This window comes from Candidatus Auribacterota bacterium, assembly GCA_026392035.1.
GTDB lineage: Bacteria > Auribacterota > Tritonobacteria > UBA1439 > UBA1439 > JAPLCX01.
The window spans coordinates 1-41,867 of the sequence record JAPLCX010000080.1 but is presented as its reverse complement, the minus strand read 5'-3'; the positions used below and the strand labels follow the sequence as shown (position 1 = coordinate 41,867).

Below are 41,867 nucleotides of genomic sequence, written 5' to 3'. Positions count from 1 at the left end.
TGTATAACTGCACGGGTTTCGGGCACCTGTCCCGAATTCCCGTGCATTTTATCCATCATTCTGGAGAGCATTGTACATCATATCTACTTGCCTTGTATGATATTATATATATTTTTAGACTTTTTCAGGAGACCCTAAGTAAGACTAGTTATCGCAGGAAGGTGTGCGTTGAGAGGGGATCGTGATCGTCACCCGCGTTCCCACACCCTTTTTGCTCTCAAGCCCGATGCTCCCCCCCATTTTTTCAACTATCCCCTTTGATATCGCGAGGCCGAGGCCGCTGCCGGTGGCCGGGTCTTTTGTGGTGTAGAAGGGCTGCCATGCCTTCCGGAGGGTTTCTTCATCCATTCCGCAGCCGGTATCCGCCACCTCGATCGCAACCGTCCCTTTGGCGTTCTGCCGCGCGCTCACGCTCAGCGTGCCGCCCTTGCCCATGGCGTGCATTGCGTTGATACAGAGGTTCAGGAGCACCTGCTTCAGCTGGCCGTCTTCAAGCAAAACACTGGAATCGGGCGCGTCAAATTCCTCTTTAATGCGTATTCCCTTGAGCTCCATCTGCGGTCTGAGAAGGAGAAAGGTTTCCTCGATCACCATTTTAAGGCTTGAGGGTTTCGTATCCTCTTTGCCGCTCTTCGCGTTGCTCGTAAAGCTCCTGAAGAGGAGGCGGCACCTGTCCAGCTCGTTCTCAATGATATGGAGATACTTCTGCGCGCGCTCCCGATCCTCATCGGCGAACCCTTTTTTCTTCTCGAGCTCCATGAGGAGGATCTGAACGTAGCCCAGGATGGAGGTAAGGGGGTTGCAGATCTCGTGGAAGAAGGAGCTGTAGAGCTTCTGGGAGGATATGAGCTTCTTGAACGAGGTGCTCTGGTCCTCGAGATTGCGGTTCAGGGTCTTGAGCTTTTCCAGCATCTGTTCCTTCTCCGCTCCCTCGCTCCGCTTTTCCAAGATCTTCCGCACCGTTTTCGTGAGTTCCACGACATCGAACGGTTTGCTCACATAGTCTGCGGCGCCGAGGCGGATGGCTCTCTGCGCGGTATCGAGCGTCCCGTACCCCGTCAGAATCACCACGCTGACGGATGGATCAATCTCCTTCATCTTCTCGAGGGCTTCTATCCCGCTCATCTTCTTCATCTTGAGGTCGAGGAGGACGAGGTCGATGCCGCCCCCCTTCATCTTCTCGACCCCTTCCTTTCCGCACTCAACAAGGATGAGCTCGTACTGATCCTTCAGGATCATCCGCAGGCTCTCTCGGGGGCCCATCTCATCGTCGACGACGAGAATCCGCGGCCTCCCGACGGCGGGACGTGCTGAAAGGGACCGCCCCGTGGCGCTAGAGCGCATAGCTTGCCCCCATCAAGATCTGATTGATGAAGCCCTTCCATGTGCCGTTGATCGAGGTGAAAGGGAACCCCACGGAGTTGTTCACCTTCCGCTTATTGACGACGACCGCGGCGTAGCATACGTCGAGCGATATGTTCTTGTATTTGTACCCCAGTCCGACGGAGGCGACATTCCGGTCGCTGTCGGGAATCATCGAGTTGAAGGCGCTCCCCGGCACGGGCGTTTGAATATAGGACCAGCCGCTCCTGAGCGAGAATCCCTTGAAGGGCCCGAGCTCGGCACCCAGCGCCCAGATCCAGCTGTTGGTGAAGTCGAAGTTAATTGTTTGACTCGGTACAAACCCGGTCGGGTCATCTATGTTGATCGCCACGTTCTTGAACTTGCTGAACTTGAGCCAGGTGAGGTCGCACTCGACCTGGAACCATTCCACCGGTTTGAAGTTGTATGCCGCCGTTAACTTCGCCGGGAGGACGAATTTTGTTGTCGCGGGGAAGGAGAACTCGGGGACCGGAGAGATGGAGGATGGGATTCCCGCGAGCCTGAAATTCCCGCGCTGGTTGATGTCCATCTGGCTCGCGAAGCTTATGCCCGCAGAGTGCATCCGTTTCGCCTTGACGAGCGCGCCGAGGTGCCAGCCGAACGCGTGGCCGTCCGCGGAAAACCGGGCCCGACCAAGTTGCCCGGTGGGAAGACCGGTGGTAAGCGCGCCGAAATCGGTGACCGCTTTTGTACGTGTCTGCCCGTAGAGCAGATCAAAACCGCCGCCGACGGCCACCCAGTCGAGGGGCTTTGGTGCTCTGAGGGCCCATGTGAATCTGTTGTCCACTGTTTGCAGTGAGGAAAAGTACGCGAGAGGGGCGGCGGGGGAGTCTTTGGGATAGGAATTACCGAGGCCATACTCGGAGAACGCACCATAGCCGAATGAGAGATATTTGTTAAAGAGGTTTGTTGCGATAAAACCGTCAGGTATATAGAAATCCCTTTTTTCCGTTCTGAACTCCTGCGTCGTATTCTTATAGCGAGGGTTGATGATGCTCAGGTTGCCCGTTACCGAGATGGGGCTCTCCAGGAAAGCAATACCGGCAGGGTTGTAATATACGGCTGAAGCGTTGTCAGCCCTCGCGGTGAATGCGTTGCCCATACCGGCCGCCCGTGCGTCCTGGGGGGGGTTTCTGAACGCCTGCGAAGAAGCGATAGCCGGAATGGCGAGTGCGATGACGAAGGTTACGTGAAACGGAACTTGTTTTTTATTCACGATACGCATCGTCTTTCTCCTTGGGGTAAAGAGCAGTCAGGGGAAGCTCCCGATGCGAGAATTAGATCGTGCAAGGGAGAGCACGTATGTGATGGAGTATTCTTGCGTCTAGAGAGTAGGGGGTATGGGTAAGGATTACGTGTATATCTGAAACATAACCGAATGGACGAAGCTGACGATTTTGTGCTCAATTTTTCCTCAAGGGAAAACAATATGAAGCACGCGTTCTCTTCTACTGTTTCGACATCTCAAAACTGCCGACAAAGAGTGTACGCTACAAAATCAGTCAATATACTGGGGTTTTGTGAAAGCATACCGAAAGCGCAAAAATAATTCCACAAAAAAATGACAATTATTTTTTTAATGACATGTAGCCGACACTTAGATATATGCGCATAATTGTACAAATTAATGCTTGACAAAATAATGCCGTTGTGCAAAAATGTACAAAATTACGGGCACGTTTTATGCCTACACGGAGCATCCTCATAAGCTACGCGGGGTATCCCTTTACCCCGAGCAGCCTTATGCCTGACAACGGCCTTGCCAATCTCGCCGGAGCCCTCACACAGACAGGCCATCAAACCCTGATTCTCGACTACGGCACTGTGGATACGATGAGGAGGCTCTATCCTGCCCGGCTCTCCCGGAAGGCTGCCCTCTTCTGCGAGAGGGTGTTTGGTGATTCCAACGGTGATTACAAGCCCACCTACAGGGATATGCTGTTCCTGAAATATCTGGATTGGAATCTGATCAGGCATCAGCGCAGAGAAGTACACAATATAGCGCAGGAGATATGCCATAAAATCAGAGATTTCAGGCCCGACTTCGTCGGATTCAAGCTCTGGACAGGAGATGGGTATTCCGGCAGTGCTCAAATTGCACACGCCATAAAGAAGACATTCCCTGCCCTTCCCCTCATTGCAGGGGGGCCCCACGTGGATATATTCAGGCAACTCGTCATCGAGAAGAATGGTGCCTTCGATGTGCTTACCTATGCCGAGGGGGAAGAGACGATAGTAAAGCTGGCCGAATGCCTAGAGGTAAAACGCTCGCTCAAAGGGATTCCCAATTTGATCTACAGGGATAATGGTGCTGTAGAAACTACCGAGCCGAAATGGATTGCGAAGCTCGACGACTTGCCTTATCCGAGTTACGACCACGGCATCTATCCGTCCCTGGAAGATGATCAGAAAATGAAGATCGTTACCGTGGATGAGTCCAGGGGCTGTTTCTGCGGGTGTTACTTCTGTCCGCACCCCAATAAGAGCGGCAAAAAGCTTCGGATGAAGACCCCCGAAAGGTTCGTTGATGAAATTGAACACCTGATGAATGCCTATTCGTTTAGCGCTTTTCGTTACGCGGGTTCAGCCACACCCACATTGTTTGCAAAGAGAATAGCAGATCTGATTATTCAGAAGCAGCTCGGTATAGACTATTCAATGTTCGGCAATATACTCATGTCGAGGGGCGAGCATTTCGCGGCCCTGGAGGCTTCAGGGTGCCGCGCTATATTTTTTGGTCTGGAATCCGGGAGCGAAGAAATTCTCAAAGCGGGCATAGGGAAGAGATTTACGGTCAGTGACGCCAGAAAGGTTCTGAGGGAGAGCAGGGAGAGCGGCATCTTTACAATAGCGAGCATTATTTTCCCGGCTCCCTTTGAGAGCGAGAAATCCAGACATGAAACAGTGGCGTTGCTTAAGTCCGTCCTGCCCGATTCTGTTATCGTGACGTTCCCCATAGTGACGCCGACAACTGCATGGGCGGAGGACCCCAAGAAATTTGGCTTCAGGATTACTGACAAATACTGGATTGAAAATAATATGGACTACAAGATCAAGTGGCTGTTCCCTCCACGATTCTGGAACGTGCTCCCCTACACATTGAATGGGAGGAAATTCAGGGCATATACACGGATGACGTCTGATTTCTCGCGTGCATTGAGAAAGGAGGGATTTCTGGTGGGCATGTCTGACGACCTCCTTTTGATGGCGGATCGTGCAGGGTTTAGAGGGAGAGAGCGATATTTTATGAACCACATCATGGGCATATTTTTCTCCGGCGATTGGGAGAAGGCACATGACCTCAATAAGAAGATTAATAACGCTGTGACCAGGAAGCCGTTGCGGGAATATATCTATGCAACTCAGCAGAAACAATAAAAAGCGCGTGGTGATCACCGGCCTCGGCCCCGTGTCTCCGGTGGGCATTGGCAAGGAGGCGTTCTGGGATTCCCTTGTCCATGGCCGGTCGGGGATCACGGAGGTGACGCGATTTGATGCCTCGTCATATCCGAGCAGGATCGCCGGTGAGGTTAAGGGTTTTTCCCCTGGGGAATTCATGACCAAGAAGACAGCCTCTTCCGCCGCACGTTTTGCACAGCTGTCGGTGGCGGCGGCCAGGCTCGCGTTTGATGATGCTCGCATACAGCTCAACGGTACCGATCCGTACCGGATTGGTGTATGTATGGGTTCCTCTTCTCTCGGGATAGGAGATGTTGGTGAGAAACACATACCTCTTTTTTTCCAAAAGGGATTAAGAACCATTAGCCCCCTCACCTGTGTTGAGTACACAGCCCACATGGCAACGTCGTATGTTCCCATTGAATTAGCCATAAAGGGCCCTATCACTACCATCTCATCGGGCTGCTCCACGGCGATTGATGGGGTTAACTGGGCGTGGAATCAGATCAGTAAAGGAAGTGCCGACATGGTCATCGTTGGAGCTTCTGACGCGCCGATTTTTCCCTTCACTTTTGCCACATTTTGCGCTGTGAGAGTTCTTTCAAAGCGCAATAATGATCCTGCAAAAGCATCGAGACCGTATGATGCTGAAAGAGATGGAATGGTGCTCAGCGAGGGAGGTGCGGCGGTCGTCCTCGAAGAATTAACTCATGCACAAGATAGGGGAGCGACGATATATGGAGAGATACTCGGGTTCGCATCAGTTTCAGAAGCGGGCCAGTCGGTGACTGTCGAAATGTCCGGGAAGAGCATCGCAGAAGCGATTGCGCGTGCGCTCAAAAATGCGAATCTCAATCCGTGCGATATAGATTACATCAATGCCCATGGCAACTCGATGATAGACTACGATATAAGCGAGACAAACGGCTTCAAGTTGGCGTTGGGTGAGTATGCCTACCGAATTCCGATCAGCTCCATTAAGTCTATGACGGGACAATCCCTTGCGCCCGCCCCGGGTCTCCAGCTTATAGCGTCATGCCTTACTCTTGTCGATAATGTTATCCCCCCCACGATAAATTACGAACATCCTGACTCCCGATGCGACCTGGATTATGTTCCCAATAGCGCGAGATGTAATAGGGTCACTACAATTCTCATGAATTCCCACAGCGTGGGTGGTACGCATTCAGTTCTCATCATAGGAAAACCAAGAGCTCTATAGTGCCATATGGATTTAGTGCATTTTGAAAAGTACCTATTGCTCATCAGCCTTACATCCGCCCTCTGCCTGGGGACATTCGCGTACCTCCGAAACAGGACAAGTATAATTAATAAGACCTGTTTTATATTTTTCTCCAACCAGGCCCTATGGACATTTGTGGTTTTGATGATCATCGTCAGTACACGTCCTGAATCGTATCTTTTCTGGGGGCGGATGTCCTTCGCCGTGAGCGTATTCCTCGCTCCCAATTTGTTGTTATTCTCGACTACGCTCTCTCAGAAAAAGATCCCGCCGCTTAGAAGGCTTGCCGTAGTTTACGCACTTGCCCTTTGCCTTGCTTTTATCGCATTAACTCCGCTGCTGATACCCGGTCACGGTGTGAGTGAGAGAGGAGAGCTCTCTGTCCGGTACAGCTCATGGCTCGTTATCTTCCTCATGTACTACTCGCTATCTTTTGGATATATACTTCATTATCTGGCTGCCAATGCGAGAAAACACGTCGGTTTTCAAAGACTCCAATTTCAATACGTATTTTTTGGTTCACTGATCTTTGCGGTATTGGCTATCTCTGCAGGTTTAATCGCTCCCCTCTTAGGTCTTGTTGCCACCCATGTAGCTAGCCTTGCCCCGGTCTTCGGCCTTGTGTGGATATGCTTCATTACCTATGCGATCGCGAAATTTCACCTCATGGACATCACGATCGTTATCAAGCGCACGACGCTCTATGCGTTGCTCACCGCGTCCATTACGGTAAGCTATATCGGGATCGTGCTGGGATCAAACTGGCTCTTCGGCGGCATCATGGGGCTGCAGACGTTGATCCCGGCAATGGTGGCTGCCCTCCTGATTGCGTTTGCGTTTGCGCCGGTCAAGGAAGGCATCCAGGCATTCATTGATAAAACACTTTTCAAGAAAAGATACGACCATCGCAAGATTCTCAGTGACCTGAGCAGAATACTCACCTCGATCTACAGCCTCGAGGAACTGCTCTCGCTTATCCTCAGGGTGATCACGAAGGCCATGGGTGTGGAGCGCGGCTCTATTTATCTCCCGCAGTACCCCGGCAAGGCGTTTATTGCGATGGCCCATCATGGAAATAACAATACCGCCTCGAGTCACACGGCGATCGCACTGGACAGTCCGCTCATAAGGAAGCTCATGTGGAGGCGTGACCTCATACTCAGAGAGCAGCTCGAGCGGCTGCCCCAGTCTCAGGAGACGGGCGCGATCGTCGCATTGCTCGGGAATGTGAAAGCCGATATATGCATCCCCATCTTTTCAAAGGACGTACTGACGGGATTGCTTTTCCTCGGGAGCAAGGAGACGGGTGAGACATTCACGCTCGAGGACATAGAAATGTTCAACACCCTCTCCCATCACATCGCCGTTGCCATTGAAAACGCCCAGCTCTACACCAAGGTGGAGGAGAGCAAGATATACCAGGAGATCCTCCTCAATAACCTGACGAGCGGAATCGTTGCCATAGACCTGAGCGGGAGGATCACCGCGTTCAACGCGAGGGCGGAGAAGATGCTCGGGTTGAGCGCCGAGCGCGCACTCAGCGCTGACCTCAACCTCCTCGCCCCGGAGCTCAGAGATGTACTTCTCGACACGCTGAAGAACAGGGTGAGCGTGAGCGCGGAGGAGGTGGTGCTCAAGACGGACACGGACAAAGACCTGCCGCTCGCGGTGAGCTCATCGATATTCAATAGCTACGACGGCAAGACGCTCGGGGCCCTCATCGTGTTCTCGGACCTCACGGAGAGGAAGATACTCGAGACGGAGATGCGCCGCGCCGACAGGCTCGCCTCCCTCGGCACGCTCGCGGCGGGGATGGCCCACGAGATCAAGAACCCGCTGGTCGCTTTGAAAACGTTCACGCAGCTTCTGCCGGAAAAATACAGCGACCGGGAATTCAGAGAGAACTTTTCAAAGTTGGCGAACCAGGAGGTGGACAGGATCAACTCCCTCGTCGAGCAGCTCCTCAATTTCGCCCGTCCCTCGCTGCCCTCGTTCAGAAAAACAGATATATGCGAGATTCTTGAGAATACGCTTTTCCTCCTGAAGAGCAAGACCACCGAGCAGAATATAGAGGTGAAGAAAGAAATCGAGAAACTGCCGCTGATGATCATGGCCGACGGAGACCAGCTCAAGCAGGTGCTGTTGAATATCATCATCAACTCCCTCCAGGCGATGGGGGAAAAGGGAATTCTCACGGTCTCGGCGAGGATTCGGAGGGCCACCGAGGCGGCTGCGGCTGCCGCGCGCGGGGAGGGGCTCGTGAGGAGGCTCCACCGGCTCTGGGCCCAGGACTGCGTGCTCATCGAGATATCAGATACCGGCAAGGGGATCGATCCGAAAGACCTCCCCCACCTCTTTGACCCGTTTTTCACCACGAAGGAATCAGGGGCGGGCCTCGGCCTCGCCATCGCGCACAGCATCATCAAGGAGCACGGCGGGATCATCGATGTGAAAAGTATGGTGGGGGAGGGGACGACGTTTTCAATTACGATGCCCATGTTGCCGCATGAATCAACGGTTTCTGCAAAATAGGGGTGAACGAAATGAAGTGCGGGATGGTTATTTCAAACGAAAAGTCGCTGGTTGAAACGCTGGATATTGTGCTCTCCGGCGTTGCACATCTGCTGAAGGCAGCGACGACCCACCAGGGGATCAAGGAAGTGGCAACCGGTCACGTTGACTTTGTCATCCTTGACTCCTGTGTCAAAGATCGTGATACCGCGGAGGCAGTGAGGAAACTCCTCCAGGCGCAGACGTCGTTGCCGGTCATCGTCCTCGTCCCCTCGATTCATGCGTCGTTGGTGGATGAGGTGAGGGAGGCCGGCGCGTATGTCGTGCTGGAGAAGCCGTTTGACCGGCGGGTGATTCGCGACCTGGTGGAGCGGGCGATGGAGCGGAAGGAGCTCCTCCACGAGATAGAATTTTTAAAAACCACGGGGCAGCGGCCGCCCGAGGCTGCGGGCCCCGAACGAGAGTCCGATCCCTCCCGTTTTTACCACGAGCTCGTGCGGCGTTTCTCAAAAGCCATCTCGCAGGTGTTCGATCACAAGAAGCTCCTCGACCTCGCAGTCGAGAGCCTCATCGAAACATTCGGCGCGGGCAGGGCGGCGATATTTCTCTTCGACCAGAGGGGCGGTAAGTACATACCGGTCGCCTCCAGCGGCTATCTCCAGGAACTTATCACCACACATACCCTTGAGCCATCTGACCTGCTCCCGGTATGGCTCTCGAGGCATAACCAGTTGCTGCTCACCAGGGAGATGACGGGTGGGGACCAGTTCGAACTCTATCAGCAGGCCTCGTTACTTGACGCGGAGATCATCTCGGGACTGTTTGCCAAGGGAAAGCTCATCGGCATGCTTGTGCTGGGGAGCAAGGTGACGGGGAGGCAGTATGGCGACACCGACCTGGAGCTCCTCTCCATCCTCACGACCTACCTCGCGATGGCGGTGGAGAATGCGCTGCTCTACAGGGACATCGCGAGAAGCCGCGCCCATAACGAACAGGTGCTGAACTACCTCAGGAGCGGCATCGTCACGATAGATTCCAAGGGAATCATCACCCTGTTCAATGCCGCGGCGGAGGAGATCCTCGGGTGCACGCGGGCGGAGATGGTGGGTCAGAAGGTGGAAAAATTGGGCTCGGTGTTTGCGGACCTCATGCTCAGGACGCTGAAGGGAGAGGTCGTGTATACGCGCCACGAGATCGTCTCGCCCGTGAACAAGAAGCCGCTCGGCGTGAGCACCTCCGAGATGCGGGATGACGAGGGGCACACCGCCGGCGCCATCATGGTCTTCGCCGATCTCTCGGCGATCAAAAAGATGAAGGAGAAGGAGAAGGACTTTGAGCGGATCGAGTTCTGGGCCAAGGTTGCCAGCAGGCTCGCGCACGAGGTGAAGAACCCCCTCGTCCCGATCAAGACCTTCGCGCAGCTCCTGCCCCAAAGATACAAAGATAAGGAGTTCAGAGAGGAATTCTTTAAAGTGGTGAACGGCGAGATCGAGCGTCTGAACGATATCATCACCCAGCTCACGAAGTTCGCCGACTCACCGCCGGTTCAACTAAAATCCACGCACATCCACAAGGTTATCGAAGACGCGCTGAACTTCGAGAGGGTCAAGCTCAGCGCCAAAAATGCCAAGGTGATTAAAAATTTCGCGAAGGAACCGCTCGCGGCGCGTGTCGATTCGGCCCTCCTCTCCGAGGCGTTCGCGAACATCATTGACAACGCGGCCGATGCGATCGCCGACAAGGGGACCATCACCATTTCAACGGCCCTGACGCAGGCGGTGCACGGCCAGAACGGCGCGGTGGAGGTTCTGTTCAAAGATAACGGTGGGGGGATGACGGAGGAGGAGCTCGGCGCCATATTCACCCCCTTTGCCACCTCGAAGACGAGAGGCATGGGGCTCGGCCTCGCCATCGCGAGGCGGATCGTGATGGATCATCAGGGATCGATCGGGGTGGACAGTGCTCCCGGGAAGGGGAGCGTGATCAGGGTGGCGATCCCGATTGAAGGTGCGGGCCAGGAGTAGGATCGAAGCGCTGATGAAAACAATTCTTATCGTGGATGACGAACGCGGCACGCGTGAATCGGTGCGGGTAATACTCGAAGATTCCTACAATGTCCGCCTCGCCGCCAGCGGACAGGAGGCCATAAAGGCGATCGGGGAGGATGAGATCGACCTGGTCTTCCTCGACATACTCATGCCCGGCCTCGACGGGTTGACCGTCATCAAGGAAATTAGAAAGAAGAGCGGGGCGGAGGTGGTGATACTGACTGCCGTTAAGGATATAAGGATGGCGGTGAAGGCGATGAAGCTCGGGGCGGCTGACTACCTTGTCAAGCCCTTCGACGCGGATGAGCTCCGGCGTCTGGTGGAGCGGATTGTGCGGCCACGAAAGAAGGGGGATGAGCCCGATCCGTCGTTGCCCGCGCCCGTCCGCGTTCATTCCCTGGAGGCCGCAGAACATGATCTCAAGAGGCGGCTTATTCTTGACGCGCTGGAGAAATGCCACTGGAACCAGACAAGGGCTGCGCAGAGGCTTAAGATCAGCCGGAGGAAGCTCAAATACCGGATGGACATCCTGGGAATCTTGCCTGAAAAGGGCAAAGGCAGGCCCAGAAAATCGTCATAAGTTTTACCATAACTACTGAATTCTGGCTCCTGAACAGTTACAAAAAAAGTAAACATCCGATCAAAATGGTGAGATAATTTCTGCATATAGGGAACGCGTACCGATAAAGGCAAAGCCGCTGTAAGGCGGTGGCGCAAAGCCGAGGATCCTTGAAGTAGGTAGGGACAGCCGGGCTGCCGAAGTACGGAAGTAAAAGTACATCCGGCAGGCCGGTTTTTTTCTGTCCGCTGGGATATGCCCCGGGGTGAGGTGAGTCAACACGGTTAATTGAAATGGCGACTATGACTAGGGCCACAATACTCGCAATTATATCAATTATCGGCGCATTCGTTATCACGGCATTGGGTAACAGTCAGGCACCAGCCTCCCTATCGACATCGGTGGAATTTCCTGATCAGGAAGCGGCGGTTCTGGCTTTGGAGACCTCGGGGGAGTTGCTTCCACCTGAGGATCTCTATAATCAAATACACGCCGACCTTGCTGCGATTCGGCTCGCCTATCCGGATATGAATATGGTCACTCACATGCCGCCATGGACACCTGGCGAGCTTGAGGTCACCTTGACACCAGAGGCGATGGATCAGTATAAAAAAGGAGAATATCACGGTCTCGATGTGCTGAACGTTGAGTATGGTCCTGTGAAGATAGTTCCATACGATACTTGCTTGGTGTTGCGATTTACACAGCCCTATCATCCCAGCGTGCTGGCCGTTTACTATGGGGAAGCGGATGGGGTAAGCCGCGTGGAGCCCGCCTACATTGCCGGCGATGGCTCACGTATCAGGGTCTTCATACCGCACTACGAGTTCAACTTTGGATGGGGAGATTGCCCCGCGGGGTGCATATTCAGACACTACTGGGATTATACCGTTGTCGATGGTTCTGTCACGCTTGTCAAAGAGGGTGGCGATCTGCTCCCAGGTGTTACCCCGGACCCCGCTCCTACTGCGACGCCTCTTCTGAAAGTGAACGTGAGCAGCAGCGAACTGCTGTGCGGGCAGGCTGTTGCTATTGATGTAACCGTGCAGCCACTACAGCGGCTTATCGACGTGTGGGCGGTGATAAAAGCTCCCGGAGGTGAGTACTACTCACTAATCGCCGGCACTACACGCGGGCTTTGCCCAGGAGCTCGGGTATATGTTACTCATATCGAGGGCATAAAAACAGTATTGACCAGGCGTCTCTTTTCGAGTCCGTCTCTCATGGCGCGCGCCCCGGGAAACTATTCAGTGATTGTCGGCATTGTACCTGCCATGACGGTCCCGAGGGGCGTGCAAAACTGCATACCCGGCTATGCGGATACAGCAGAAGTAATGGTCAGATAACTACGGAAGATTAACACCGCCCATCCTAGCGAGGAGAAGGGACACTCTTTGCAATTTCTTCCCCGCCAGTTAATTAATAGCGTATTTTCTGAGCCTTATAAGGAGGCGTAGGTAAAAAGATTAAAACTTGCACTGTCGCTTGCGGCGATAGATATATTAAGATGTGCAGGCTTTTGCCTATCTTTTCCCATAGCAGAGACTTAACCTGAATCCTGCGTGAAAATGGCCATTTTCTGTTGTGACAAGAGTATGAATTGACTGTTGGAATTTGGGGAAGGGCAGCACATATTGCCGCATCATCAGGGAAATTTGGTAATGATAATATGTTTGACATCAAATCAGAAGTGAGCTATCCTTAACGTGTAGTTATACGAACGGAGCAGATACAGAAAAGGAGGCTGCGTGATGAAATGGTTGCTGGCGGTTGCGGTCGTGTTGTGCGCGGTGAGCACGGTGTGGGCGGGCCCCAAGGTGACGAAGGTGGGGCTCGGTACGGCAGTGGCGGCGAATCATTATCTCGCGGTGGGTCACGACGAGGTCGATACTGCCGGGACGATTTGGGTGATGCCCGGCCAGAAAATTGGGGATGTGAACTCTGGTTCGCCCCCTTACGGCCTTCCTCCCGCCGCGCCTGCCCCGATGGAGGGCGATATTGACGGCTGGGGAACTTGTCTGGTTCAGCTCAGTGATCAAGATTTCGCAGATATAGCGGCAGACCCCACGATTATTGGTCAGAACATGCCCACCAACGCAAACACGCAGATCCTCGGCGAGGCGCAGGGGCCGGTGAATAAAAAGTTTATCTCGCTCGCCGATGCTGGCATCCCGGCAGGCACCTCTGTTGAATTCACCATTGACATGGACGGCCTGGTGCCTCACGTGGTCGGGATAATAGGCGGGGCCGAGCCGGTGGTGACATACGATGCAACGGGAACCGGGACGCTGGTTGTCAGATCAAATACTTTAAACACCACCAGCCAAGCGGGTGATGCGTTCAACTCGATCATCGGCGTCATGCTGGTGACCGACCAGACGAAGTTCGGCGCCACCCCGCTCAAGCTGATCTGCCAGACAGATGCCTGGGTGGGCGACATATTCCCGCTCCTCCCCGGCCTTGATTCAAGCGCGGCAATCCTCGGGAACGGCGGCACGCTGGGCAGCCCGGACGCCAAATGTGGCCTCACCATCTACGGCCCCACCGGCCAGTCGCGGATCGCCTACCTCTACGTGCCGGACGCGTCGCTCCAGGCGTTCTTCGGGACGACAGACAAGGCGCAGCTCAGCGCGTACATAGATCAGGGGAAGGCATCTGCGACAGTGGATCAGAATGCCACGAATTGGGGCGGCGAGAAGGGCATGAGCGCGGTCCTCACGTACACGTTCGCTTCGCCGAAGGACGTGGCGATAGGGGGATCGGCGGGGGTGTCGCCCCTCTCCATCACGCCGAGCGCGCTGAAGGCTGGCCAGACCTTCACGCTCGATCTCAAGCTGAACGAGGATATCACGGAGCCGTTTGATTTTTACATCCTCGCGGACGCGGGCCCGGCCGGAATCTATACGATCCGCCTGAACGGGGCGATGAAGAAGGGGATCAAGGCGCTCTCCAGGAATGTCCCCCGCCGCTCAGCGGGATTTTCCACGACGATCACTCCCCGCGTGCGTATCCCCGCAGCGATGGCCGGGAAGACGCTGACACTCTACGCGTGCGCGGTCAAGACGGGCAAGCTTCCCCCCGTTTCAAGCCCGTCACAACTGACGCCAAAGACCGCCAACGTCATCTTCTTGGGCAAGAGCGCAAGAACTGTTTCGCAGTGAGCACACGGCGATAGCTCTCAGCCTAAGATCGAGGGCGGCACAGCGGTTATAATGCCGCCCTCGTTTCCCATTGGTTTAATATCCATCGCCGGAGACGGAGCCTGTCCAGAGCAAAGATGAGGGAAGGGGATGGCAGTGGAGAATAGGGCAATATGCAAATCGCCCCTCTGGGAGAGGAACGAACCTAACTACTCTCCCGGAGCCCTGCGTCAGATGTTTCTCGACCTGTCTCGATCATGACAAAGCTGATGCGTCCCGGGTGAACCGCGCAGGTGAGGGGAACTTTTTCGCCGCCCGGCAGGCGCACGGTGAAGCGCACGCTCCCCTCCCCCGCCTTCATCTCCTCGCCGACGAGGCCGGTCCATCCGAGCACCTTGTCGGATTTCGGGATGAACGGGGCCGGGTTGATGAGGTGAGCGTGCCTCCGCAGATTCTTCAGGAGGTGGGGCCTCTCAGCGCCGGACTTGCCGAAGACGTCGCGGACCCCGGGGACCATGTCGGTGAAATTCAGCAGGCGCGTTTTCTCCTGGAGTTCCGCGAGGACGCCCGTTTCCTTGAAATAGCCCGTCCACACAAGGGTGCGGCTTTCCTCATTGAAGTAGCGGCCGGTCACCTCGATATTATCCGACACGTCTTCCCATCGCACGTCGGACTCGTTCATCTTTGCGCCTTTGAATGAGACCTCGACCATAAACTGCTTAAAGAGGTCGGCATCGCGGGCCAGGTCCCTCTCGATCGCCGCCCAGTCCCCCTTGATGAAATTCAGGATGTACGGGTACGCGGGATTCCCCGGCACCATGTACGCCGCGCCGTACGTGGCCCCGGAGAGCCCCCACAGCTTCTTCTCAGATAAATGCATGACACGAAGCGGCGCGACCGCGAGCGGCGGGAGCGTGGCGCGCTCGGTCTCCTCCAATTGCAGCCGCCCGTCCCCGCCATCCTTCACCCTCATACGAGTGTAGGTGTGCATGCTGAGGTGAGCGGAGGGCTGGTCCACCATTCCGTCCCCCGAATTGCCGTTCGCGCCGACAATGAAGAGCGCCTGCGACGGGGAGATCGGGTAGCGTTTGTCCCTGCATTCCTGGGCGAGCTTCTCTATCCTCTCGAGGTGCTGGGCGGTCCCGAGCTCCGTCTGCTTGATCTGGTCGTATTCCCTGCCGATGATGAAGTGCCGGATGAGCGGCGTCCACTTCACGATGTTGATGGTGTCGTTCGCCTGAGGGGAGCCGAAGAGCGAGGCGGCGGCCATTATGAAATACGGCTGCACGTTGAGGAGGGCGCGGTACTGCGCGTAGGTGATGAAAAACTGCCTGTTCTTCTCCTTTTCTGCTTCAGACCGGGATTCGCGGGCAGCCGCATACTCCCTTATTTTTTCGTACCGCTTCGGGTAGTACGGGCTCTCGATCCCCTCAAACTTTTTGACCCCGGGGTACTTGCTCGCCGGGTCGACGAGGTAGCGAAGGAACTCTTCGTGCTGCCGGGCAAGCTTCTTCTCCGCGCGCTCATAGAATCTCCTGAGCGAGGGGCTCTCTGTGAAAAGCGTTTCATACTGAGTCTTGATATTTCTGATCGCGATGTTGTCGTCAAGCACGTTAATAAAGAGCAGGAACTCGGGGTCCTTCTGGAGCGCGGCCCACTCACCTCCGAATTCCCTGACAGCCTCCTCGTACTCCTGTGCAAAGGTGTAAAAGACGCGGTTCGCGATCTGGCTCAGCAGGACGCCTCCCTGGCTGTACCCGATCAAGACGAGTTTCTTCACGGGGGGGATGCCGCGCGCGGCGCGGCGCTCGTTCTCCGCCTCGAACTCTCTTGCCATCGCCGGGCCGACGCGCGTCCACGCGAGGCCATGGTCGGGAGAGTAAAGGGCGGCTTGCCTGGACACGGGGTCGTCGGGGGTGTCATAGGCCAGGATGCGGCAGGGGATCCCCTCGGCGGCGAGCATCTCCGGCAGGCGGCCGAAATGCTGATCCTGGGTGATGCGCAGGCCCGGCACCACCAGGCCGGGTATTGCCAGGACAAGCGGGGCGTCGGGCGCGAGCCTGGCGGGATAGACGAGGTCCTGCGGCGGTATTTTCTGGATGTTGAGCGTCGTGCACCCCGCAGAGAAGACGAGGCACACGATTGCGCACAGAGATAGGGCGGAGCGGAATATACCTGCCGGATGCCTGGCGATGCGGTTCTCGGGCGCGCTATTCATTGAACATCGGCATGTCTTGAGACTCGCGGTACCACTTCTGGTAGATTTTCTTATAGGCGCCGCTGTCGCGGAGCTTGCCCAGCGCCGCGTTGAGTTCGGAGAGGAGTGTTGTGTTGTTCTTGCTCACGGCGATGCCGTAGTACTCGCGCGCGATTTTCCTTTCAGGGATCTGGTAATGATAGCTGTAATCAGAGAGAATCCACTTCAGGATGGTCTCGTCGTGGAAAATACAGAAGCCGGCCTTCCCGCTCTTCAAAGCCCCCCTTGAGTTCTTGAGTGCCTGGCCGAGGCGATCAGCCGATGAGTAGGTCTCAATTTTGCCATCGAGATTATCCCGTGCCCACTGCTCGCCGGTCGTCCCTCTCATCACGCCAATTTTCCATCCCTTGAGCCCCGAGGTGAACCACTGGTGCTCCCAGTCAACGTCCTTATTCACCGCAATGGCAAATCCGGCGCGGTAGTAGGGGCGAGTGAACGCGAGCTGTTCTTTCCTGTCGTTGGTAATGCTAATGCTCGATATGGCCGCATCGGCTTTCCCCATGTCGAGCGCACTCGCGTACGCATTGATGCTGAAGTTCATCTCAGTCCACTCAATTTTCGCTCCGAGCTCCTTCCCCAGTGCCTCGGCGAGGTCAACTTCGAAGCCGACGCGTTTCATTCCCTCCTTGTATGAAAATGGGGGAGAGGAAAAATCTGAAATAAAACGCAGTGTTCTCTCGGCGGGGTTCGGTGAGCTTGATTGAGCGCCTGTTGTGGCCGCTGAGGAGGGGGCCTGCCCTCCCGCCTTTTCGACGGGCTGGGTCTGAGCGAGGACGAAACCCACTGTGACGTACGCGATCAGCGCCGCGACAAAGACGACATATTTCATAAGAACCTCCCCATGTGCTATACTTACTGAGAGTCTATCAAAGCGCATGTCAGGGTCAACGTATAAAGCCCCTGCCTGAGGAGGCACCGGCATGATATAACAACAGCCGCGGGGGAGAGGAGGATTCCATGAAAAGAGCGTGCGTATGTGTCGTGGGGGGGGTGTTCGCCCTGGTTTTGTCATCGGCCAGAGTCGCCGCGCAGGACGCCTTTTGGGTGAAGGACAAAGAAACAGGCGAATGGAGGAAGGTGAAGGAATCCGGCGACAAATGGAAAGTCAAAAAGAGCGGAAAAAAGTACAAGATCAAAGAGTCGAGCTCCGGTGTGAAGGTCAAGGAGACGGGATCCAAAGTGAGGCCTGCGAAATCCAGCGGTAAGAAGGAAGAAGAGAAAACAGCCCCTTCGACCGAATCCGGGGCATCCTCACCAAAGGTTCAGCCCCCCGCGGTGAACGTCCCTTCGCAGGCTCTGCCCGAGGAAGCAAAAACCGGTCAATAAGACACCGTAAAGTTATCCACAGCGTAGGGGGGCCTTAAGGCCCCCATAGTAGCCAGAATTTAAGTGTCGGCTACGACTGGAACCGAACGAGTAATGTAGAAGCGATTAAATGGTCCATAGCGCACCCTTAAGGGTGCGCTGCAAAAGGCGGCGGATGTGCTCTGGAAGTGCCCGCTCTATTGTGGGGGCGGGCACTTCCATTTTTTATTACAATAGGCTCGTGAAGATCGAGGCGGAACAGAAGATGAAAGAGCCGCGGAAAATATACCTCCGCACCTACGGATGACCGATGGATGCGGTAAGGACGAATGACCGTCGGTTGTGTCATTCATTCGTAAAGGGTTTTACCATATTCAATATCTTTGATAGGCTCAAGTAGCGAAATCTCACCACAGTGGTATTTCTTTTATAAGGAGTGGTTATGAAACCAAGAATACTTGTCGGTGTGATTGTATCCTTCCTCTTGATCCTTCTCTCAAATTCAGTCCTCCATGCCCAGCTTGCCACCAGCTCCTGGCCGATGTTTCACCAGAATCTCCAGCACACAGGCCAGAGCCCTTATGCCGGCCCCTCAGTACCAGCTCTGGCGTGGACGTATGAAACCGGGGCCGCTATAGGCTATTCTTCGCCCGCGATAGACCCTGATGGGAAAGTAGTTGTCGGCTCCTATGATGGTTACCTCTACAGCATTAATGCAGATGCGACTTTAAACTGGAGTTATCAGGCCGGCGGTGGCGTGCCCTTCATAACATCCTCGCCCGCGATAGGTTCGGATGGAACAGTATATGTTGGCATGCCGTATAATTTCCTCTATAGCATTAATTCTAATGGGGCCTTCGGCTGGAGTTATGAAACCACGAGCGATATAGTTTCCTCACCCGCAATAGGTTCGGATGGGAAGGTATACGTTGGCTCGTATGATACTTGCCTCTATAGTATTAATTCAAACGCGAGCCTTGATTGGAGTTATAAAACCGGGTACTACATAGCGATGTCCTCACCCGCGATAGGTTTGGATGGGAGGGTGTATATTGGCTCGAAGGATCTTCACCTCTATAGCATCAATTCAAACGCAACCCTTGACTGGAGTTATATGATCGGGCACTTCTTAGATTCCTCACCCGTGATAGGTTTGGATGGGAGGGTGTATATTGGCTCGAAGGATAATGCTCTCTATAGCATTAATTCAAACGCGACCCTCGGCTGGAGCTATGAAACCGGGCTCCTCATAATATCCTCACCCGCGATAGGTTCAGATGGAGAGGTTTATATCGGCTCCGCGGATGATTATCTATATAGCATCAATTCAAACGCGACCCTTGACTGGAGTTATAGAACTGGAAGCGCTATAGAGTCCTCGCCCGCCATAGGTTCGGATGGGAAGGTATACGTTGGCTCGTATGATACTTGCCTCTATAGTATTAATTCAAACGCGATCCTTGATTGGAGTTATAAAACCGAACACACGATAGATTCCTCACCCGCGATAGGTTCGGATAAGAGGGTGTGTTTTGGCTCGTGGGATGGTTACCTCTATATTATCCAGGAGGAGCCAACATCCACCCCGACTGTAACTCCAACACAGACGGCGACAAGAACGCCAACACGAACACCGACGCATACTCCGACAAACACGCCGACCAATACGCCAACTGACACACCCACTCATACTCCGACGAACACCCCAACTCAGACGCCGACGGAGACGCCGACCAGTACGCCTACGGACACTCCAACGGAGACGGCGGTTCCCACGCTGACGCCAACCGCAACGCCCACACCGCCGCTGGTCGTTGTTCCGGGGCCGCTGACAACCGGGCAGACCTTCTCACTGTACGTGGGGCTGACTGAGGATATTACCCCGCCATTCGACTTCTATATGCTCGCCGACACTCCTGCCGGGGTCTATACGATCTACCTGAACGGCAAGATCAAGAAGGGAATCACGCCGCTCTACAAGAACGTGCAGAGCTTTACCAAGGATTTCATAACGACGGTGCGCCCCGCGGTCAAAATCCCCGCGTCCATGAAGGGGAAGACGATCACCTTTTACACCGCTGTCATAGAGGCGGGCAAGAAGCCGCCGGTGAGGAAGCTTTCTGATCTCACGCCGAGCACCCAGTATGTGATCTTGCTTTCGAAGGGCGCGGCGGTGGTCAACTGAGCGGGGTTGTCTTTCTAGCAAAAACAGGGGGCCTCTAAAGGGCCCCTGTTTTTGAGTCCACATCCACGCGCGCCAGTTATGCAATTCCCAAGCAACAACCCTGAAGTGCCCGCTCCATTATGGGGGCGGGCACTTCCATTTTTTATTACAATAAGCTCATGAAGATCGAGGCGGAACAGAAGATAAAAGAACCACGGAAAGTGCACCTCCGCACACACGGCTGGCCGTTGAATGCGGCAAAGATGCCCGCCTGAAAGGAGTCTGGATCAATGTCTGCCGGGCGCCTTCTGGGGCAGAGTGACTTCCTGGAACCACTCATTGAAAATTCGGTTGTTGCCGCAGAATATTCAAGGTATACTGGCACCATGATAAGACGCGATAGGGAATTGAAAATTGTACGCGGGTTTCTCCGACGTTATCCCGTTGTGGGAATTGTCGGGGCGCGCCAGGTGGGAAAAACCACCCTCGCGCGTTCCCTTGCATCGGAGGCGCGGGGACCGACGACATATTATGATCTTGAAAATCCAGAGGATATGGCGCGACTCGGTGATCCGATGCTGGTGCTTAAATCGCTGAGGGGTCTTGTCGTTATTGATGAGATTCAAAGATATCCGGGCCTCTTCAATATTCTGCGTGTATTAGCCGATCGACCCGGGACACCCGCTCGTTTCCTGATCCTTGGGAGTGCATCACCTGAGCTGCTTCGCCAGAGTTCTGAGACACTCGCGGGCAGAATTGCATACCACGAAATGAGAGGTTTCTCGCTTGACGAGACGGGGATGGAGTACTCAGCCCGGCTTTGGCTGAGGGGCGGATTCCCGCGTTCATTCCTTGCCCGCTCTCTCTCTGAAAGTGATGAGTGGCGCCGCGGATTCATCAGGACCTTCCTTGAGAGGGATATCCCTCAACTCGGCATTAACATCCGTTCGGTTACGCTACGTCGTTTCTGGACGATGCTGGCTCACTGGCACGGGCAGATCTGGAATGCCTCGGAATTTGCGCGATCCTTCGGGGTTGCCGATACAACGGTCCGGCATTATCTCGATCTGCTTACGTCCGCGCTCGTTGTTCGACAACTGCTCCCATGGCATGAAAATATTTCCAAGCGCCAGGTAAAATCGCCCAAGGTGTATATCGCCGATAGCGGCATGCTGCACTCATTGCTTAATCTAAGGAACATGACGGATCTCGAAGGAAATCCGAAGGTGGGGGCATCGTGGGAGGGATTTGTAGCCGGGGAGATTATTCGTCGATTGGAAGCAGACACAGACGAATGTTTTTTCTGGGCAACGCACGCAGGGGCTGAACTTGATCTCCTTGTGGTCAGGGGACGGCATCGGTGGGGCTTTGAAGTGAAGCGAACCAGCGCGCCACAGATCACCACATCGATGCGGATTGCGCTCTCCGACTTGAAGTTGGATCGGTTGGACGTTGTTCATGCGGGGGAGCATACTTTCCTGCTCGGCAAAAAGATACGTGCGGTGTCTTTTCCAAGGATTCTGGAGGAACTTACGCCGTTGCGATAACACCGGCCGCGCCATAGAGAGGGCATTCCTTGGGAGCCATCGCCCTATTGTTGGGGCAGTCGCTCCCGTTTTTTATTAGAATAGCCGCATGAGCGATAAAGAGAGACCCTTGGAACCGGCACCCCGTAAAGTGCATCTCCGCACCTACGGCTGCCAGATGAACGAGTATGATTCCGAGGTGATCGCGGGTCTGTTCGAGAGAGATGGGTGGGTCCTCACGGATGACGAGTCGCAAGCCAATGTGATTCTCCTGAACACCTGCTCGGTGCGGCAGCACGCCGAGGACAGGGTGTGGGGGGCGCTCTTCGAACTTCGCGAGCGCGCGATGCGGGAGCCCGGGCTCATCATCGGCGTCTGCGGGTGCATGGCCCAGGCGAAAGCACAAGAGATTGCGCGGAGGTGCCCTCACGTGAAGGTCATCTGCGGTACGCGCGCGTTCAACCGGCTCCCGGAGCTTGTCGCGAGGGCGGCTGAAGGGCGAGGGATGGTGATCGACATTGACATGAGCAGGGAGCCATGTCTCGCCGGTCTCCCCAAGAGGAGAAGGAGCAGGCTCAAGGCCTTTGTCCCTGTCATGCGCGGCTGCGAGAACTACTGCGCCTACTGCGTGGTCCCCTACGTGCGGGGACACGAGGTGAGCAGATCGTTGAAAGAAGTGCTCGCCGAGGTGGAATCGCTCGCGCGTGAGGGCTGCCGTGAAGTGATGCTGCTCGGTCAGAATGTGAACAGCTATCGCGCGGGGGGCGTCTCTTTTTCTGCCCTGCTGCGGGAGGTCGCGGCAATCAAAGGAATCGATCGGATCAGGTTTATGACGTCGCACCCGAAGGACTTCTCCGACGAACTCATCCGCGCGATGGCAGAAGTTCCCCAGGTGTGCGAGCATCTCCATCTCCCGCTCCAATCCGGATCCGACAAAACCCTCAAAGTAATGAATAGGGGGTACACATTTGAATCATACCGTGGACTCGCACAAAAAATACGAGAAGCCGTTCCGGAGATCTCTTTGAGCACCGACATACTGGTCGGCTTCCCGGGGGAGACCGATGACGATTTCAATCAGACGGCTCGTGCACTTGATGAGATTGGCTTTGACAGCGCATTCATATTCAAGTACTCAGACCGTGAGGGAACGAGAGCGTATGAGCTACAGCCCAAGGTCGGGGAGGCTGTGGTCGTACAGCGCCACGCGGAACTCCTGAAACTCCAGGAGAAGATCGGCATGGAGAAGAACAAAAAGCTGCTCGGGGCATCGCTTGAGGTCCTTGTTGAGGGATACAGCCCGAGGAATCCGGAGCGTCTCTTCGGCAGGACGGGGACGAATAAGCGCGTCGTCTTCGAGGGGAGCGGGGATTTGATAGGGAAGTTCGTTTATGTTATCATACGCGAGGCGACGCCGCTCACGCTCATCGGAGAAGCGGTTTAAGGTTTACCACGGAGAGCACGGAGGAGACACAGAGGACACGGAGATAATTAAAATAATCATGTATATCCTTTGTTTTCTCTGTGCTCTCCGTGTAGTCTCCGTGCGCTCCGTGGTGAAACAGTAAAGAGGTGGCTTGAAATGAGTCCCAAGATGCCGGAGAAGGAGATTGTCAAACTGATCGCCGCCCTCGTGATTTTTATTTTCCTGATAGTGTTCGCCATCCAGAACTTCCACGAGAAGACCAGGGTGCACCTCTTGTTCTGGCAGATCGGGAGGACGCCCATCAGCATCATCATCTTCGTCTCTATCCTGATCGGAGTGCTCATCGCCATCGCCGAGCTCCTGCCGCATGTGCTGCGGCTGAGGAAACGGGCGCAGGATGCCGAGGCGGAGCTCACCCGCCTAAAACCGCCACAACAGCAAAAACAACAACGAGAATAGAGTGTAATTCCACCACGGAGGCACGGAGGACACGGAGTGAAGTATAGTGATTTGACTGAAAAAGTAATAGGATGCGCTATTGAGGTCCACAGGGCGCTTGGCCCTGGTCTTCTGGAGTCAGCATATGAGCAGTGTCTCGCACGTGAATTGGAACTATGCAATACCCCTTTTGAGGTTCAAGTCCCCCTCCCGTTAGAATATAAAGGCATACGGCTCGACTGTGGCTATAGGATTGATATGGTTGTGGATAAAAAGCTAATAGTGGAAATCAAAAGTGTTGAAGAAATTATGGGTATCCATGAGGCTCAGCTTTTAACCTATATGAAGCTTGCCAAGATTGAGGTTGGCCTGCTCATCAATTTCAATGTTGCGATACTGAAAGAGGGTCTAAAGAGGTTTGTTCTTTAATTGTCTCCGTGCTCTCCGTGGTGAGACATTATTTCTTTGGATGATGATTATGAAACTCACGCCCATGATGCAGCAGTACAGAAAGATCAAGAAAGAGACCCCCCCGTCCATCCTCATGTTCCGACTGGGCGATTTCTACGAGATGTTCTTCGACGACGCGCTCACCGCATCCCGGATACTCAACATCACCCTCACCTCCCGGGAGAGCGGGAAGGGGAACAAGGTGCCGATGTGCGGCGTCCCGTACCATGCCGTCCAGGAGTATATCGCGAAGCTCGTGAGGGCGGGGCACAGGGTGGCGGTGTGCGACCAGGTGGAGGACCCCGAGCTCGCCAAGGGGCTGGTGAAGCGCGAGGTCACGAGGGTAGTGACGCCGGGGACAGTGCTGGAGGAGAGCCTGCTCAGGGAAAAGAGCAACAACTACCTCGCCGCCATCAACCGGGCAAACGGCCTCTACGGTTTGTGCTATCTCGACCTCTCGACGGGAGAGTTCGTGGTGGCGGAGATCGCGCGGGAAACGGATCTCTTCAACGAGGTCGGTCGCGTGGCGCCGAGCGAGTTCCTGCTGCCGCTGGGCCTCGCGGAAGACAAGGAATTCCTGCGCCGCGTGAAGGAAAGCTCCTTCGCGATGGTCAACCCGCTTGACGACTGGCTCTTCGAGTACGAGAGCTCGTACGGCCGCCTGAAAGAGTTCTTCCATACCCAATCACTCGACGGGTTCGGCTGCTCGAACCTCGGCCCCGCGATCGGCGCGGCGGGCGCGGTCATCCACTACCTCAAGGAGACGGGCCACTCCTCACTCGCCCATGTGACGAAGATCACCCGCTCGATTAACACCGATCAGATGATCCTCGATATCTACACGCAGCGCAACCTCGAGCTCGTGCGAAACCTGAGGTCCGGCGGTTGCGAGGGGACGCTGATCTCAGTGCTCGACCACACCTCGACCTCGATGGGCGCGAGGCTTCTCAGGCAGTGGCTGCTCCAGCCGCTCATCGGCGTGGAGGATATCGTGCGCAGGCAGGGCGGGGTACAGGAGCTCTTCGATAACGCCGCAACCTCCGATGCGCTCTCGAAAATATTGAAGGATTTTAAAGACATCGAGCGGCTCATCGCCAGGATCGACTGCGGGCACGCGAACGCCCGCGATCTCCTCGCGCTGAAACAGTCCGTTGATCTCCTGCCGTCCCTGAAGGAGTGCATTGCGCCCCTGGCCTCTGAGATTATCGGAGGCCTGCGCGGGACGATCGAAAACATGAGCGATATCTCGGCGTTGATCGAAAAGGGCATCGACCCGGATGCACCCCTGACGGTGCGCGAGGGCGGCGTCATCAGGTCGGGGTACGACACGGAACTCGACGAAATCCGGAGCATCGCGCGCAGCGGCAAGGGATGGATCGTCGAACTCCAGAAGCGGGAGGTCGAGCGGACGGGCATCAGGTCGCTGAAGGTGGGGTACAACAGGGTATTCGGGTACTACATCGAGGTGACGAAACCGAACCTCGGCGCGGCGCCCGCTGACTACATCAGGAAGCAGACCGTGGTCAACGGCGAGCGCTTCATCACCCTCGAGCTCAAGGAGTACGAGTCCAAGGTGCTCGGCGCGGAGGAGAAGGCCGCCGCGATGGAGTACACGATATTCCAGAGGATCAGGGAAAAGATCGTTGCCGAGACGGAGAGGGTTCAGCGCGTGGGGCGGGGGGTCGCCCTCCTCGATCTGCTCAATTCCCTCGCGGTGGCGGCGCGCAGGAACAACTACGTGCGGCCGGAGGTGAACGAGGGGGATGTCATCGAGATTATCGACGGCCGGCATCCCGTCCTCGAACTGATGCTCGTGGATGAGCGATTTGTCCCGAATGACACGCTCCTGAACACCGAGACCGACCAACTCCTCATCATCACGGGGCCGAACATGGCGGGCAAGTCAACCTACATCCGGCAGGTGGCGCTCCTCGTCCTCATGGCGCAGACGGGAAGCTTCATCCCCGCGACCCGCGCGACGATCGGCGTCGTTGACAGGATTTTCACGCGCGTGGGCGCGTCGGACGAGCTCACGCGCGGGCAGAGCACCTTCATGGTGGAGATGAACGAGACCGCGAACATCCTCAACAACGCTACGGAGAAGAGCCTGATCGTGCTGGATGAGATCGGGCGGGGGACGAGCACGTTCGACGGGATCAGCATCGCGTGGGCCGTGGCGGAGTATCTCCACAACAACACCGCCGTCCGCGCCCGCACGCTCTTTGCCACGCACTACCACGAGCTCACCGAACTTGAAATGAATCTCCCCGGCGTGAAGAATTACAACGTGGCCGTCAGGGAGTGGAATGACGAGATCGTCTTTCTGCGCAAGATCGTCCCCGGCGGAACGGATAAGAGCTATGGGATCCACGTCGCGCGCCTCGCCGGCCTCCCCCGGAAGGTGATCGAGAGGGCGAAAGACATCCTCAACGCCCTTGAGGAAGGCTGCATCCGCGAGGAGCGGCTTCCCAGGCCTGAGGGCGCGCCCCCTGATCAGGCGGGGGCGCAGCAGTTGACCCTTTTTGAAATGCGGCCTCATCCGGTCATCGAGGAGTTGAAGAGCATTGACGTTGACAAAATGTCGCCCATCGAGGCGCTCTACAGATTGAAGATATTGCAGGAGAAATGTCGTGAGCCGCATTAGGGTGTTGCCCGATGGGGTCGTGAACAAGATCGCCGCCGGCGAGGTGGTCGAGCGGCCGGCGTCCGCGGTCAAGGAGCTTATGGAAAACGCGATCGACGCGGGCGCCTCCGAGATCTCCATCGAGGTGCGCACGGGCGGCACGTCGCTGGTGAGGGTGCGTGACAATGGCTGCGGGATGGGGCGGGAGGACGCGGGGCTCGCACTGGAGCGGCACACGACGAGCAAGATCACCGATGCCGCCGATATCTTCGCCATCCGCACGCTGGGATTCCGCGGCGAAGCGCTCCCCTCCATCGCGGCCGTCTCGCGCCTGGAACTCACGACAAAGGAACGGGGGGCGCTTGCCGGGACGCGCGTGACCGTGGTGGGGGGCAGGATCGGAGAGGTCAAGGAAACGGGCGCTCCGGAGGGCACCGAGGTCATCGTCCGCGACCTCTTTTTCAACACCCCCGCGCGGCGCAAATTTCTTCGCTCCGAACGGGCGGAGAATTCATACATCGCCTCAGCGGTGATCTCTCAGGCGCTGGCGAGGCCGGAGATAGGTTTCACGCTCATCTCAGATGGTGAGGAGATTATCAGGGGGCCTGCCGCCGCAAAGGCGATCGACCGCATCAGAGCGCTCTTCGGCGCGGAGCTCGCGGACAAACTAATACCGTTCGGTGAGGGAAGTGGTTCGGTTTCGATACGCGGCTTCATCAGCGCGCCCGAGGTGACACGGGGAAATCGCAGCGGGCAGCATTTCTTTGTCAACGGCCGGCCAGTCCAGGACAAAATCATAAGTTTCGCGGTTGTGGACGCCTGCGAGGGGGTCCTTCCCGCGAAACGCTACCCGGTCGTTTTCGTCTTTCTCGAAATTGACCCCGCCGAGGTTGACGTGAACGTCCACCCCGCGAAGCGCGAGGTGCGTTTTCGAAACGGTTCACTCGTCCGCGATCTCGTACGGGAAGTTCTGTCGCGCGCACTCCGCTCCTCAGGGTGCGCCGCGGGAGCGGGGTTCACCGCACACGGTCAGACCGTCAGCGAACCGGTCGCCCATTACGAGACCATGAGCGAGGGCGGATTGACCTCGAGGATCCCCGTTGCACCGTTCGCCCAGGAACCCTTGCCCTCGGAGGGGGCGAGTGAGGGCGCTCTGGGAACGGGAATGGAGCGCCTCCGCCCCATCGGCCAGATCAAGAATCTCTACGTGATCTGCGAAACTCCTGAAGGGATGGCGATCATAGACCAGCACGCCGCGCACGAGCGCATCCTGTTTGAGAAGGTGATGCGCCTCGGCGAAAAGGGGGAGGGCGAGGTCCAGCGCCTCCTCATCCCCGCCGTGGTGCACCTCTCGGCGCCCGAGTATGCGCTGGTGGGCGACCATATCGGGACGTTTACATCACTGGGGATCGGCGTGGAGTTATTCGGTGACAATGACGTGAAGGTGGACCACCTGCCGGCCTGCCTGGGCGCCATAGACGCCGAGCGGCTCATGCGTGATGTCCTGGGCGAGCTCGCGGAGGAGGGGAGGAGCAGGGCGGTGAAGGACGAGATGGCGGCGAGGGTGGCCATGAAGGTCTGTCGCGCCGCGGTGAAGCGGAGAGACCCGCTGAGGGGCGAGGAACTCCAGAGGCTGGTGAGTGATCTCCTGAAGTGCAAATCCCCAAACTCCTGCCCGCACGGCCGCCCGACGATCATCATGATAAGCATGGCGGAACTGGACAAGAAGTTCGGCCGAACGTAATTGCAGACGTTGTATGTAATCTATTGGGAACTCAAGAGATACAAAACAAATGCCCCTCATTGCTGAGGGGCATTTTTGCGCTGCCATTCTTGAATGAATTTGAAACGTTTCTATTGAAGCTCCTTGCAGCACATCTTGCAGAAGCCCAAAACACCGGCGCCCTTGGCGGCGTCGGCGGTCGGGAAACACTTGAGGTTGCCTTTCGGGAAAAATTTGCATCCCTTCTTGTGGCACTTTCCCAGCGTCTCCTTGCCATCTACTGTTCTTACCTTTGCGCAGAACTCGCCCTCTGCCGCCGCCGGGGCTTCCTTTACCGCAGCGCTCGCCGGAGCCTCCGCAGGGGCCTCCTTCACCTCACCGCTCACCGGAGCCGCCGGAGCTGCACCCTCGGGCTTTTCGGCCTTCGGGGCATCCTGGGCAAAGATGACGCCGGCGATAGCGAGGAATACTACCGCAACCGCTAACTTCTTCATGATACCTCCTCCCTTTTTAGAGATTAAAGATTGAGCAATATCATCTCTTATTCAAGACGATAAATCAAGAATATTTATTGCCGCCGTGCGAAACTATCGTAATTATAGATTAGATATCCCCTTTCTATGATTTTGCGATAAATGATGTTCGCCACGGATTTTCACGGATAACCACACGGATGGCCGCAGATGAAGCTTTCTTTTCATCTGTGAATATCCGTCATAATCCGTCCCGCTTAGCGGGATCCGTGGCCCCCCTCTATAAGTGACCCCTTACAATATACTTGATTATCATGCCGGACATTATATTTATTGTCGGTCAGACTGCTGTCGGCAAGTCAGCAGTGGCGATCGAGCTCGCCCGGAAGATCGGGGCCGAGATCCTGTCGGCCGACTCGATGCAGATCTATCGGGGGCTGGACATCCTGTCAGCGAAACCCTCTCCCGCCGAGCGGCAGGCGATCCCTCATCATCTCATTGACATCGCCGATCCGAGGGAGCGGTTCGATGTCGCGCGGTACGTTCGACTCGCGCGGGAGGCAGTTGCAAACATACGCGGCCACGGGCGAGTGCCGGTGGTGGGGGGAGGGTCCGGCATGTATGTGCGCGCGCTCCTGGACGGCATCTTTACAGGGCCGGGGAGGGATGCCGTCCTGAGAGATCGGCTGGAGAGGGAGGTTGCCGAAGAGGGGCTCGCTCCGCTCTATGAGAGATTGAAGGAAGTGGATCCCGGCGCGGCAGCGCGGATTCACCCGAACGACAGAAAAAGGATCATCCGAGCGCTCGAGGTGTTCGAGGTATCGGGGAAGAATATTTCGTCGCAGCAGGGAGAGTGGCGAGGAGAGGGGCGCGTTGGGGATGCGGGAGTTTTTTTCAGCAGGAATCTCGGTTGCGAAATAATTATGATTGGGATGAGGAGAGAAAAGGAGTCCCTCAGGCGCCGCATTGAGGAGCGGGTGGAACGGATGTGTGCCGGCGGCGCGCTCGAAGAGGTGAGAGCGCTTCTCGGCGCTGGCATTGATCCTCATGCGACTATATGGCAGTCCCTCGGCATCAAGGAGCTGCGCGCGCATATCGAAGGGGACTGCTCCCTCGCGGAGGCCATGGAGGCGTTGAAGAAGAATACCATGGCGTTCGCCAAGCGGCAGATGACGTGGTTCGGGAGGGATCCGAGGATACAGTGGCTGGACATACAGGAAGGCCAGACCCCGGATACAACCGCAGAGAAAATCATGTATTTGTTAGCACGGGATGGTACACGAACAACAGAGGATTAAACCACTGAGGGCACTGAGAACACTGAGTGCGCTGAAATATCGTTTATTCAGTGTCTTCGGTGTCCTCAGTGGTGAGAAAACATGAATAATGTAACAACGAGCAACCGGCGTGGAGAGTGTGGTGAGAGTGGGCGCGAGCGGGGGGTCCTGGTCGGCCTCGAGACCGGCATGAACCGCCGCTGGCACGTCGAGGACCACCTCGCCGAGCTCGCGCAGCTCGCCTCAACCGCGGGGGCGCACGTGGTTGACACGCTGATACAGAAACTGCGTGCTCCATGCGCCGCGTATTACATCGGGCGTGGCAAGGCAGAAGAGCTCCACAGCCTCTGCGCGAGAGAAGCTGTTGACCTCGTCATTTTTGATGATGAGCTCAGTCCCGCCCAGGTGAAGAACCTCCAGGATCTCACCGGCTGCCGGGTGATTGACCGGACCGAGCTGATCATGGACATTTTCGCGCAGCGCGCCCGGTCACGCGAGGGGAAGATCCAGGTCGAGCTCGCGCAGCTCCGCTACATGCTGCCCCGCCTCACGCGGGCCTGGACGCACCTCTCGCGGCAGGAGGGAGGGATCGGCACCAGGGGGCCGGGCGAGCAGCAGCTCGAGGTTGACCGCAGGCGCATCCGGGGAAAGATCGACCATCTTAACGATAAACTCACGGAGATCGAAAAGGAGCGGGGGACGCAGGGGAAGCAGCGGCGGCGGAAGGAGATTCCGGTGGTCACCATCGTCGGCTACACCAACGCCGGCAAGTCCACCCTCATGAATGCGCTCACGCACGCGGGCGTGCTGGTTGAGGACAGGCTTTTCGCCACGCTCGACCCCACCACGCGTGTGCTCGCCCTGGCGAAGGGGCGGAAGATACTGCTCGCGGACACGGTCGGTTTCATACGAAAGCTCCCACACCATCTGATCGAATCGTTCAAGGCGACCCTCGACGGGGTGGTGAGCGCTGATATGCTCATCCATGTGGTCGATGTCTCTCATGACCAGGTGGAAGAACAGATGGATTCGGCGTGCGGGGTGCTCAAGGAGATCGGGGCGGGCGAGAAGCCTGCCATTGTCGCGTTCAACAAGATCGACCTGCTGAGGGATGAATCCCGCATTAAACGGTACGGGAGGCATTTCCCCCTGCACGTCGCGGTATCGGCGCTGCGCGGCGAGGGGCTCGACCGGTTGCTTAAGATGGTCGAGGCGGAGCTGAGCACGCAGATGGTCTCCTGCCGCCTCGTCCTGCCGCAGGGCGAGGCGTCGTTGATCTCCCGGATCTACGAAGAGGGGAATGTCCTCGCGCGCACCTACCGGGGGAACAGTGTCGTTATCGAGGCGGAGCTCCCGGCGGCGCTTGCCGGCGAGGTGAAGCACTATATGAAATAAAGCTATCGAGGTATGGAGGTGGTCTCGCTCTCCGGCCCCGCCGCGCTGCCTGCGACTTCGTAAATCACAATCCGTGCTGAAGACTGATCTGAGAATACCCACGGTGTCATGATTGACACCACGGGCGTTAATCTGTCCTCCAGGCGGCCTGTCCCGAAGAGTCCCCAGTACATCTTGACGATATACTCATGGTCCATGACATAGCGGACGCGCTGATCTCTGAGAAAGTCGGTAAACAGGGTCCGTTGCCTCATTGCGTCAAAGGCCTTGTTGTTGACGAGCCCGTCCATGTTGATCAGGGGGACGGACGAGTAGTAGCCGTAGGCCCCGGCGTTGAAGGCGGCGAAGCGGTCTTGTTCTTTGAAACGATCGCCGAGCTCATGCGCCAGTTGATAGTACGTCTGCTGCCATGGGTAGAATCCTATCCGCCAGTGTCTGTATCCATTTATGAAAGTCACGGCCATGACCGCGGCCAGCGCAATTCCCCATGCTTTTTCCACGCGGCTCCCGAGACGCCTGACCCATAGAGAGGCCGCCCAGCCCAGGGGTATTGAGAGGGCCATGAGCACGCTGTGAAAATACCAGGCCTGGATATGCCAGAAATAGAGGCCGTAGAACAAGAAAATGAAAGTGGCATAGAGGAGTACTACCGAGATGATATTCCGGGCATTTCGAGACTGTTCCTGTTTCAAACCTGTGAGGGCGCTCACGATGACCGCGAGCAGGGCGATAAATCCAGTAACCCGCACCCCGGAGCTCGTGGCGATCATGACGAACGCGGCCTTCAGGCTGGAGAGAAGCTTTGCGGTGAGATGAGCGGCATCATATGCGCCCCCTTCTTTCAGGAAGAGGAGCCTCTGTATGTATGGCTTTACCACGCCGCTCACCTGGCGGATGGTCCCAAAATGCGCAAGGTTCCAGAGCAGCCATGGGGCGCAGACGATGAGCGCGGTGATACAGAGCGCAGCCGATAGAGCGAGCCGCTTCTCCGTGCGTGTGCCGCGGCGCGTGAGGATGCCGATGAGGAATGCGGCGAGCAGGAAAATCGAATCGGAGCGAGCAAGCGCTGCCAGCCCGGTCACTGCTCCCAGCAGGACGGCGCGGCGGGTTTCCAGCTCCTGCCGCTGAATCAGCACCGTATAGAGCAGGATGGCATACGCCACGAAGAATGCGCAGAGGCTGGCCTCCGTCCCCGTCAGGGAAACAAAGAAGAGACAGGGATTGAGGAGCCAGAATGCGCTCCCGATGAGCGCCCCCCGCTCGTCGGAGATCGTGCGGAGGGTGCGGTAGATGAGGTAGCCGGCGAGGCAGTCGAATATCGAGAGCATCACAAGGGCGCAGTGGACTGGAAGATCGGGATTGCCATCCACGAAGCGGAACAGGGGAGCCAGGAGCGCAACAAGCAAAGGGTGAAAACCGTTCGTCAGGCTTGTCCCATCGAAACTCGCGCCGTAGCCTCGCGCCACATTGCGGGCGATCACGAAATAATAGTACGCATCGTCCGAGACAAATTTTCCAATGAGGGTTGAAACAGGCATCAGGGAAAATAAAAGACGCGCGGCGAGGCCTGCTATGAACACCATGGTAAACGGACGTGTGGTGCGATTCATAAAGCGGAGTATAACATTTTCATCCACCTCCTGGCAAATCAGATCGTTGCGTGCAGGGGGAGAAGCAGCATTGTGCTAACTCCCGGATGACATTCAGTGAGAATAGATATATCATGGAAAAGAGACACACTGCGATGCGCATGTGCCCCTGAAGATATTCTTGATCGGTGAGGAACATACCTCTGTGGTGAGAGACAGTATGCAGCGCGTGTTTGCGGTTGTCATTCTTGTGCTCATGAGCGTCGTGCTCCTCGCAGTCGCCGTGTTCTCGCTGAGATGGCGCATGATGCACGACGCCCCTCTTCAGTTGTATATGGCGTATCTGATTGAACATCTGCATTATGTTCCCTACCGTGATTTCTTTGACATCAATATCCCGGGAATATACTTCGTGAACGTGTGCATTGGTCTCATCTTCGGATACAGCGACCTTGGTTTTCGATGCGCCGATTTGATTTACCTCGGTGCGATACTGAGTGCGACGTGGCACTGGATGAAAAAACTCGGCGGGCGCGTTGCCTGGTGCGGGGCGATTCTTTTTGGCCTCATATATCTTGGCCGTGGACCGATCGCGAGCATGCAGAGAGAATATCTGTTACTCCTCCCGGTGATCATTGCCCTCATTCTTGCGTCTTCGAACCGCTGGAAGAGCGAAGCGATGAACGGTATGGCGGTGGGCTTCTTTTTCGGATTGGCTGCCGCGCTCAAGCCTCATGCGGCAATCGCGTTTCCGCTTGTGCTGTCGTGGCGAATAATTGACCGCAGGCGTCACCCCGGCGCCCCGCAAGCCGTCTCCCGAGTACCGGTGATTATCGGACTTTCAATGCTCGGTTTTTTACTCCCGGCGCTGGCACTAGCGCTCTGGCTATTCCAAAACGGGGCATTGCAGGGTTTCTTTGATATTGCGGTCAATTACTGGCCGCTTTATGGCCAGCTTACAGGATACCACGAGATACTTACCGGTCCTCCTCGCGCGAAGTATCTTTTAATGAACTACATGCGCTTTGGCGGTTACGGCCTGTATTGTATCCCCGCCGCGGTCGGCGTGTGCATTTCGTTTCTCAGTTCCTCACTCACGAGCGCCCAGAAACGGCAGGTGGTCCTGCTCATCGGGCTGGCGTTCTTATATAGTGTGTATGTCCTGTGGGCCGGCAAGTTCTACACCTACCATTGGCTCCCGTTCGCATATTTCATGGCGCTCCTGAGTTCCCTCTGCTTTGTTGAGCAGCCTGAGGCAAGCAATGCGGTGCGCAGGCGATTCCCTGTTGCGGTGTTTCTCCTTGCGATATGTTTTCTGCTACGCCCCCCGAACGTATTCTTTGAGCAGATAAAGGGAAGGCTGCCGCCGCCTCCCAACAACGGGAGGGTTGACGAAATTGCAGCATACTTGAAAACGCATATGCAACCGGGCGACAAAGTCCAGCCGCTTGATTGGACGGGCGGCGCGGTCCATGCGATGCTGATAGCGCGGGCGCCGCTCGCGACTCCTTTCTTTGGCGATTTCATTTTTTACCATCACGTCTCGAGTGTCTATATACAAGAAATGCGTGCCTGTTTCATTAAATGCCTGGCGGCAGCAAAGCCGCGATTCGTTATCCAGGTTGAGACTGATAAGCCCTGGGTCTCCGGACCAGATACGAGTCGGGAGTTTAAAGAACTTCAGTTCATCCTCGATACGGAGTACCACCCGGTGCTTCTGGGTGGCGGCTATGTGATCTATGAGAGGCGGCTGAACCCGGGATTGACGGCTCCACTTTGACGCGCGGATCACCATGTCCAACCATGATGTAGGACGGGGTACCGTGGCAGATATGTTTTTGCCGCGCCGCACAAATAATGATATCATGAACAGAGAAGTGGAGACAATAAACCCATGAGAATGTGCGTTCTCGGGAGCGGGAGTTCCGGTAATTCCATCTACATCGCCGGCGATGGCTATAGCTTCCTCATCGACGCGGGTCTGAGCCGCAGGGAATTGGAGGGGCGGCTCTCGGCGGCGGGCGCGGCGCTCTCAGAGATCGAGGCCGTTCTGATCAGCCACGAGCACCACGACCATATCAGGGGGCTCGCGGGACTGTGCAGGAGCCACAGCGTCCCGGTGTACGTCAACCGGCAGACGGCGAGCGCCATCATTGAGAAGGGCATCCCCTCGGAGAGGCTGAAATTTTTCAAGAACGGGACTGAGTTTGCCCTGGGGACCGTGACAGTCCATCCGTTCCCTGTCCCGCACGATGCCAGTGATCCGGTGGGTTTCATTATCCGCGATGGGGAGATACGGATCGGTATCGTCACCGACTGCGGTCATCCATCAAAAACGGTGAAACGGATGCTCCAGGGGTGCAGCGTACTTGTAGTAGAAACTAACCATGACCAGGATCTGCTCAACAACGGCCCGCGGCATGTCTCCCTTAAAGAGAGAATCCGCAGTGATGTGGGACACCTGTCCAATGACGCGGCCGCAGAGCTCATCGCGGAGGTTGCCTCGGAGGAACTCTCGGACGTGTTCCTGGCGCACCTGTCAGAGGAGTGCAACAGGCCGGGCATGGCGCGCATGGTGGTGGAACGGGCAATGCGAGAGGCCGGATTCGAGCGTGTGAACATACGGCTCACCTACGCCGACCGCGTGAGCGACGTGGTGGAGTATCACCGCACAGAGCGCGAGGCGCCCTCACCGTGTCACGGGGGATAAAATATCAGTGGGGGCAAACGAGAGTAATGCTATAATGGAGCGACCAATAGCCGGGTGCACCATTTAGACCCATTGTCCCATCAGAGATCACCATGGAAAGTGCGTCTCGAGGCAGGGTGAAGGCACGACGAGCGCGGGCCGCGCGATGATGAATCGCGCGCCTGCGCTTTTCTTGTGAGGGCACATTCAGGGTGCATAGGCGTTAGTTAACAAAAAAGAGGAGGGGACCAATGGAAGAGAAACGATACGTCGGCGGTGGCATTGAAGCCATTCGTGAGTTTCCCGAGGAGACGCTCTGTCCTAGTTGCGGGAAGTTCGTGGGGGCGTACGAGAAGTGCCCGTACTGCGGGACGGAGTTGAAAAAGAGGATGAGTATCATCTTCTTCAAGCGCGCCGCCCTGGTGCTCGCGATCGGAGGGTTGGCGCTCCTGTGGTTTACCGCGACGAAGATCAAGATACCCATTGTCCGCATCGGGAACATCAATGCCCGGATGAACAACGCCGTGGTCGAGGTGCGGGGGAAGGTCGTGAAGGTCTCGATGACGGGCAGGGATGGTGTGGCGTTCGATGTTGACGATGGGAGCGAGCAGGTCAGGGCCCAGGCGTTCCGGGGGCTCAGCAAGATGCGCGCGTTGGGGAATGTTCCACAGGTGGGCGATGAGGTGAGTGTGGTCGGATCCATTCAGATGACCGAGAAGTACGGGACGAGCCTCATGATCAATATCCCCTCACGAGTGAAGGTGATCCCGGCGGTGTTCGAAAAAGTAACGATCGACAAAGTCACTCTTGCGAATAAGAATAAGGCGGTGGAGGTGGTGGGGGAGATCATTGCGGTCAAACGGATTAAAGGGACTACCATACTGGTAATCGGCGATGTCACAGGCACGACGGATGTCCCTCTCTTCAAGAGCGATCTTGACCGGATCAAGGATATAGAAAGAGTCACCGGGATTGGCAACGAGATCAGGGTGGCGGGCAGTGTGGATGCATTTAATGGCAGGCCCCAGGTGAAAGTCCGCGATGTCGAGAAGATCGAGGTTTTGAAGGATGATACGATCCCCACGAAGAAGATACCCGGTTATGAAAAGATACGCGAAGGCGCGGAAGAGGGCAAGAAGCCGGGCGCTTCTCGCGAAGGGGGCGAGGGAGAATCAGAATCTCAGTCGTCGGTGTTTTTTTAAGTGATACGGGAGAGGAGAAGATCATGGATTATATCCTGATTCTTATCTATACCATTCTCGGCACGGTCATCGGGGGGCTCCTGTCAATGATCCCCGCCCTCCATATATTTAATGTGGCCGGCATCGTTCTGCTCGCATGGTTCGCCTGGCCGCAGCTCATCCCGGAGGTTGCCCTGCCGGCGTTTTTCATGTCGCAGCTTGTCGCCTGGTCGATCATCAATACGATCCCCTCGATGTTTTTCGGCGCCCCTGATGAAGCGGCGGTCTTCGTCGTATTGCCGGGGCAGAAGTATATGATGCAGGGACGGGGATACGAAGCGGCCATCCTCACCGGTGTCGGGAGTCTCGCGGCAATCATCGTCATGGCGCTCCTCACGCCGTTCTGTTTCTACACCCTGCCGGCGATCGTCCAGATACGCAGCCAGAACCTTGCGTGGATCCTGCTTCTCGTCGTCACCTACATGATCATGAGTGAATGGCCGAAGGGGACGGGGCTCGGCAGGACCAAGTGGGAGAAGTTCAAATGGGCCTGGGCAAATCTTGTTGCGGGCATCGGGACGATGGCCCTGGCAGGATTCATGGGATTCATAATACTCAATCGGACGTTGGTGCCATTGGAAATGAGTTTCCAGGGTATCATGCCGGTATTCGTGGGGCTCTTTGCCGTAGCGATTATTTCCAGAAATCTTGTCTCGAGGCAGGAGGTTCCGCCGCAGTATATCAGTTCCACCATCGATTGCGATCATCGTCTTCTCGCCAAGGGTATTTTTGCCGGCACCATCGGCGGCGGGATTGCGGCGGTCACCCCTGCGGTCACCGGTGGCATCGGCGGCATTATTGCAGGGGCGGCGACCGGCCAGCGAGACGACCGGATCTTCGTGGTCTCGCAAGGGGTTTCAAAGGTGGTGTACTATGTCGGCGCGTTTCTGCTTTTCTTCGTGCCGACGCTCATGCCCAAGGGCGGGGGAATCGCGCGCGGCGGGATGTCTATTATTCTGAAGCCGATCTTTACCCCCTATACCTTTGAGGAATATTTTCAGATTCTTGCCGTTATGATGATCAGTGGCGCGCTCGCTTTCCTGATGATGTTCCCGCTCACCCGCTGGACGATAAAACTCATCACCTGCATCGACTATCATCATGTCCTCTGGATTGCGCTCGGTATTATATTCGCTATTGTCTGGGGCCTCACGGGATGGATGGGAATGTTTCTTATGGCGGTGGGAACGGGGATCGGGCTCATTCCCGCATTTTACCATGCTCGATTGAGTAACTCTATGGCATTGCTGCTCATCTGGCTGGCGCTCAGCATGGCGGGCCATGGCCCGGCGGTCTTGAAATTTTTCCATTTAGATTGAAAGAGGTAAACCACTGAGGACACTGAATACACTGAAAGAAGAAATATAAGAGTAATATTTTTCAGTGACTTCAGTGTCTTCAGTGGTAAAACGTGAACGGAGGGTAATGCAATGAAGGGTTTGACCCATTTTATAAGCGGCGTGGCGATAGCGTCATTTATCCCCGCGGCGACGAAACTGGCGAATAGCAATATCGCGAGTTCATATATCCTGGTGCTCGGCGGTCTCTTCGGGATCCTCCCCGATACCCTCGACTTCAAGTTCGGCCAATTTCTCTCACGCGTCGACTATGATATTGATGCCGATCCCAATAATCCCAACCCCCAGAAGATGGCAGAACAGATCGGACGGGCGATAGACGAATCCTACGCGACCGGGCGCTATGTGAAGGTGCAGCTCTACCCGATGCGCCTGGGTGCGGATCTCTGGCGGCAGTATGTCATCAAGTTCGACAATGAGAAGAACGAGATCGTGGTCGTCATCAACGAAATCGTCACCACCTCACAGATCCCCTATCTCGGCACTGAGCCGAAGCAGAACCGCGTGGGACGCTATACGCTCAAGGGCAGGATGCTCGATCCGCATGGCCGACCCTCGGTGGTGGACATCATGAGCGGGCCGCAGTTCGGTTTCAGGAAAATGGAGGACGTGGTGGAGGTGGAATTTCTCCCCTGGCATCGGACCTGGAGCCACAGCTTTGTCCTGGGCTTTTTCCTTTCCATCGGCGTATGGCTCCTTGCATCGCTCGTCACCGGATGGGGCATGGGCTGGCTGTATGGGCTGGTGGCGTTTCTGGGTTATGCCGTCCACATTGCGGAGGATCTCACCGGCCACATGGGGGGGAGCCTCCTCTGGCCTTTTCAGAAGGACAGGACGAACGGCCTGTGCCTCGCCAAGGCGAACAACCCGCACGTCAATTTTGCGGTGGATTATCTGGCAGTAGCGCTTCTGCTCTATAACTTGAGCCGCTTCTCTCCGCAGCCGCCTATTAAGCTCGGGATGCTCCAGTACATCCTCTATGTGCTGGCGATCCCCCTCGCCGCCTATTTCGCCATCACGAAACTGTTCGGTGAGAAGGGAGAGGAAAAGAAAGGCGGGGAGATTTCTGCCGAAAAAGCTCTTGCTAAGGAGGACAGGATAAGAACGGAAGAACTCACCTATGAGGTAACTGATTTCTCCACGGGGGATATGCAGTAACGACAGCACAAGGTTGAAAGCAGAAAGTGTAAAAAGCATAATCTGGATTCCGATTTGGCGCTAGGTTCGGCGTGGAGTGTAACAAAAAGCCAGGCAAGGGGTTAAGTGCCTGGCTTTTTTGCTCACATGAAGCGCGAAAATATTTTGAACGCGCCGCGGGCTGCTGCGTCTAACTTTATAGATCGAAAAGAGTGCGCATGTGCACCGGAAGGTTCAAAAGAACTGGACAGGTTCGAGCTTGAAATCGCACCGCAGGTGCGTTGTCCCCTCCTTTCACTCGGCCTGTCCGGCTCTTTTTTTCGAATGGTCAGGAAAAAGGTTATGCGGCTGACCCCCTTGTATTATAATCATATGCTTCAGTGGAGCCGGCGGGGCTCTGTTTCCGTTCGTGGGCTCACTGACCGGACTATACAAGGGGTATATGGAACTTTCCGACGAACTTCTGGTGGGACGCGCGCAGGAAAATGATCCGGACGCATTCAGGAAATTAGTTGACAAATATAAAGCTAAAATATATTATATCGCTTGCCGGGTGATGGGCAACCACAGCGATGCGGACGATGTCGCTCAGGAAACTTTTATCAGGGCATACAGAGGGCTCAAAAAATTCAAGGGGCACTCGCTCTTTTATACCTGGCTCTACCGCATCCTGATCAACTGCTGCATGGACTCACTGAGGAAGAGAAAGCGCAGGGGAGGGGATCTCCGGCTGGATGAGGCAGCGCAGATGGAAGAACGTGCGGTCGGGAGCGGGGTAACGACGGGACCGGCGGAAGCCGTCCATTCCGCGGAATTGAATGAATTGCAGCGCGCGGTCGCTGACGCGCTCGAATCGCTCTCCCTGAAGCATCGAATGGCGCTGGTACTCCACGAATTCGACGGGATGGCGCACCAGGATATCGCGCAGGTAATGGGATGTTCGATAGGGACGGCGCGCTCGCGGCTGCACTACGCGAGGATGAAGATGCAGCAGAAACTGAGGAAATTTGTGGAGTGAGCCGCGAAAAATAAGAGGAACCACTGAAGACACTGAAGTAAAATGCCTTCAGTGGTTCACATGAAAGAACAAACCACTGAGAACACTGAATTCACTGAAATCAATGGCATTGTTCAGTGTCTTCAGTGGTTCACATGAGAGAAAATATCATGCGCTGCAGAAAAGTTGAATGGCTGTTGTCTGATTATATCGACGGTATTCTCGGTCCGACGACGAAGGGCTCCGTCGAAAAACACCTCGCCGCCTGTCAGAACTGCGCGTCCGCCTTGCGGCGCCTTGGGCGCACGGAAGTGCTCGTCAAAAATACGCCGATGGGGCAACCATCAGAAAGCTACTGGAAGGAGTTTTATCCCCGATTGATGGAGCGATTGAAGCGGGAAGAGGGCGCGCGGGGATCGCGGCGGGTACGGTTCAGGGAACTGTTCCCGGTGAGAAGGCCGGCCGTGATCGTGACCTCGGCGGCCGCCGCACTGGTTCTGGCGGCGAGCGTGTTCCTCATGCGTGAGAAGCCTGAGAGGAGAGAGACGACTGCCCGTGTGAGCGATGTCCCGGCCCGGGAGCTCCCCTATTCCATCATGGCGATCGCCAGCAGGCAGCCGCAGGATTTTGAGGCCGGCAGGCTCGCGGGGATGCCCGCGGGGAGTGATGCGCCTTTTCAGATGGTCAAAGAAATGCATCCGCTGGTTATCGAAAGCGTGGAGCTATCGCGGGGGTGGTTGGGAGTAGGGGTGCAGGAGCTCACGCCGCTGCTCCAGGCGGAATTTGGGATTGCCGATGGCCAGGGGGTCGTGGTTGCCATGGTGGTCGAGTCGGGACCTGCCCATAGCGCGGGTATCAAGGAAGGTGACGTCATACGTTCCTTCGGGGGGAAGCCGGTGAAGAGCCCGCAGGAACTCATTGCCCTCGTCGCGCAGAAAGCGGTCGGCGAAAAGGTCGCGCTCTCCATCGTCAGGGAGGGGCGGGAGAAGACTATCGAGGTCGCGATCGGCGCGCGCACGGAGAAGGAGCGTGGGCGCGAGGCGGGGCTGGGGCTCATTCTTGAAGAGGTGACACCTCAACTGGCGGCGAGATTTAACCTGAGCGCACAATCGCGAGGGCTCCTGGTGACTGATGTGCACCCGGGTGGGGCTGCGGCGAGGGCAGGCATGAGGCGGGGCGATATCGTTCTGGATGTGAACCGCCGCCCGGTGACCGGGCTCGCGGATTGGGAGGCGCGTGTCAGGGATGCGAAGCCAGGCCAGAAATTCCTCGTGCGGACGCAGCGTGGCTTTTTTGTGATCAAGGCGGAATAATAACCGTTCAATTTGTTTAAGTGTAAGGGGTCACTTATAGAGGGGGGCCACGGATCCCGCTAAGCAGCCATTTTTGGGGGTCAGTTTATTGGACTTCGGCCCCCGAAAAGGCGGAGGTCAACGTTTATTTGAAGCGGAAGTCAAGTTTGTAATCATAGAGCCAAGGGACTTTGGGATTGACGCCCTGCTGCTGCAATTTTTTG

At 56.2% G+C, this 41,867-nt stretch carries 30 protein-coding genes and 1 riboswitch; of the genes, 24 read left to right on the top strand and 6 right to left on the bottom strand.

The features are described from left to right. Window positions 1-144 precede the first annotated feature (144 nt). Complete coding sequence (locus NTX71_08495; GenBank protein MCX6339943.1) at window positions 145-1,344, bottom strand: response regulator; 1,200 nt, start codon at window positions 1,342-1,344, stop codon at window positions 145-147. Then, entirely contained in the window at window positions 1,334-2,608 is a 1,275-nt protein-coding gene (locus NTX71_08490) for an outer membrane protein transport protein (protein MCX6339942.1), read from the bottom strand. The genes NTX71_08495 and NTX71_08490 overlap by 11 nt, the downstream gene beginning before the upstream one ends. A 518-nt stretch (window positions 2,609-3,126) precedes the next feature. Here NTX71_08490 and NTX71_08485 point away from each other — a divergent pair. From NTX71_08485 to NTX71_08455, 7 genes are all read left to right on the top strand, one after another. Beyond that, window positions 3,127-4,761 (top strand): radical SAM protein, encoded by a 1,635-nt coding sequence (locus tag NTX71_08485; GenBank protein MCX6339941.1) that lies wholly within the window; start codon window positions 3,127-3,129, stop codon window positions 4,759-4,761. A gap of 10 nt (window positions 4,762-4,771) precedes the next feature. Further along, window positions 4,772-6,004, top strand: coding sequence for a beta-ketoacyl-ACP synthase II (locus NTX71_08480; GenBank protein MCX6339940.1), 1,233 nt, complete (start codon window positions 4,772-4,774; stop codon window positions 6,002-6,004). Window positions 6,005-6,691: 687 nt separating this feature from the next. After that, the gene (locus NTX71_08475) at window positions 6,692-8,557 is read left to right on the top strand and encodes an ATP-binding protein (GenBank protein MCX6339939.1); all 1,866 of its coding nucleotides are present in this window, start codon (window positions 6,692-6,694) and stop codon (window positions 8,555-8,557) included. An 11-nt stretch (window positions 8,558-8,568) separates the two neighbouring features. Next, window positions 8,569-10,560, top strand: coding sequence for an ATP-binding protein (locus NTX71_08470; protein MCX6339938.1), 1,992 nt, complete (start codon window positions 8,569-8,571; stop codon window positions 10,558-10,560). A 13-nt stretch (window positions 10,561-10,573) separates the two neighbouring features. Beyond that, on the top strand, window positions 10,574-11,164 hold the full coding sequence (locus NTX71_08465; protein MCX6339937.1) for a response regulator: 591 nt from the start codon (window positions 10,574-10,576) through the stop codon (window positions 11,162-11,164). 98 nt (window positions 11,165-11,262) lie between these two features. Further along, window positions 11,263-11,345: riboswitch (cyclic di-GMP riboswitch) on the top strand. A 91-nt stretch (window positions 11,346-11,436) separates the two neighbouring features. Then, window positions 11,437-12,489: a hypothetical protein gene (locus tag NTX71_08460; protein ID MCX6339936.1), complete on the top strand. Its 1,053-nt coding sequence runs from the start codon at window positions 11,437-11,439 to the stop codon at window positions 12,487-12,489. 405 nt (window positions 12,490-12,894) lie between these two features. Further along, window positions 12,895-14,304 (top strand): hypothetical protein, encoded by a 1,410-nt coding sequence (locus NTX71_08455; GenBank protein ID MCX6339935.1) that lies wholly within the window; start codon window positions 12,895-12,897, stop codon window positions 14,302-14,304. A gap of 184 nt (window positions 14,305-14,488) precedes the next feature. On the opposite strand, the gene NTX71_08450 is transcribed toward NTX71_08455, so the two are convergent. Both NTX71_08450 and NTX71_08445 read right to left on the bottom strand, forming a co-directional pair. Continuing rightward, on the bottom strand, window positions 14,489-16,501 hold the full coding sequence (locus NTX71_08450; protein MCX6339934.1) for a hypothetical protein: 2,013 nt from the start codon (window positions 16,499-16,501) through the stop codon (window positions 14,489-14,491). Beyond that, window positions 16,494-17,369 (bottom strand): ABC transporter substrate-binding protein, encoded by an 876-nt coding sequence (locus NTX71_08445; protein MCX6339933.1) that lies wholly within the window; start codon window positions 17,367-17,369, stop codon window positions 16,494-16,496. The genes NTX71_08450 and NTX71_08445 overlap by 8 nt, the downstream gene beginning before the upstream one ends. A 128-nt stretch (window positions 17,370-17,497) precedes the next feature. Between NTX71_08445 and NTX71_08440 the strand changes: the two genes are divergently transcribed. The 8 genes from NTX71_08440 to mutL all read left to right on the top strand — a co-directional run bounded on the left by NTX71_08440 (window position 17,498) and on the right by mutL (window position 28,216). Continuing rightward, on the top strand, window positions 17,498-17,866 hold the full coding sequence (locus NTX71_08440) for a hypothetical protein (protein MCX6339932.1): 369 nt from the start codon (window positions 17,498-17,500) through the stop codon (window positions 17,864-17,866). 421 nt (window positions 17,867-18,287) lie between these two features. Then, window positions 18,288-20,030, top strand: a complete 1,743-nt coding sequence (locus NTX71_08435; GenBank protein ID MCX6339931.1) for a PQQ-binding-like beta-propeller repeat protein — start codon at window positions 18,288-18,290, stop codon at window positions 20,028-20,030. A gap of 365 nt (window positions 20,031-20,395) precedes the next feature. Continuing rightward, a complete protein-coding gene (locus NTX71_08430; protein MCX6339930.1) occupies window positions 20,396-21,556 on the top strand; it encodes an ATP-binding protein in 1,161 nt (386 codons plus the stop codon). Between the two features lie 88 nt (window positions 21,557-21,644). Then, entirely contained in the window at window positions 21,645-22,979 is a 1,335-nt protein-coding gene (gene miaB / locus NTX71_08425; protein MCX6339929.1) for a tRNA (N6-isopentenyl adenosine(37)-C2)-methylthiotransferase MiaB, read from the top strand. Between the two features lie 138 nt (window positions 22,980-23,117). After that, window positions 23,118-23,420, top strand: a complete 303-nt coding sequence (locus tag NTX71_08420) for a LapA family protein (GenBank protein ID MCX6339928.1) — start codon at window positions 23,118-23,120, stop codon at window positions 23,418-23,420. A gap of 36 nt (window positions 23,421-23,456) precedes the next feature. Beyond that, the gene (locus NTX71_08415) at window positions 23,457-23,828 is read left to right on the top strand and encodes a GxxExxY protein (GenBank protein ID MCX6339927.1); all 372 of its coding nucleotides are present in this window, start codon (window positions 23,457-23,459) and stop codon (window positions 23,826-23,828) included. A 46-nt stretch (window positions 23,829-23,874) separates the two neighbouring features. Next, on the top strand, window positions 23,875-26,493 hold the full coding sequence (mutS, locus tag NTX71_08410) for a DNA mismatch repair protein MutS (GenBank protein ID MCX6339926.1): 2,619 nt from the start codon (window positions 23,875-23,877) through the stop codon (window positions 26,491-26,493). After that, the gene (gene mutL / locus NTX71_08405; protein MCX6339925.1) at window positions 26,480-28,216 is read left to right on the top strand and encodes a DNA mismatch repair endonuclease MutL; all 1,737 of its coding nucleotides are present in this window, start codon (window positions 26,480-26,482) and stop codon (window positions 28,214-28,216) included. Before mutS ends, mutL begins: the two co-directional genes overlap by 14 nt. Window positions 28,217-28,326: 110 nt before the next feature. On the opposite strand, the gene NTX71_08400 is transcribed toward mutL, so the two are convergent. Next, window positions 28,327-28,689 carry a hypothetical protein gene (locus tag NTX71_08400; GenBank protein ID MCX6339924.1) on the bottom strand — a complete coding sequence of 121 codons (363 nt, stop codon included), beginning with the start codon at window positions 28,687-28,689 and terminating at the stop codon, window positions 28,327-28,329. Window positions 28,690-28,982: 293 nt separating this feature from the next. Here NTX71_08400 and miaA point away from each other — a divergent pair, with 293 nt between their 5' ends. Both miaA and hflX read left to right on the top strand, forming a co-directional pair. Continuing rightward, window positions 28,983-29,966, top strand: coding sequence for a tRNA (adenosine(37)-N6)-dimethylallyltransferase MiaA (miaA, locus tag NTX71_08395; protein ID MCX6339923.1), 984 nt, complete (start codon window positions 28,983-28,985; stop codon window positions 29,964-29,966). A gap of 81 nt (window positions 29,967-30,047) precedes the next feature. Next, window positions 30,048-31,340, top strand: coding sequence for a GTPase HflX (hflX, locus tag NTX71_08390; protein ID MCX6339922.1), 1,293 nt, complete (start codon window positions 30,048-30,050; stop codon window positions 31,338-31,340). Window positions 31,341-31,342: 2 nt separating this feature from the next. Here hflX and NTX71_08385 read toward each other — a convergent pair whose 3' ends face one another. Next, window positions 31,343-32,950, bottom strand: coding sequence for a glycosyltransferase family 39 protein (locus tag NTX71_08385; protein MCX6339921.1), 1,608 nt, complete (start codon window positions 32,948-32,950; stop codon window positions 31,343-31,345). 199 nt (window positions 32,951-33,149) lie between these two features. On the opposite strand from NTX71_08385, the gene NTX71_08380 reads away from it, so the two are divergent. The 7 genes from NTX71_08380 to NTX71_08350 all read left to right on the top strand — a co-directional run bounded on the left by NTX71_08380 (window position 33,150) and on the right by NTX71_08350 (window position 41,664). Beyond that, window positions 33,150-34,709 carry a hypothetical protein gene (locus NTX71_08380; GenBank protein ID MCX6339920.1) on the top strand — a complete coding sequence of 520 codons (1,560 nt, stop codon included), beginning with the start codon at window positions 33,150-33,152 and terminating at the stop codon, window positions 34,707-34,709. A gap of 114 nt (window positions 34,710-34,823) precedes the next feature. Next, window positions 34,824-35,639: an MBL fold metallo-hydrolase gene (locus tag NTX71_08375; protein ID MCX6339919.1), complete on the top strand. Its 816-nt coding sequence runs from the start codon at window positions 34,824-34,826 to the stop codon at window positions 35,637-35,639. A gap of 230 nt (window positions 35,640-35,869) precedes the next feature. Then, a complete protein-coding gene (locus NTX71_08370) occupies window positions 35,870-36,820 on the top strand; it encodes a hypothetical protein (protein ID MCX6339918.1) in 951 nt (316 codons plus the stop codon). Window positions 36,821-36,843: 23 nt separating this feature from the next. Further along, window positions 36,844-38,178: a tripartite tricarboxylate transporter permease gene (locus tag NTX71_08365; protein ID MCX6339917.1), complete on the top strand. Its 1,335-nt coding sequence runs from the start codon at window positions 36,844-36,846 to the stop codon at window positions 38,176-38,178. 111 nt (window positions 38,179-38,289) lie between these two features. Next, window positions 38,290-39,375 carry a metal-dependent hydrolase gene (locus NTX71_08360; protein ID MCX6339916.1) on the top strand — a complete coding sequence of 362 codons (1,086 nt, stop codon included), beginning with the start codon at window positions 38,290-38,292 and terminating at the stop codon, window positions 39,373-39,375. Between the two features lie 421 nt (window positions 39,376-39,796). Further along, window positions 39,797-40,372 carry a sigma-70 family RNA polymerase sigma factor gene (locus tag NTX71_08355; GenBank protein ID MCX6339915.1) on the top strand — a complete coding sequence of 192 codons (576 nt, stop codon included), beginning with the start codon at window positions 39,797-39,799 and terminating at the stop codon, window positions 40,370-40,372. A 149-nt stretch (window positions 40,373-40,521) separates the two neighbouring features. Next, window positions 40,522-41,664 carry a PDZ domain-containing protein gene (locus NTX71_08350; GenBank protein MCX6339914.1) on the top strand — a complete coding sequence of 381 codons (1,143 nt, stop codon included), beginning with the start codon at window positions 40,522-40,524 and terminating at the stop codon, window positions 41,662-41,664. The last annotated feature ends 203 nt before the right edge of the window (window positions 41,665-41,867 follow it).

Coding starts and splice junctions, on each gene's coding strand:
- NTX71_08495 (MCX6339943.1), bottom strand. CDS start 1,344: ATGCGCTCTAGCGCCACGGGGCGGTCCCTTTCAGCACGTCCCGCCGTC.
- NTX71_08490 (MCX6339942.1), bottom strand. CDS start 2,608: ATGCGTATCGTGAATAAAAAACAAGTTCCGTTTCACGTAACCTTCGTC.
- NTX71_08485 (MCX6339941.1), top strand. CDS start 3,127: ATGCCTGACAACGGCCTTGCCAATCTCGCCGGAGCCCTCACACAGACA.
- NTX71_08475 (MCX6339939.1), top strand. CDS start 6,692: ATGGACATCACGATCGTTATCAAGCGCACGACGCTCTATGCGTTGCTC.
- NTX71_08470 (MCX6339938.1), top strand. CDS start 8,569: ATGAAGTGCGGGATGGTTATTTCAAACGAAAAGTCGCTGGTTGAAACG.
- NTX71_08465 (MCX6339937.1), top strand. CDS start 10,574: ATGAAAACAATTCTTATCGTGGATGACGAACGCGGCACGCGTGAATCG.
- NTX71_08460 (MCX6339936.1), top strand. CDS start 11,437: ATGGCGACTATGACTAGGGCCACAATACTCGCAATTATATCAATTATC.
- NTX71_08455 (MCX6339935.1), top strand. CDS start 12,895: ATGAAATGGTTGCTGGCGGTTGCGGTCGTGTTGTGCGCGGTGAGCACG.
- NTX71_08450 (MCX6339934.1), bottom strand. CDS start 16,501: ATGAATAGCGCGCCCGAGAACCGCATCGCCAGGCATCCGGCAGGTATA.
- NTX71_08445 (MCX6339933.1), bottom strand. CDS start 17,369: ATGAAATATGTCGTCTTTGTCGCGGCGCTGATCGCGTACGTCACAGTG.
- NTX71_08440 (MCX6339932.1), top strand. CDS start 17,498: ATGAAAAGAGCGTGCGTATGTGTCGTGGGGGGGGTGTTCGCCCTGGTT.
- NTX71_08435 (MCX6339931.1), top strand. CDS start 18,288: ATGAAACCAAGAATACTTGTCGGTGTGATTGTATCCTTCCTCTTGATC.
- NTX71_08430 (MCX6339930.1), top strand. CDS start 20,396: ATGATAAGACGCGATAGGGAATTGAAAATTGTACGCGGGTTTCTCCGA.
- miaB (MCX6339929.1), top strand. CDS start 21,645: ATGAGCGATAAAGAGAGACCCTTGGAACCGGCACCCCGTAAAGTGCAT.
- NTX71_08420 (MCX6339928.1), top strand. CDS start 23,118: ATGAGTCCCAAGATGCCGGAGAAGGAGATTGTCAAACTGATCGCCGCC.
- NTX71_08400 (MCX6339924.1), bottom strand. CDS start 28,689: ATGAAGAAGTTAGCGGTTGCGGTAGTATTCCTCGCTATCGCCGGCGTC.
- miaA (MCX6339923.1), top strand. CDS start 28,983: ATGCCGGACATTATATTTATTGTCGGTCAGACTGCTGTCGGCAAGTCA.
- hflX (MCX6339922.1), top strand. CDS start 30,048: ATGAATAATGTAACAACGAGCAACCGGCGTGGAGAGTGTGGTGAGAGT.
- NTX71_08385 (MCX6339921.1), bottom strand. CDS start 32,950: ATGAATCGCACCACACGTCCGTTTACCATGGTGTTCATAGCAGGCCTC.
- NTX71_08380 (MCX6339920.1), top strand. CDS start 33,150: ATGCAGCGCGTGTTTGCGGTTGTCATTCTTGTGCTCATGAGCGTCGTG.
- NTX71_08375 (MCX6339919.1), top strand. CDS start 34,824: ATGAGAATGTGCGTTCTCGGGAGCGGGAGTTCCGGTAATTCCATCTAC.
- NTX71_08370 (MCX6339918.1), top strand. CDS start 35,870: ATGGAAGAGAAACGATACGTCGGCGGTGGCATTGAAGCCATTCGTGAG.
- NTX71_08365 (MCX6339917.1), top strand. CDS start 36,844: ATGGATTATATCCTGATTCTTATCTATACCATTCTCGGCACGGTCATC.
- NTX71_08360 (MCX6339916.1), top strand. CDS start 38,290: ATGAAGGGTTTGACCCATTTTATAAGCGGCGTGGCGATAGCGTCATTT.
- NTX71_08355 (MCX6339915.1), top strand. CDS start 39,797: ATGGAACTTTCCGACGAACTTCTGGTGGGACGCGCGCAGGAAAATGAT.
- NTX71_08350 (MCX6339914.1), top strand. CDS start 40,522: ATGCGCTGCAGAAAAGTTGAATGGCTGTTGTCTGATTATATCGACGGT.